Here is a 57,671-nt window from a genome sequence, read left to right as displayed (position 1 = left end):
AGGTACAAGAACAATAACCGTGGCAAGCGCCATACGCAACCGTGTCAGAAGAAAACACTCCCCAGGATCCGAATTCCGAAGAACAGCCCAACATATTTGGCGCCGGCGACTCCTTTGAATTCGGGGCTGCCTCAGCCGATGAGGATGCCACCCAACTCAGCATAAGCGAAACCGGCGAGTTGCTGCTGGAAATGGCCGCCGCTGAAGCTACCACCATCCCTGAGCCTGCCGAGGAAGACGCCACGCCCGAGGAGGAGCCCAAATTCGCGCCCGGCGAGATGATTCATGACGTGGCTACTGTGAATGGCATGTACCAGAACTGGTTTCTGGACTACGCCAGCTACGTGATTCTGGAGCGGGCAGTACCGGCCATCGAAGACGGCCTCAAGCCCGTTCAACGCCGCATTCTGCACGCCATGAAGGAAATGGACGATGGCCGCTTCAACAAAGTGGCCAACGTCATCGGGCAAACCATGCAGTATCACCCCCACGGCGACGCCAGCATCGGGGATGCTATGGTGAACCTGGGGCAGAAGGATTTGCTGATTGAAACCCAAGGCAACTGGGGCGACATCCGGACCGGCGACGGTGCAGCCGCGCCGCGTTACATTGAAGCCCGGCTAAGCAAGTTTGCCCTGGATGTGGTGTTCAACCCCGACATCACGGAGTGGCAGATGAGCTACGACGGCCGCAAGCGGGAGCCCACCACGCTGCCCGTGAAGTTCCCCTTGCTGCTGGCCCAGGGTGTAGAAGGCATTGCCGTGGGCCTGAGCACCAAAATTATGCCCCACAACTTCCGGGAGCTGTGCAAGGCCAGTATTGATGTGCTGCGGGGCCGGGATATTCAGCTGTTTCCCGATTTTCCTACCGGTGGCCTCTGCGACGTAACCAACTACAACGGCGGCCTGCGCGGGGCTAAAATCCGCCTGCGCGCCACCATCGAGAAGGTCGATAAGACCATGCTCGTCATCCGCGACATTCCTTACGGCACCACCACCACGGCGCTGATGGAAAGCATCGTGAAGGCTTCGGAAGCCAACAAAATCAAGATTAAAAAGGTGGTCGATAATACGGCCGCCGAGGTGGAAATTCAGGTGCATTTGCCGGCCGGGGTAAGCCCCGACCTCACCATGGACGCCCTGTATGCCTTTACCGACTGCGAAATCAGCATCTCGCCCAACACCTGCGTGATTATTGAGGAAAAGCCGCGGTTTGTGGGAGTAGAGGACATGCTGCGCCTGAGCACCCAGAAAACGCTGCGCCTGCTGGAGCGGGAGTTGGAAATTCGGCAGGAGGAGTTGCAGGAAAAGTGGCATTCGGCTTCGCTGGAAAAGATTTTCATCGAGAACCGCATTTACCGCAAAATTGAGGAGTGCGAAACCTGGGAGGAAATTCTGCAGACCATTGATGCCGGCCTGCGCAAGTTTGTGCGCATTGAGGGCGAAAAGCAGAAAGCCAACGACACCCGCATTGTGCTGGCCCGCGCCATTACCGAGGACGACCTGACCCGTTTGACGGAAATCCGCATCAAGCGCATCAGCAAGTTCGACGGCTTCAAGGCCGAGGAATACATCCAGCGCCTGGAAGCGGAGTTAGCCGAAGTGGCCGACCATCTGGCCAACCTCACGCGGTACGCCATCAATTACTTCGAGGGCCTGCTGAAGAAGTACGGCCAGCACCGGGAGCGGAAAACCCAGCTGCGCACCTTCGACGTGGTAACGGCCCAGAAAGTGGCCGTTGCCAACCAGAAGCTGTACGTGAATTACCAGGATGGTTTTGTGGGCTACGGCCTGAAGAAGGACGAAAAGGCCGTAATGGTTTGCGACTGCTCAGACCTGGACGACATTATTGCCATCAAGCGCGACGGCACGTTTACGGTGAGCCGCATTGCCGAAAAGACGTTCGTGGGCAAAGATATCCTGCATGTGGGCGTCTATAATAAAAACGACGACCGGCTGGTGTACAACATGATTTACCAGGACGGCGCCTCGGGCATCAGTTTTGCCAAGCGCTTCCTAGTAACGGGCATCACCCGCGACAAATCCTACGACCTGACCAAGGGCACCAAGGGCACCAAAACGCTCTACCTCACGGCCAACCCTAACTCCGAGTCGGAGGTGGTGGGCGTGCAGCTCGCCGACAAGGCCCCGGCCCGCGTCAAGCAGTTTGACTTTGATTTTGCCGAGTTGGCTATCAAAGGCAAGGGCTCCATGGGCAACATCGTAACCAAGCAACCCATCAAGAAAATCACCCAGAAAAGCCTTGGCGACTCCACGCTGGGCGGCCGGGAGCTATTCTTTGACAGCGTGGTGGGCCGCCTCAACCACGCCGGCCACGGCCGTTACCTGGGTACCTTCGACACTGATGATACGCTGCTGCGCGTATTCCGGGACGGAAGCTACGACGTGCAGTCGCCGGATCTTTCCCTGCACTTTGACACGGCTAATATGGTGCTGCTACGCAAGCTGGAGCCCGACACGGTTATCAGCGCGGTATATGTGGAGGGCGAGTCGAAAGCGCACTACGTCAAGCGGTTCAAAGTTGAAACCAGTACCCTGGATAAGCGCTTTACGTTTATTTCGGAAACGAAAGGCTCCAAACTGCTAGCGGCTACGGCTTTCACGGAGCCGCAGGTAGAGGTGAAGCTGCAGCGCGACAAAAAGGCCGACAAGGAAACCGAAAAAATCCTGCTCCACGAGTTCATTGACGTGAAAGGCTGGAAGGCCATGGGCAACAAGCTCAACTACTTCAAAATCCACTCCCTGGCCCTGCTCACCGACGAAGGCCCTGAGCCCCAGCGCCGAGAAGCCAAGAAAAAAGCCGGTCCCGCCACCATTCCGCGCCCAGCGGGGGCGGCCCCAGACGAGCCCCTGCCGGAGCACAACGGCGACGTCGATATCTCCGCCGCCGAGGTGGCCCAGGCCCAGGCCGTGCTCAAAACGCCCAAGTCGCAGCTTAAACTATTTTAACAGCCCTGCCTTAGGATACAAATTTTGGCCGCTCATCGTTAGATGAGCGGCCATTTTGCGTTTGAATGTCCACCTTTGCGGCTACCAGGGCATCTTTGTAAGTAAGCAGTCATTCTAGTTATTCCCCCAATGCCTGTTGGTATCTCCCGTTTGTTGTGCACTGCGGCCCGCTGGGGGGTGTTGAGTTGGTGGCTGTTGCTGGCCTTACCTGGTTGGGCGCAGTCATCGGCCCGATCCATAAAATCTGCTCCCGCCACTGCTGATTCCCCTGATCCGGCCATTCGAAAATTACTGAACGAGGCGCGGACTCTGCAGGCGGAGTACCACGAGTCGGAGGCGCTGGCCAAGTTTGAGCAGGTGCTCAGTAAAGCGCCGGCCACTTATGAGGCTCTATGGCAGGCGGCCGTACTTAGCATCCGCATTGGCAGCCGCTATACCGATGAAACCCGCAAAACGGCCTACTTCGCGGCGGCCCGCTTGTATGCTAACCGGGCGCTGGTGGTGCAGCCCGAAGGGGCTGAAGGGCATTACGCCGAGGCGCTGACCCTGGCTACTCAGGCCACCCTACTCAGCGCCCGGGGGCGGCTGCTGGCGTACCGGGAAATGCGCGACCATGTGTTTCGGGCCACGGAGCTGCGCCCGGAGTGGGCGGAGGCCTGGCAGCTGCTGGGGCGCTGGCACTACCGCGTCGACCATTACAATATTCTGGAGCAGATATACAGTCGCGTCTTTTTGGGGGGACGGCCCTACGGCGCCAGTACCTTCATGGCCCTTGATGCCCTGCGAAAAGCCCACGAGCTGGAGCCCAAGCGTATCCAGTTTGCCTATGATCTGGCCCGGGTATACCTCAACCGCAGCCAGCAAACCCGCGCTACCGCCGTTCTGCAGGAAGCCGTGGCCCTTACGCCCGTTACGGCCGATGAGCTGGAAATCAGCCGCCGTTGCCGCCGCATGCTGGAGCAGCTGAACCGGCAGTTGCGGCGACAGGTGCACCGCCACCTGCGCAAGCTCTAGCCCACCGGCCTGTATCTTTGCCTTCCGTTTTGCTCTCCTTCTAGTATTATATGCCTGCTGTTAGCCGTTTCTGGATTTTCTCATTGCTCCTGGCCAGCAGCCTGTCGGCTTGCTCCGATGCGCCTGAGGAACGGCCCGAGAAGATGGTAAACCTTAAAACGGTGCAGAGTGGGCCCCGTATTCAGGCAGAAGAGCTGGATGGAGCTATTACCCGCCAGCCTCGAAATGCCTCATTGTACGCTCGTAGGGCTGCTTTCCGCTTGGATGCCGGCCAGGCAGACGCCGCCCTGCGCGACATTGACCAGGCCCTGGAGCTGGATGATGCCCCCGGCGAGTTCTACTTCACCAAAGCCCGCGCCCTGCGCACTCAGGGCCGCATTAAGTCGGCGCTGGCCGCCACCGATGAGGCCGCGCGCCGGGGTTTTGCCTCCCCGGAGCTCAATCTGCTGGTAGGGGAGATGCACCTAGCCTCGCGCCGCTACCAAGACGCCCTCGATCAGCTTGACCGTGCCCTGCAGCAGGAGCCCGACCTGGCGGCGGCCCTGTTCTACAAGGGTGTCGCCTACGTAGGGTTGCAGGATACGGTGCAGGCGCTGGATTACTTGCGGGCCAGCCTGGCCCGTGACCCCCGCCAGCCCGAAACCCTGCACCAGCTGGCCTTTCTGCTGAACGCCTTCCGCCAGCCCGCCCAAGCCGCCGTGTACGCCGCAAAAGGCCTGAAGCTGGCACCTGGCTACGGTCCGCTGTTGTACGACTACGGCCGCCAGTTTGAGCTGCAAAACCTGCCCGACAGCGCCGCCCGCATTTACGCGCGCACCGTGCAGCTGGACACCACCTTTTACCGCGCCGATTACCGCCTCGGTCTAACAGCCTACAAAAGCCGGCAGTACGCCCGGGCCGTTCCGCACCTGCAACGAGCCCTGCGCCGCGCCCCCCGCCTGGAAAACGCCCGCGAAATGCTGGCCGAAAGCCTGGAAAGCCTGGGCCGCTACCCCGAAGCCGCCGACCAGTACCGCCTGCTGGTAGCCGAATATCCCGGCAACCGCCACTGGACCTACAAAGCCTGGAAAGTGGGCAACCGCGCCCGGGGCATCATCGTGAACGAAACCCCGCGCCCGGCGCCCGTGGAAGCCATTGAACCCATTCAGGCCCAGCGGCCGGGGCTGTAGGGAGGTGGTGAACTTGGGAAGGGTGAAGTTGTGAAGAACAGGGCGGAGGCCACTTAACTCGTGGTGTTAGTTGGCCGCCTGTAAACCGGCAATTCACAACTTCACCTTTTACAACTTCGCCCTTTCCGTAACTTGCGGCCTCACGGCTGCTTGTATAGCCATTAACCCCCTTGTATGCTTAACATCACCCTCCCCGACGGTTCGGTGCGCCAGTTTGTAGATGGCGCCACGGGCTACGACGTTGCTGCCGGCATCAGCGAAGGCCTCGCCCGCAATGCTCTCGGTGTGCGCGTCAACGGCGAAGTGCGCGACCTGCACCGCCCCATTGAACAAGATGCGCAGGTGGCCATCCTGACCTGGAACGACCCCGAAGGCAAGTCAACCTTCTGGCACTCCTCCGCCCACCTCATGGCCGAAGCCCTGGAAGCCCTGTACCCCGGCGTGAAGCTGGGCATCGGCCCCAGCATCGAAAACGGCTTCTACTACGACATTGACCTGGGCGAAGGCCGCACCATCTCCACCGATGATCTGCCGGAGGTAGAGAAGAAAATGCTGGAGTTGGCCAAGAAGAAAAGCCAATTTGAGCGCCGCCAGGTAAGCAAGGCCGACGCCATTGCCTACTTCACCGAGAAGCAGGACCCCTATAAGCTGGACCTGTTGGAGCGCCTCGAAGACGGCTCCATCACCTTCTATAACCAGGGCGACTTCACCGACCTCTGCCGCGGCCCCCACATTCCCGATACCTCGCCCATCAAGGCCGTGAAGCTGCTGAACGTGGCCGGCGCCTACTGGCGCGGCGACGAGAAGAACAAGCAGCTCACGCGCATTTACGGCATCACCTTCCCCAAGGCCAAGGAGCTGACCGAGTACCTGGAGCGCCTAGAGGAAGCCAAGCGCCGCGACCACCGCAAGCTGGGTAAGGAGCTGGAGCTGTTCACGTTTTCGGAGAAGGTAGGAGCGGGGCTGCCCTTGTGGCTGCCCAAGGGTACGGCTCTGCGCGAGAAGCTGGAGCAATTCCTGCGCCGGGCTCAGCTCAAGGCTGGCTACCAGCCCGTGGTAACGCCCCACATCGGCTCGAAGGAGTTGTACGTGACCAGCGGCCACTACGAGAAGTACGGCGCCGACTCCTTCCAGCCCATCAAAACGCCGAACCCGGGCGAGGAATTCTTCCTCAAGCCCATGAACTGCCCTCACCACTGCGAAATCTACAAAACCAAACCCCGCTCGTACCGCGACCTGCCGGTGCGCCTCGCCGAGTTTGGCACCGTGTACCGCTACGAGCAGTCGGGGGAGTTGCACGGCCTGACCCGCGTGCGGGGCTTTACCCAGGATGACGCCCACATTTTCTGCCGTCCTGACCAGGTAAAGGAGGAATTCACCAAGGTAATCGACATCGTGCTTTACGTGTTGAAAGCTCTGGACTTCCCCGATTTCACGGCCCAAATCAGTCTGCGCGACCCGGAAAACAAAACCAAGTACATTGGCACGGATGAGAACTGGGCCCGCGCCGAGCAGGCCATCATTGAAGCCGCCGCCGAGAAGGGCCTGAACACCGTAACGGAGCTGGGCGAAGCGGCTTTCTACGGCCCCAAGCTCGACTTTATGGTGCGCGACGCCCTAGGGCGCAAGTGGCAGCTGGGCACCATTCAGGTAGATTACAACCTGCCCGAGCGGTTCGACCTGGAGTACGTAGCCCCCGACAACTCCCGCCAGCGCCCCGTGATGATTCACCGCGCGCCATTCGGCTCGCTGGAGCGTTTCGTAGCGGTGCTGATTGAGCACTGCGGCGGTAATTTCCCACTTTGGCTCTCGCCGGAGCAGTTTGCCGTGCTGCCCATTTCGGAAAAGTACCACGACTATGCCCAGCAAGTGTACGATGCGCTGATGCAGGCGGAACTGCGCGGCACCGTAGACCACCGGGACGAGAAAATCGGCCGCAAAATCCGCGACGCCGAGGTTGCCAAGATTCCCTACATGCTCATTGTAGGGGAGAAAGAGCAGGCCGAGGGCGTGGTATCGGTACGCCGCCACGGCCAGGGCGACGTCGGTAGCATGCCCATTAATGAGTTCATCAGCAGCTTCCAGCAGCAGGTAAACGATATGATGGACGGCAAGTAAACTGGCTTCTCAAAATTTAGGCAATGTGCAGTCTGGGCTCAGCAATGTCTAGCCTGCCCAAGTGCCCAATTCTGATTTACCGCTGAGCCCCCGACTTCTACTATGGAAGTCGGGGGCTTTGCTATGAGGACTGTTGGCCGTCCCTGTAGAATGCAGACTTTTTCGGGCTTCGGGCGTCCTTTAGACAAGGCACAGATTGCAATTTTATATAGCCTTTTTTGAGCGTTTGGAAAAAATGCCGGATATTCGCACGCTGATTGAACCCGGCAAGGCCGTTTTGTGTCCTGCCAACCAGCCCAGAATCCGACTTTCACCCTAAGGAGAAACCGCCATAGCTACCCCCAACCGCCGCTATATCCCTCGCACCCAGGTCGAGGAGCCGTTCAAAATCAACCAGAAGATTACGGCCCGTGAAGTGCGCCTCGTTGGCGACAACGTGGAGCAAGGCATCTATTCCACCGACCAGGCCCGCCGTATGGCGCAGGAGCAAAACCTGGACCTGGTAGAAATTTCGCCCACGGCCGTGCCGCCCGTATGCCGCGTTATCGACTACTCGAAATTCAAGTACGAGCAGAAGAAGAAGACCCGCGAGCTGAAGGCCAAGCAGACCAAGGTTGTCATCAAGGAAATCCGTTTCGGTCCCAACACCGATGACCACGATTTTGCCTTCAAACTCAAGCACGCCCAGGAGTTCCTGAAAGAGGGAGCCAAGATTAAGGCCTACGTGCATTTTGTCGGTCGTAGCATCGTGTTCAAAGAGCGGGGCGAAATCCTGTTGCTCAAGTTTGCGCAGGCGCTGGAAGATCTGGCCAAAGTAGAGCAACTGCCCAAGCTGGAAGGCAAACGCATGTTCCTGTACCTGGCGCCCAAAGCCGTAGTTGTGCCGAAGAAGGCCGCTCCTGCAGCTTCAGGCAAAGAAGCTCCTAAGGAAGCAAAGTCCGCCCCCGCCGACCAGGCTCAGGCCGCCGAATAGTTTTTTCGGAGCACGTGCTCCTTGTTCACGCTGGCGCACCGGCCCTAGGCAGCCGACCGCCGCAGTTTCTCACCTTTTATCATCACCACAATGCCGAAAATGAAGACCAAGTCCGGCGCCAAAAAGCGTTTCTCGCTGACCGGCACGGGCAAGATTAAGCGTAAGCACGCCTTCAAAAGCCACATTCTGACCAAGAAAACCACCAAGCAGAAGCGTGCCCTCACGCACGTTGGCCTGGTTTCCTCGGCTGATATGAACCGCGTAAAAGACATGCTTGCCATTTAATTAAAAATGAAGAATTAAAAATTACACTTGGTTCGGTTGATTTGCAGCCGCGTCAGTTGTCAAATTTTTAATTCATAATTTTTAATTTTTAATTCACTCACCAGGCGTCCGGTAGGAAGTAAGCTGCGGCAGTAAATCCGCCGCCGGCCGCCAAAAACAACCCAGGTTATGCCAAGAAGTGTAAACCACGCGGCCTCGCGCCACCGTCGGAAAAAAGTAATGCGTTTGGCGAAAGGCTATTATGGCCGTCGCAAGAACGTATGGACCGTTGCTAAAAACGCCGTTGAAAAAGGCCTGCTCTATGCCTACCGTGACCGTAAGGTTAAGAAGCGTGAGTTCCGGGCCCTCTGGATCCAGCGTATCAACGCCGGTGCTCGTGAGCACGGCCTGTCGTACTCGCAGTTTATGGGTGGCTTGAAGAAGGCCGGCATTGAGCTGAACCGTAAGGTTCTGGCCGACCTCGCCCTGAACCACCCCGAGGCTTTTAAAGGCATCGTGGAGAAAATCAAGTAGGCTTACTTATTCAGTAGCCAGTAGAAAGGCCAACTCCGCAAGGAGTTGGCCTTTTTTGCGTGAAACAGGCACTGGTGGATTAATTAACCTGGAGTATCAATACCAGACAGGTCGGAAGCGAATGCATAATCCACCCTTTTTCTGGTCTAGTTTGCCTGTGTAACAAGTTGACACATGACTATTAGGCGGCAGCTACGAAGGCAGTGGCCAGCATCGGAGTAAGGTGATAATTGGCGCAGTGTACTGCCATTCGTATCAATATGTCCTTCGGGCCAAGGCCTCAAATCCTTCAGTTATGAAGAGCGTGAAGTCAAAAGCGCTGTTTTTCCATTTGAAGTCAGGCTGGACAACGAGCAGTTTCAGTCTTGGTCGTCAGTAAGGTTATATTGATTCTTGAATGTGCCCTTCTGTCTGAAAGTGAGGTGTTGATGAGACCGTGGGGAAAGGCCGCGTGCAGCAGCACATTGCCATTCCAGTTCATAGTGAAATGCAATAAGGTGCTGCCGTGCTACTTGAACTCGATGGCAGTGCGCCAGAAGCCATTGGGATTAAGCTGGAATGGAGGCGTATGGATGGCTACCTCACGCGCTACCCGGAGCCCTGGAGCTGCTGGAGGAGAAGAGTCCACGGCGTTACCGCCTGCGCTTCAAAAAAGTCAACACCCGGGGCGTGGTGCAGGCCATACAGTTGACCCCGGTGGGGTCGGACGGCAGGCGCAGCATCGAGAAGAGTAGGAAGAGTGAGCGAAATAACATCTTCCCTCAGGAGCACACCACCCACTTTACCAATACGCTGGATCTACACATGCTCTACGTAGGCACGGCCGTGGTGATGAATATGCCCGATGTGGGTGGCCTACTGGTGGTGTAGCACGCCGGCTTGATTAGCAAACAAGCCGGCGTCTGATTACCTGGCGGCAGATCGAGCCGTGGGGAGTGACTGTGTAGCGCCAAAGCAGTAGCGTACACTTATGTCCATGTTTAGAGGTAACAACACCTCAGAGCCAGAGTGAGGCCCAATAATTAACCGGGGGTTAGTACGAGCCTCAGTAGCAAGCTGCACACGAGGGGTTAACCTGAATTGTACACCCAAACCTAGCATGAACCTAGCTGCGGTAGTGGCCTCAGAAGTCTTACGTTGTTCTGTAGCCTCGCGCATGCTGTTATAGCGCGTTATTTCAGCTTTTTCACGAGTGTGGAAGATAGTCGCACCCGTGAGTAAATCCAGTTTGGTGTCCTCACTACTCGCAACAGTGTAGCGCGCAAGAACCGGCAGGATGTAGTAACGGCGGAAGGTAGTGCCATCTTCAAAGTTGACAGTATAGGTAGTACGATCGGGCGAGTAGTCCATGTACGAATAAGAGTACTGACTTTGGGTAGTAGTGGTCAACCCACCCACCTCCAGTGCAAAGCGAGGACGTAGCTGAATACCGGCTGTGAGAGAAGGAGAAAGTTGTGGGTTCTTACCGATGTCTTTTCCTAGTCGGAAATCATAGAAATGGCCAATGTTCATACCGATGCTGATATAGGCCCGGTAAGTGTGCCGTGCGGTGTCAACCGGTGAGGCAGCAAGTGCGGTAGGCTGCATCAGCAGGCAGGAATATAAAAGTGTAATCATCGGAATAATAGGATATGGAATGGGGCTAATGTAGGGGAATTCCAATAGAATATAGTGCTGAATGCTGAGCTACAGGTATCATCGAGGCAGCTGCCAGCGGCCGATAGTGCAAGCCGGGCGCTCTGTTATACTGGTGAGAATGGGAAACACTGGAATAGACCAACAATGCGGTTTGGAGCGTGTGAGGGCAACCCAACGCCACGCGCAACCTGCTGGATACCGCCACCGGCAATCTGGTCACAATTCACATTTGCTTACCTGTGGCCGGCTACAAGGCCAGGTTATCATCCAACAGGTGCACTTAAATTGCGCCGGCTTGATGGCGTAGTGGTGCGGCAGTGGCGCTCGGCCTCAGGTTTTCGGTCACTGCCGGCCGCTCCGGCGCTGCTGCCACCCAGGACGCGGCGACGCCCGACTTCCCCATTGAAAAGGGCCAGAGCGACGCCGCGGCTATCTGGAGCGAGGCCAATAACTTTCCCAGTAAGTACTCCAGTCACTGAAGCCGACCCTCATCTTGCCTAGCGCGCTGGAGTGGAAAACTCGGGCCGGATAGGGTGGGGTCTACGGCCGCGTAACGGACGTTGGCAAGAACGGTAACGAGATGTTCAGGCGGAAGCGGCTGCCGGACGTGGAGGCCTTTTCCTGGCGCAGCAATATTGGGCGCTACGCCTATGGGGCTTGCGGAACCTGTCTACTTACTCGCAGATCTACCCGCACACGAAGGCTTATTGGTTAAGGTGCCAGAGCTGGCTCTTACTATACCACCGCTTGTATACATAGCCATCCGTATCAGACAAACGTGGTGTGTACTTCAGCGTGAATATAAAGACAGTAAAAGGCCGTGATAAGGATGCGTAGAATGCAAAACGGCCTTTCCAAAGTGGAAAGGCCGTTTTTGAATGTAGCGGGGACGAGAGTTGAACTCGTGACCTCAGGGTTATGAATCCTGTGCTCTAACCAACTGAGCTACCCCGCCCTGTTTTGGTGGTGCAAAGGTAGGAACAACATTTAATGTAATGCAAGTGTTGCGCAAAAAAAAACCCGCGTATATTGGCTGCCGGGGCGCTTTTCCTAATCGGAGAGTGTCGCTAAATTCTTTACTCTGTTCTGCTTATGCCGCTTTCTGCTACTCGTCTCAAACACCGTTTTACGGTCGAATTTCCTGTCAACGCCTCGCCTAAAATTTTGTACCCCTACCTGGCCTCAGCCTCGGGCTTATCCCACTGGTTCTGTCAGGATGTAAGAATTGAGGGCGGGCACCTGTACAATTTCATCTGGGATAATCAGCCCCATTACGCCGAAATGGCTTCGCACCGTACTAACCGCTCCGTGCGGTTCGTGTTCCTGGATGATAACAAACGCCACCAGCCCGATGCTAACTACCTGGATTTTCTTATTGAGGAGTCGCAATTAACCCAGGAGGTGTACCTACGGGTTATTGACTACTCGGAAGAAACGGACACCGTTGAGCTGCAGGAAATGTGGGATAGTCTGATGCAGAAGTTACGCGAACAGGTAGGCGGATAAACACCAGGCAGCTTTCCTTGGTAAGGAGCAGGCACGAAACGAACCGTATCTTCGTTTTCGGTTTGCTCCTTTTCTTTTTGCGGTTGCCGGCCGCGGGCCCGCCGTGCGAGTTGCTATGAAAAAACTTGATAAGCTAATTTTACAGGCCTTTGCGGGGCCTTTTTTGCTCACCTTCGCCGTGGTGGAGTTCATATTCCTGACGCAGTACATGCTCAAGTATATGGATGACTTGGTGGGCAAAGATTTGGGCCTGGGGGTTATCGGGCAGCTACTGTTCTATTTTGCCGTGATGCTGGTGCCTATTGCCCTTCCCCTGGCCGTGCTGCTTTCCTCCCTGATGACCTATGGCACGCTGGGGGAGCACCACGAGCTGACGGCCATCAAAACGGCGGGTATCTCCCTCACGCGCATTCTGCGGCCCGTGATGCTGGTGAGTACGCTGCTGGCCGGCGGAGTTTTCTGGTACAACAACGTGATAGTACCCAAGGCCAACCTGGAAGCGTTTAGCCTGCTCTGGGATGTGCGCCAGCAGAAACTGGCGCTGGATATTCGGGAAGGCGTGTTTTACAACGGGATTCCGGGCTTTACTATCAAAGTCAATCAGAAAATGGGCGAAAATGGCGACCTGCTCAAGGGCGTCATGATTTATGACCACACGCAGAGCCGGGGTGGTAGCACCGTCATTCTGGCCGACTCCGGCCGCATGTTCACCCGGTTTGGAGGGCAGTATCTGGGGTTGGAGCTGTTTCGGGGACGCACGTACGTGGAGCAGCCCAGCGCCCAGAGTGCTTCGGGGGCCAGCTTCATCCGTCAGAACTTTGACCGCAACCTGATTACCTTCTCCTTGGCTTCTTTCGGGATGGATCGGACAAAGAAGGAGTTGTTCAACACGAATAAGATGATGCTAGACCTGAATCAATTGGCTTATTACACCGATTCTCTGCACAGCCGCCTGGGCCGGGAACGTCGCCAACTTATTCCGCAGCTAAACCCGTACTACACCTTTCTGCGCCTGGATACTACCGGCCGCGTGGCTATTCAGCGCGTAGAAAACTGGCAGGTGCCCGTAGCCAAGCTGAAGCCCATAACCTACAACACGACTCAGCAAGCGGCCAACCGGGCCCGTAATGTGCGCTCCTTTCTGGGAACTGCGGCTGAGCGGCTGACTAATATTTCCCGGGAAACGGCCAACTACCGCATTGAGAGTTACCGGAAATACAGCCAGTCGGCCGCCATTCTGCTGATGTTTTTGATTGGCGCACCGCTGGGGGCCATCATCAAGAAGGGCGGCATCGGGGTGCCCATCCTGGTGTCCATCGTGTTTTTCATTATTTATTACGTGATATCCATCATGGGCGAGAAATACGGCCGGGAAATGGTGATGCCCGTCGGGGTGGGCATGTGGCTGTCGGCGGCCACCTTATTGCCCATTGGCTTATTCTTCCTGTACCAGGCCCGCCACGACTCTGGCTTGCTGGATATCAACTGGAGCCGTTTTATTCCCACTCGTTTGCGTTGGCCGTTGCGCGGCTACAAGAAGGAGATGTAGTGGAATGTGGTAAATGTGCTGGAATGTGAAAAGTCAAGAGAGACGACACATTTCAACACATTTCTCATATTAACTAGCTACCTTTGCGGCCACCCCGAAATGCAGGGTGGCTTTTCTTTTTTCAATTTTTAATCTAAGACGGGGAAACCTATCTGCCGATGCAACTTACAACCGAAGCAAAACAGGCTATTTTCGAAAAAAACAGCCTGCAGAAGTCCTCTAACGACACCGGTTCGGCCGAGTCGCAAATTGCGCTGTTTACCCACCGCATTTCGCATCTGACCGAGCATTTGAAGGTGAACAAGAAGGACTACTCGACCCGTCTGGGTCTGCTCAAACTAGTTGGTAAGCGCCGTCGCATGCTGGACTACCTTCAGCACCGCGAAATCAACCGCTACCGCGCCATCATCAAGGAGCTGGGCATTCGTAAGTAAGCCCACCGCCCGGAGCAGGGGACCTTCCACCACGGAAGGTTCCCTGCTCTTTTTTTGTCCGAAGCGGAGCGCACCATTTACCGGCTTCGGGCGTTGATCTTCCAGAACATTATTTTTTAGAGCAAAACGGAGCCGCTGCCGGCCCTGTTTTTACGGCTGCTCGCCCGCTGCACGCTTTTCACAAGCAACTCTCTCAGATGCCCAATTACAACGCGGTTACCAAACACATTACGCTGCCCGACGGTCGGCAGATTTCCATTGAAACCGGCAAGCTGGCCAAATTCGCCGACGGTGCCGTAGTGGTACGCCTCGGCGACGCCATGCTGCTGGCTACCGTGGTGTCGCAGCCTAGCGCCCGCGGCGACGTGGATTTCCTGCCCCTGTCGGTTGACTATCAGGAGAAATTCGGTGGTGCCGGCAACATTCCCGGCTCGTTCCAGCGCCGCGAAGGCCGCCTCTCGGATTACGAAATCCTGGTGTGCCGCATCGTAGACCGCATTCTGCGCCCGATGTTCCCCAAGGACTATCACTACGAGGTGCAGGTGATGATTACCCTGATTTCGGCCGATAAAACCGTGCAGCCCGATGCCCTGGCCGCCCTGGCCGCTTCGGCTGCCCTCTCGATTTCGGATATCCCCTTCGCCGGCCCCATCTCGGAGGTTCGCGTGGCCCGCATCGACGGCAAGCTGCAAATCAACCCCCTCACCGCCGACATTGCCCGCGCCGACATCGACCTGATAGTAGGTGCCACGGCCGACTCGGTAGCCATGGTGGAAGGCGAGATGAACGAAGTGAGCGAGGAAGAAATGGTAGAAGCCATTGCCTTTGCCCACGAAGCCATTAAGGAGCAAGTACGCGTGCAGCTGGAGCTGGCCGCTGAAGTGGAGAAATCCCACACCAAGCGCGAGTACCCCAAGTACGAGGAAAACGACGACCTCAAGAAGCGCATTCAGGAGGGCGTGTACGAGCAGGCCTATAAGATTGCGCACTCGGGTAACCCCAGCAAGGCCGGCCGCAAGGAAGGTTTTGGTGCTATCAAGAAGACCCTGACCGCGCAGTTGCTGGAAGAGCAGCCCGAGCTGGACATGAAGATGTTCGGCCGCTACTACTCTTCGGCGGAGAAGAGGGCCATCCGCGACATGATGATCAAGGAGCGCACCCGCCTCGACGGCCGCGCTCTGACGGAAATCCGTCCTATCTGGAGCGAGGTGAACTACCTGCCCGGTGCCCACGGCTCGGCCCTGTTTACCCGCGGCGAAACCCAGTCGCTGACCACGGTGGCCCTGGGCACCAAGCTCGATGAGCAGATCATCGACACGGCCATGACCTCGGGTTACAGCAAGTTCATGCTGCACTACAACTTCCCGGCCTTCTCGACCGGTGAAGTGAAGCCCAACCGTGGCCCCGGCCGCCGCGAAATCGGCCATGGTAACCTGGCTCAACGCTCCCTGAAGAAGGTAATGCCTTCTGACGATGAGAACCCCTACACCGTGCGCATCGTGTCGGACATCCTGGAGTCGAACGGCTCCAGCTCGATGGCCACGGTTTGTGCCGCCTCGATGGCACTGATGGACGCCGGTATTCCGGTGCGGTCGGCCGTTTCGGGTATTGCCATGGGCCTCGTGCAGGACAAGGAAACCGGCGAATACGCCGTGCTTTCGGATATCTTGGGTGATGAGGACCACCTCGGCGACATGGACTTCAAAGTAACTGGCACCGAGAAAGGTATCGTGGCTTGCCAGATGGACATCAAAATCCAGGGGCTGAGCGCCGAAATCATGACGGCTGCGCTGCACCAGGCCCGCGAAGGCCGCCTGCACATTCTGCGTGAGATGGCCAAGACCATCAGCCAGCCCGCTGCCGAGCTGAAGCCGCATACGCCCCGCTCGCACAAAATGCTGATTGATAAGGAGTTCATCGGTGCCGTAATCGGGCCAGGTGGCAAAGTGATTCAGCAGATCCAGAAGGATACCAACGCCACTGTTATCATCGAGGAGAAGGACGAAAAAGGCCACGTGAGCATCTACGCTTCCAACCAGGAAGACATGCAGGCGGCCATCGGCCGCATCCAGGCCATTGCCGCGGTGCCGGAAGTAGGCGCTACCTACAAAGGCAAAGTGCGCAGCATTCAGCCCTACGGTGCCTTCGTGGAAATCATGCCGGGCAAAGACGGCCTGTTGCACATTTCGGAGGTGTCGCACGAGCGTCTGGCGGCCCTGGAAGGCGTGCTGGAAGTAGGTCAGGAGATTGACGTGAAGCTGCTCGATATCGACAAGAAAACCGGTAAATACCGTCTGTCGCGCAAGGTGCTACTGCCCAAGCCCGAGCGGGCGGCCGACTCCAACGGCGCCGCATAAGCAGGCCTGCCCGAACTTTCGCGGGTACCGGCGTGTTGGACACAATCAATGCCGGTACCCGCGTTTGGGTATCCTCCGTATACCGGAGCAAACACGACGTTAGTAGCATCAACACTTCATTTCTCTCGCGCCCGCAATGAGACAGCTAAAAATCAGCAAGCAGATCACCAACCGCGAAAGCCAGTCGCTGGATAAATACCTCCAGGAGATTGGCAAGGTGGATCTGCTCACCCCCGACGAGGAGGTGACGCTGGCGCAACGCATCAAAGAAGGTGACCAGCAAGCGCTGGAAAAACTCACCAAAGCCAACCTGCGCTTCGTGGTGTCGGTGGCCAAGCAATACCAGAACCAGGGTCTGAGCCTGGGTGACTTGATCAACGAGGGCAACCTCGGTCTGATCAAAGCTGCCAAGCGCTTCGATGAAACCCGGGGCTTTAAATTTATTTCCTACGCCGTTTGGTGGATTCGCCAGTCGATTCTGCAGGCTCTGGCCGAGCAGTCTCGTATCGTGCGTTTGCCCCTGAACCGGGTAGGCTCCCTGAACAAAATCAGCAAGTCCTTCTCGGAGCTGGAGCAGAAATTCGAGCGTGAACCTTCGCCCGAGGAAATTGCCGAAGTTCTGGAGCTGACTACTTCGGAAGTGGTGGATACGCTCAAGATTTCGGGCCGCCACGTATCGGTAGATGCTCCGTTTGTGCAGGGTGAGGAAAACCGCCTGCTCGACGTGCTCGAAAACGAGGACGAGGAGAGCCCCGACACTGGCCTGATGAACGACTCGCTCCGCAAGGAAGTGCAGCGCGCCCTGAGCACGCTCACCAAGCGCGAAGCCGACGTGATTACGCTTTATTTTGGCCTGAACGGAGAACATTCGCTCACGCTGGAAGAAATCGGAGAGAAGTTCAACCTGACCCGGGAGCGGGTTCGTCAGATCAAGGAAAAGGCTATTCGCCGCCTGCGCCACACCTCGCGCAGCAAAGCGCTGAAACCGTATCTGGGGTAAGTTTTTCTACCCCGCCACCGAAAACCCTGACCATTGGTTGGGGTTTTTTGTTGACATCCAGTGCCGCAGCTTCCAATTATCCACCTTTCTCGGCGTTTCGGACAAAGTGACGGACTGCAGGAGTTGGCTTAATTTCGGTAGTGGGAAGCTGAACCGGACGAAAATCCGGCATACGTGTACTTTTGCACCCCAACTTAACTCTACACGGCGCGGGTAGCACCCAGCGCTTTGAACTTTCTCATGGCGACTCCCACTCCAGAGCACATCAAGTGTCTGATTATTGGTTCCGGCCCGGCTGGCTATACGGCTGCTATTTATGCCGCTCGTGCGAACCTCAAGCCGGTTATGTATCAGGGCCTGCAGCCCGGCGGCCAGCTAACCATTACCAACGACGTAGAAAACTTCCCTGGTTATCCTGACGGTATCATGGGGCCGGAAATGATGGAGGACCTGAAAAAGCAGGCCGCTCGTTTCGGTACCGATATCCGCTACGGCATTGCCACTTCGGTGGACTTCTCGGGGCACCCGCACCGCGTGACCATTGATGAGCACCTGGAGCTAACGGCCGATACCATCATCATTGCCACCGGGGCCTCGGCCAAGTGGCTGGGGCTGCCCTCGGAGCAACGTTTGAACGGCTCGGGCGTGTCGGCCTGTGCCGTTTGCGACGGGTTTTTCTACCGGGGCAAGGACGTGGTGATTGTGGGCGCCGGCGACACGGCCGCCGAGGAGGCTACCTACTTGGCCAATCTGTGCAACAAGGTGTACATGATTGTGCGGAAAGGAGAGATGCGCGCTTCAAAAATTATGCAGAAGCGCGTGCTGGACAACCCCAAGATTGAAGTGCTCTGGAACACGGTAACGGACGAAATTCTGGGCGAGCACGCCGTGGAAGCCGCCCGCGTGAAAAACGTGCTGGATGGCAGCACCCGCGAGTTACCCATTGAAGGCTTCTTCGTGGCCATCGGGCACGAGCCCAACTCCAAAATCTTCCAGCCCTATCTGCACCACGATGAGCAGGGCTACCTGAAGACCATTCCCGGCACGGCTAAAACCAACGTGGATGGCGTATTTGCCTGTGGCGACGTGCAGGACTTCACCTACCGCCAGGCCGTTACGGCCGCCGGCTCTGGTTGCATGGCCGCTTTGGATGCCGAGCGGTACCTGGCCGCGCTGGGAGACCATTAATGGTGAAGTTGTGAAGTTGTGAAATGGTGAGTTTTTCGCTCAATGCAAGACATTGGATGCCTTGGACGTTGAAGCCCGAAACAACATCATTTTACAACTTCACAACCTCATAATTTCACCTTTTATCAAACGCCCTTGCTGCATTTTGTGAAACACTGGCTGCTGCCGCTGCTACTGATCGGGCTGTTTATTGGCTTGCCCGGCCAGCTGCAGGCCCAGCGGCGCAAAGCACCGGAGCCGAAGGCGAAAGCCGGTTCGGCCGGCAAGCGGAAGGATTTTTTCCGCATCAAATCACCCACCATCCGCTACGTGCGGCCCGATACGACCATCCTAATTGAGACGGAAGAGCTGCCCGAGGAAAACTCCGACGCCGCAAAGTCCATTTTTTTCAACCCGGCTAAAAAGCTCTCCATCGTCAGTGAGGATACCAGCAGCCTGAATGAGGGCGGGCAGGAGATTGTAGAAGTGTCGGAGCAGGTAAAAATTGACTCGTCCTGGATTAAGGTGGCCGGGTATTACGCCATTTGGGATACGCACAACATCAACCCGTACCGGGTAGATGGCCGCCGCATCAAGGATACGCTGAACCTGAAACTGACGGAGCCAGAGCGCCAGCGCTACGCCAAAATGCCCCTGACTAAAACGCCCATGACCTCCGATTTTGGGTTTCGGGGCTACCGCTGGCACTACGGCGTGGACCTGGACCTGGAAACCGGCGACTCGGTAAAGGCGGCTTTTGACGGCGTGGTGCGCATCGTGAAGTGGGATGGTTCGGGCTACGGCAACTACATTATGGTGCGCCACTACAATGGTATCGAAACGCTATATGGCCACTTGCAGAAGTCGTTGGTGACGCCGGGTACGTTTGTGAAGGCCGGGGAGCTAATCGGGCGCGGCGGAAGCACGGGGCGCAGCAGCGGCTCGCACCTGCACTTTGAGGTGCGCTACGAGGGCAACCCCATCGACCCGGAGCGGATGTACGATTTCCCCGATTACCGCCTGATTAAGGACAACTTCCAGATTACCTCGGGCCTGTTTGCCTACTACAGCAAGTCGTTGAAGTATCGGGGCGGCAGTGTGCCGGGGGCTGCTACCAGCAGTAGCCGGAGTAGTAGCAGCGCCAAGCCTACCCAGGCCCGGCGCATCGTGTCGCACAAAATCCGGAGCGGGGATACCCTGTCGGAAATTGCCGATAAATATGGCGTGTCGCAGGCCCAAATTCGACGCCTGAACGGCGGTACCGCCGTGTTGCGCGTAGGCCGGACGCTGCGAATTAAATAAATGGCTTCTTAGCGGACTGGTTAACGGGTTGGTCGTTCAACACTTTGTTGGAACAACCAACCCATTAACCAGTCTGCTTTCTGATAATCCCAAATATGAAACTTGATATTCTGGCCCTCGGGGCACACCCGGATGATGTGGAAATGTCAGCTGCCGGTACATTGCTGGCGGCTATTGCTGCAGGCAAGAAAGTAGGCATTGTGGACTTTACCCGGGGTGAGCTGGGGACGCGCGGTACGCCAGTTACCCGGGCCCAGGAGGCCGAGGCGGCCAGCCGTATTCTAGGCCTGAGTGCCCGCGAAAATCTGGGCCTGCCCGATGGCTTCTTCCGCAACGACCGGGAGCATCAGCTACCCGTTATTGCCGCCATCCGCCGCTACCAGCCTGATATTATTCTCTGCAACGCCATCCACGACCGGCACCCTGACCACGGCCGGGGCGCCCAGCTGGCTTCGGAGTCGTGCTTTCTGAGCGGGCTGCGGATGATTGAAACCTTCGGCGACGATGGGCAGCCCCAGCAGCCCTGGCGGCCTCGGCTGGTATTTCACTACATCCAGGACCGCCAGATTCCGGCTGATTTCGTCGTGGATATTTCGACGCATTGGCCGAAAAAATGGGAAAGTATCCAGGCGTACCGCACCCAGTTTCACGACCCCGAAAGCACCGAGCCGGCCACCTACCTCTCCTCGCCGGTGTTCAGCAATTTCATGGAAGCTCGTGCCCGGGAGTTTGGCCACCTGATAGGGGTGGAGTTCGGGGAAGGGTTTACCCGGGAGCGGCCTTTGGGCGTCCGAGAAATTACTGAGTTGATCTAAGCCGTCTGGACAATATGTAGGCCGAAAGAACATCATGCAGAGCGTAGCGAAGTATCTTGCGTGCTGACTCTGCAAGGATAATCCAGACAGCAGCACGCGAGATGCTTCGTTGCGCTCTGCATGACGTTCTAAGAGGTAGCAAGAAACGTTGCTACTCCCATAGCCTAGTCCAACTCAATCATTAAACGCATGAAAAGCTCCGCCGGATTGGTGGAGCTTGTCGTGCTTTTTCGGTATAAGTGCGCCTCCAATTCGATACTTATAAAGTCTAAATGAGAGAAGATAAATCTTTGTAAATTATTACTAGAAGCTGGTTTTGTGTGAAACAAGAAGTCTGATAAGCAAGAGAGTTGTACTGGTGAAGCCGTATTTGTCGTGCTACTTCGGGCATCCTCTCAGCGAAACGCCATGAGCCGAGTAGCTGGGAGCCGACTGTTGTTTCGCACTTCATTCCCCTTCGCGTATGAAACGTGTTCCTGCTTACTTGCCGCTTTGGTTGAAATTGGTGTTCACTGCCTTCTTGCTGGTGATGGTGCCGGTGTACTGGGTGAACTACGGCCCCACCAACTTCCTGTACTTCTGCGACGTGTCGCTGCTGCTGTGCCTGGTGAGCGTGTGGACGGAGCGCCGCCTGCCGGCCTCCATGGCGGCTGTGGGCATCCTGCTGCCCCAGGTGCTCTGGTGCGCCGATTTTGTGGGCGAGTTGTGCGGCCATCACTTGCTGGGCATGACGTCCTACATGTTCGATGAAAACCGCTCCTTATTCCTGCGCGGGCTCTCGTTCTTTCACGGCTGGCTGCCCTTCCTCATCCTGTTTCTGGTGAAGCGCCTGGGCTACGACCGGCGCGCCCTGCCCGCCTGGACGCTGCTGGCCTGGGCCCTGTGCCTGGTAGCCTACTTCTGGCTGCCGTCCGCCGGCACGGTGCTACCCGACCCTAAGATTCCGGTGAATATCAACTACGTGTTCGGCTTCGATGATGCCCACCCCCAAACCTGGCTGCCCGCCCCGCTCTACCTAGTGGGCTGGATGCTCACGCTGCTGGTGGTGATTTACCTGCCCACGCACTGGGCCCTGCGCCGCTGGCTGGCCTCAAAGCCCACCGCAACGCAGGAGCCGGCTATGCTCTCGGGGAAGTTGGCTTGGGAGCAGAGCTAGGGTTCGGTAATTTCTGACTGGTACAGTATCTTGTTATGAAAATCACGCGCCTCGCTCGTCCACTTACCCGGTTATTGCGAATGTCTATTTCTAGCTCTGAGCCCGCCGCTGATGCGGCTTGCCAGCCCACTGCCTGCCCCGGCCGCCGCCAGCGTTTGGTAGGAGCCACCGCCACCCAACTGCTGCCCCTGCTGAAGCTGCTCGACACCATCCAGCCCCAGGTGTGCAGCGACTCGGTGTTTCACCTGCGGCGGCTGAAAATACAAGCCCATTTTGCCGAGGTGCGCCAGGAAATTCGGGCTGCACGGCCCCGCCGCGAAGCCGTGCAGCATGCCCTCTACGCCCTCACCGAACTGGTACGCGAAGAAGTGCGCGACATCCACCGCGACGAGCTGCAACAAGCCGCCAAGGAAGTAGTACTGGCCACCCTCAAGAATGCCCCGGCGTTGATTAACGTGGCCAATCAGGCGCGGCTGCTGGCGTGAGGATAGTGCAGGTCGAGGTGTTACAACTTGCAGTCGGGTGAATACGCATTACTGTTTTTGGCTTCCCTGTTGAGAAACAATGCTTCCCTGAGCAGTTAGAACACGCCTTATACCTCACAATAACTTTCCTGTTTATACCCTATGAAGTTATTATCTGTACTCACAGCTGCTATTACACTTGCCTGTTCGGGCTGTTCACTATTTGACGAGGGCGGTAAAACTATTGTGGAAGGGCAGGTAGTGGATTCCGCAACCGGACAAGCTGTGCCAAACGCCCAGGTACGCCTGTTTACCAACCGTCGCAGTGGGGCCTCAGCAGCTTACAGCCCTGCCGGGGATTGGCGCTCAACGGACGGGCAAGGCAAATTTTCGTTCTCTTTTGAGGCCGACGCAAGCAACGCCTACATCCTACGAGCCTCTTCTTCTCGGGGAGACACCGAATTTCAAAGCGCGCCATCGATAACAGGAGGGCGCAAGAACAAAAATCTGCGGGTGTCGGTAGCCGCAATAGGCTGGGTACGTATTCACCTACTGGATGTTCCTCCCCGTACCGATGCGGTGAATGTCAGTGTATGGGGTTTCCAAGAAGCCTTCACCTTACACCCACCTATTGACACAGTTGTCTATCGTGCACTGAAGGCTGGCCCCAATCAGATTGTTTTATGGCAGCTTAATGGTAGTCGGACGGAACCAGCTATTGAGCATCGGGTATCTTATACTTTGGCGGGTTTAGATACCATGCACGTGGACATTCGTTATTAGGCTGTTACCATGATGTTTATTCTGAGTAGCTGATGGACAACTAGTTCGGAAACTTGCGCACAAAAAAGGCTGCCCGGTTACGTAACCGGGCAGCCTTTTTTAGTATGCTTAATCTCTCTACCGCACCCCCAGCCGGTTCCACTTCCAGGCTGAGCCGGTGGCGGCAGGCGCATCAGCCGCAGCGGTGGTGGGCTTTTTCTCCGTCAGGAGCATGGCGGTGAGCACGGCGGCCAGCTTGGCGGTGGCTTCGTCCGGGGCGGTGGGCTTCAGCGACTCGGGCGTGAAGTGGTCCTTGATGAAGTTGGTGTCGAAGTTGCCGCTCACGAAGGCCGGGTGTTGCAGCACGTAGCGGCCGAAGCCCAACGTGGTTTCGATGCCGGTAATATGGTATTCGTCGATGGCGCGCAGCATCCGGGCAATGGCCTCCTCGCGGGTGGCCCCGAAGGTGACGAGCTTGGCAATCATCGGGTCGTAGTAAATTGGAATTTCCATGCCCTGCTCGAAGCCGTCATCTACCCGCACGCCGGGGCCCTGGGGGCGCACGTAGGTGGTCAGCGTCCCGATGTCGGGCAGGAAGTTGTTCTGGGGGTCTTCGGCGTACACGCGCAGCTCCAGGGCGTGGCCGGTGATGCTGAGGTCTTCCTGGCGGAAGGCGAGGGGCAGGCCCTGGGCGACTTTGATCTGCTCCTTTACCAGGTCGAGGCCGGTAATCTGCTCCGTTACGGGGTGCTCCACCTGCAGGCGGGTGTTCATCTCCAGGAAGTAGAAGTTGCGCTGGTCGTCCAGCAGAAACTCCACGGTGCCGGCCCCAGTGTAGTTGCAGGCCCGGGCCACGTCCACGGCGCAGCGGCCCATTTCGGCGCGCAGCTCGGGCGTGAGCACCGCCGAGGGCGCTTCCTCAATCACCTTCTGGTGGCGGCGCTGAATGGAGCATTCCCGCTCAAATAGGTGCACGATGTTGCCGTGCTCATCGCCCAGCACCTGAATTTCGATGTGGCGCGGGCCGGTCACGAACTTCTCAATGAATACCGAGCCGTCGCCGAAGGCCGAGGTGGCCTCGTTAATGGCCAGCTGCATCTGCTCCTCGAAATCTTCGGCCGAATTCACGATGCGCATGCCCTTGCCGCCACCGCCGGCCGAGGCTTTAATTAGGATGGGGAAGCCCACCGTGGCGGCAATGCGCTTGGCTTCTTCCACATCAGAAATGGCCTCATCGGTGCCGGGCACCAGGGGAATGTCGTAGGCCTTCACGGCCTGCTTGGCCGAGAGTTTGTCGCCCATCACGTTCATGGCCTCCGGCGAAGGGCCCACGAAAATCAGTCCGGCCTCCGTGACCATGCGGGCAAACTCGGCGTTTTCGCTCAGGAAGCCGTAGCCGGGGTGAATGGCATCCACGCCCAGTTGGCGGCAGACTTCCAGGATTTTGTCGCCGCGCAGGTAGCTGTCTTTGCTGGCGGGCGGGCCCACGCACACGGCCTCGTCGGCGTAGCGCACGTGCAAAGCGTTGCGGTCGGCTTCGGAGTAGATGGCCACGGTCTGGAGGCCCATTTCCTTGGCGGAGCGCAGCACGCGCAGGGCAATTTCGCCGCGGTTGGCAACCAGCAGCTTGGTTATTTTCTTCATCGGGAGAGAGTGGGTGCGGGTGGGAGAGGACTTCACTGTAAATTGGAAAGAACGGTCATGCTGAGCTTGCCGAAGCATCTCTACCGCTTTGTCAGACAGTTCATGCGAAGCGGTAGAGATGCTTCGGCAAGCTCAGCATGACGTTCCGATTATGTTCAATGAACAGTTCCAATACCCAAAGAAACGCCATTCCGGCCGCACCAGAAAACGCGCCGGGCCAATTCCTGCAAGGTTGGATGCCTGCCTGCTGAGGGCTACCTTTGCGGATTGCCATAACTTTGTACATTCCCCGAGCGTTATGCCCCCAAGCGTAACTGCTTGTTTTCGTTTCACATTCAACCTGTTCCCTCGTGGATCTATTTGAGAAGATTGCCGCCAACCGCGGCCCGCTGGGTAGCCATTCACACTACGCGCACGGTTATTTCACCTTCCCCAAGCTGGAAGGCGAGATTAAGCCCCGCATGATTTTCCGCGGCAAAGAGGTACTCACCTGGAGCCTGAACAACTACCTGGGCCTGGCCAACCACCCCGAGGTGCGCAAGGCCGACGCCGATGCTGCTGCCGAATACGGTATGGCCCTGCCCATGGGCGCCCGCATGATGAGCGGCAACTCCAACCTGCACGAGCAGCTGGAAAACGAGCTGGCCGAGTTTGTGATGAAGCCTGAGTGCATGCTGCTCAACTTTGGCTACCAGGGCGTGGTGTCCATCATCGACGCCATGGTAGGCCGCCACGATGTAATTGTGTACGACGCCGAGTCGCACGCCTGCATCATCGACGGGGTGCGCCTGCACGCCGGTAAGCGCTTCGTATACGTGCACAACGACATGGCCAGCCTGGAGAAGCAGCTGGAGCGCGCCCAGCGCATCATCGACGAAACCGGCGGCGGCATTTTGGTCATTACCGAGGGAGTTTTCGGCATGTCGGGCAACCAGGGCGACCTGCGCGGCGTGGTGGCCCTGAAGGAGAAATACCAGTTCCGGTTGTTCGTGGATGACGCTCACGGCTTCGGCACGATGGGCGCTACGGGCGCCGGAACGGGCGAAGAACAGGGCGTACAGGACGGTATCGACCTTTATTTTTCGACGTTTGCGAAGTCGATGGCCAGCATTGGCGCCTTCGTAGCCGGCCCCGAGAACGTAATTGAATATTTGCGCTACAACATGCGCAGCCAGATTTTCGCCAAAAGTCTGCCCATGCCGCTGGTGGTGGGCGCTTTGAAGCGGTTGGAGCTGCTGCGCACCCAGCCCGAGCTGAAGGAAAACCTCTGGACCATCGTGCGGGCCCTGCAAAGCGGTCTGCGTGAAAAAGGCTTCAATATTGGGTCTACGTCCTCACCCGTAACGCCGGTGCTGCTGGAGGGCCAAATCCCCGATGCCACGCAGGTAACGTTCGATCTACGTGAAAATCACGGCATTTTCTGTTCTATTGTGGTGTATCCGGTGGTGCCCAAGGGCGTTATCATGCTCCGGATCATCCCCACGGCGGTACATACCCTCGATGATGTAGCGGTGACCATCAAAGCCTTCGAAGCCGTGAAGGAGAAGCTGGCGAAAGGACTTTATTCCAAGGCGGAAGTGCCCGAGGGCCTGCAACGCTAACTAAAGCTTCGCTAAGTACAAAAGCCAGCCTCCGCAACGGGGCTGGCTTTTTGTTTTTGGATTATTTACAGATGTAGATTTCGGTTTGGGAGTATATTGCGTAGCTTGTTTAGAGTGAAATACGCCCTTAATGGCTGGAAAAGGGCATAAAGAAAAAAACTTGCCAACTTGCTTGTATTTGAAATCCCTGTATATTAGGGCCGGTTAAATACTTTTTCCACACCATACAACCCCTCCCAACCATGAGCAATTTCGCCCAACTGAAAGACCTCGTTATGTCGCTAGAAGCCGACTTCGAGAAATTCTACGACAAGAACAACTCGGCCGCTGGTACCCGCGTGCGCAAAGGCATGCAGGAACTGAAGAACATGGCCCAGACTATCCGTACTGAGGTTCAGAACAAGAAAAACGACGGTGGAGAAGCTGCTCCCGCTGCTAAAGCTGCTCCTGCTAAGAAGGCTGCTGCTCCCGCTGCTAAAAAAGCTGCTCCCGCTAAAAAGAAGTAATTGGGCGCTACGCCCAGCGTAGCGAACCTGTTTACACCTAAGAGGCCCTGCTGATTATCAGCAGGGCCTCTTTCGTTGTGGCGCTGGTCGGTGTGCCGGTCCGGCGGGTGCAGCCCGTCGGGCCGGTTGGCGCGTGCTGATATTGCTATGCCGTCGTCCGGGTGCCAGCTATTTCAACCGGTCCGACGGGCTGCGCCCGCCGGACCGGCCGTTCTGTCGCATCGTACGGAAAGCCGCCATGAGACGTAGCAGAGCATGACACTATATGCACTTCTTAGGCAGCTTACACCAGCTTGATGAGGAAGTAGCTCTTGCCCTTTTGGGCTACTAGGTACTTGTTCAGTAGCGGCGCTACGGCCGTGGCGGTCTGGTCGAGGGTTACTTTCTGGCGGTTGAGCTTCACGCCGTTGTTTTGCACCATTTTGCGGGCCTCGCCTTTGCTGGAGAAGATGACGCTGCCGGCCGCCGTGCTCAGCAGCGTAAGGGCATCCTGGCCTTCCAACTCGGCGCGGGAAACCTCCACATGGGGCACACCGACAAATACGTCGAGCAGCGTGGCCTCATCAAGGCTGCTCAGCTCGCCGCCGCCGAATAGCACCTGCGAGGCGGCCAATGAGGCTTCGAAGGCAGCTTCGCCGTGCACGCGGATGGTTACGTCCTTGGCCAGGGCTTTTTGCAGCACGCGCAGGTGGGGGGCGGCGGTGTGCTCGGCTTCCAGAGCTTCAATTTCCGGCTGTGTGAGCAGTGTGAACACGCGGATGAGGCGGGGTACGTCGGCGTCGGCGGCGTTGAGGAAGAACTGGTAGAACTGGTACGGGCTCGTCATGGCGGCATCGAGCCACACCGTGCCGGTTTCGCTCTTGCCGTACTTGGTGCCGTCGGCTTTGGTGATGAGCTGGCCGGTGAGGGCGTAGGCCTTGCCCTCGCCGCCCGACATGCGCCGGATGAGCTCGGTGCCGGTGGTGATGTTGCCCCACTGGTCGGAAGCGCCCATCTGCAGGGTGGTGCCTAGCTCCTTGTAGAGGTGGAAGAAGTCGTAGCCCTGCAGCAGCTGGTAGCTGAACTCGGTGTAGCTGATGCCCTCGGCCCCGGACTCTTCGTTGCCGCCAATGCGGCGCTTCACCGAGTCCTTGGCCATCATGTAGTTCACGGTGAGGTGCTTGCCTACCTCGCGCAGAAACTGCAGGAAGCCGAAGTCCTTGAACCAGTCGTAGTTATTCACTACCCGCGCCCCGGTGGGCGAATCGTCGAATACCAGAAACTTCTCCAACTGGGCCTGAATGCCGGCCTGGTTGCGGCGCAGGGCTTCTTCATCGAGCAGGTTGCGCTCCGCTGATTTGCCCGACGGGTCGCCAATCATACCAGTGGCCCCGCCCACCAGGGCCAGCGGCCGGTGGCCGGCGCGCTGCAGGTGCACCAGCAGCATAATGGTGGCCAGGTTGCCGATGTGCAGGGAAGGCGCAGTAGGGTCGAAGCCGATGTAGCCGGTGATGGGCGCGTTTTTCAGCAGGTGCTCCTCGGTGCCGGGCATCATGTCGTGAAACATGCCCCGCCAGCGCAGTTCGTCTATTAGGTTCAAGGGAGAAGTTGTGAAGTTGTGAAGTTGTGAATCAGGCGGCGGCTGTGGGTAAAGACACGAAAGACGCAACCAACTCACGCAAGTAAGAGGCGCAAAGGTAAAAAGGCCCGTGGTACATTTGCAGTCCAAGTGAAAGCAGCGGCGGAACAGCGCCGCGGGCTCTCCACAATTTCACAATTTCACAACTTCACCCTTGACCGCCTCGCCCGACGAAATCCTGAAGCAGCTCCAGCAGCGGCAGTTTGCGCCCGTGTATTTTCTACAAGGGGAGGAGCCGTACTATATTGACCTGCTGGCCGATTTGCTGGAAAAGCACGTGCTGCCCGAGCACGAGAAGGGCTTCAACCAGGTGGTGATGTATGGCAAGGACACCGATGTGGCCGGCATCCTGAACCAGGCCAAGCGCTTCCCCATGATGGCGGAACGCTCGGTGGTGATTGTGAAGGAGGCGCAGGCTGTGGCCGATCTGGAAAACGAAAAGACGTGGCCGTTTCTGGAGGCCTACCTGAAAAACCCGTTGCAAAGCACCGTACTGGTGTTCTGCTACAAGCACAAAACCCTGGACGCGCGCAAAAAGCTGGGCAAGCTGCTGGCCGGCGACAAAAAGGAGCCTGCGCCTGCCGGCACGGTGCTCATGACCAGCAAGAAGCTCTACGATAACCAGGTGGCGCCCTGGCTGAGCAATTACGTGCGCTCTAAGGGCCAGCAGATTACGCCCCAGGCCACGGCTATGCTGGCCGAGTACATCGGGGGGGAGCTGGGCCGCCTCACCAACGAGGTGGACAAGATGCTCATCAACCTGCTGCCCGGCCACAGCATCGACGAGGACCTGGTGCAGCGCATGGTGGGCATCAGCAAGGAGTACAACATCTTCGAGCTGCAGAGCGCTTTGGTGCGCCGCGACGTGCTCAAGGCCAACCGCATCCTGCTCTACTTCGAGGCCAACCCCAAGAACAACCCGCTCATCCCGAACCTGACGCTGCTGTTCAACTACTTCTCCCGCCTATTGGTGCTGCACCAGCTGCCCGGCAGCCCTGCCGAGGCCGACTGGCTGAAGATGGGCCTGCGCTTCCCCATCCAGCGCCAGGACTATCAGGTGGGCCTGAAGGTATTCGACTTCCACCGCACCCGCGACATCGTGCACCTCATCCGCCGCGCCGACGCCCAAAGCAAAGGCATCGACAGCGGCTCCATGACCGACGGCGAAATCCTGCGGGAGCTGATCTGGCTCATCATCCACCCGGTACCGCTGCATGCAGTGGTGGGAGCGTAGAGGCAACTTCTGTTTTGCACCGGTTTTGTAACGCATTTACTCTGTACTTCAGGTGATAAACCCAGAATCACTACATCCGCTGATTGTTCCACGTAAGTATATTGAAGACAGTGCTTGGGACTTGCCTCACTTGCCACTTCCCAACGACGAGTTTATTTTATGCTGGGTTGAATACGGTGAGGCAATGGTGTATCTGGACCGAGCCGGATATAATGAGTTGGAGCAGTCCGGTGTGAACTGGCAGCAGCAAGCAATAGAGAATGTTCGACAGTCAGCGTTTTTTCACCAATATCGAAAGGACGATGCCATTACCGGGCAGCCGGAATGGATTGCTTTTCTTAATGATGAGGATACCATCAGCTCCAGCAAGATATTATTACACTATGAACTCGAAAGAATATTCCCGACTGGATACTCGGTTGTAATTCCTGACAGAGCTTGTGGTATAGTTGTGTCAAACGAATGCTCTGACAAAACGCTTGATGCCCTAATAGAGATGGTAAGAGGCATGTACACGGGGGCTAGTACTCCAATGTCGCAGGCGTTTTTTGAAAGTTCTGCTTTTGCTTTACCGCCTGATTGGACGTTGCCGATAGACAAGGAAACAACAAGCTTGATTCTGCAGCTTTTCCAAGCAATAGAGTAAGTGAGTGGCGTGTATATGGGACAGGTAGAACCGAAAGAAAAATTTCCGCGTTAAACGGAAAAATTTCTATAAGTTCGCTCCATCAAATCTGCACCTATGGCTACTGCTGCACACCAACCGAAAATAACGGCCGTTATGCCGGCGGCCCTGCGCAAGAAATGGGCGGCCTGGGGCCGGACCGGGCAGGATGCTTACGCCCTGGTGATGGAAGCCCGCAAGGGCGTACCGGCCGCCACGGCGTTTGAGGTAGCCGAGGCCTACCAGTTGCAGGCCCAGGAGCTGGAGGCCATCTACGAGCTGTCCACCAAAACCCTGCGCACCTACTCCCAGGAAAAGAAAAACCTGAGTGCCGCCAGCAGCGAGAAAACACTCAAAATCATCAGCCTCTACAACCTGGGAGTGGAAGTATTCGGGGAGGCCGCCGCGTTTCTACGCTGGCTGGATAAACCCGCCCACGGCCTCGACCAGGAAATTCCGCTGCGGCTGCTGGAAACCAGCGGGGGCATCGACCTGGTGGCCGAAGAACTCACGCGCATTGCCTACGGCGACTTATCCTAGGGCCCCGAGTATGCTGGTTTACCGCATCTGCCTGGCCAAGTACGCCGACGACCTGTTTGCCTCCGGCTACCGGGCACGTTGGAATTACAAGGATCAGTTTGTGATTTACACGGCCGCCACCCGGGCCCTGGCCTGCCTGGAAAACGTGGTGCACCGGAGTGGGGAGGGGCTTACCGGCCAGTTTCGGGTGCTGGTAATTGACGTGCCCGACGACCTGCTGGTGGAGGAAATACCGCTGGCCCAGCTGCCACGGGACTGGGAGCAGGCCAGCCGCTACGCCGTGTGTCAGCCGCTGGGGGCCGAGTGGTACACGCGCCGCAGCTCGGCCGTGCTGCGGGTGCCCTCGTCCATCGTGCCCCAGGAGTTCAACTACGTGCTGCACAGTCGCCATCCCGATTTCAAGCGCATTCGGATTGTGAGCCGGGAGGAATTCCGGTTCGATTCGCGCATCAAGACCGATGAGGTAGGATAGAGGATGGGGAACACCCGCACGCAAACTGTCATTCGGAATGACAGCCGGAGTACGTACTGCCAGCGGTAACACGATGCGGTGTGTCGTACCGTCATAACCGCAAAGTATACACTGCTTGATGTAATTTCCGGCTCCAGTAAAGCCCATTGTGCCGCACACCATTCATCTATTCCAGACGCTTCCGGACCTGACGCTGCCCCAGCTACTGGAGCTGGCCCCGCGCAGCTTTGTGCCGGATACGCGCCAGTACCGGGCCGTGACGCCGCTGGAGCTGGCTGTGGATACTGGGCGGTTTTCGACCGGAGCGGGAGTAGGCGGAATTGCCGGGCCGGAAGTGGGAGTGAGTCAAACCGCAACCGGCCTGATGCTGACCTGCGCCTGCACCATCGGCGCAGACGACGAACTGTGCGAAAACCAGGCGCTGACGCTGCTGGCTCTGCTGTACCGGCCGGAGCTGCGGGTATTTTTTGATGCGGAGCAGCGCCAGCAGAAACTGCGCGCTGCGGCCCGGGAATATGGGTTAGAACAGGCTCACGACTTGGACGCGCACTTTCAACTGGCGTTTGCCAACGGGGCTGTGGCCGTGACTCCGCGCCGGGCGGATTTGCTGCCCGTAACGCCGGCTTCGAAGCTGGAGCTGATGCGGCAGCTGTTGCCCGTCAGGCCGGAGCCAGTGGTGCCGGTGGCGGGCGGGCAGCGGCTGCTGGTGCTGGCCCGGCACCGCTACTACCGCCACCTCACGCTGCACCTGGCCGAGGCCAGCCTCACGGCGGCCGGCAAACCGAAAAGCCCGCTGACGCTGCTGAACCCCCTGGATGGTATCTGGCAGCTGACCAATCCGTCGGAGCTGAAGTTTTATACCGGCCTGGCCCGCTTCCAGCATAACTACGAGGAAGACCGCACGCCAGCGGCCGTGGAGGCGTTGCGCGCGGTGGTGCAGAACCCGTTTCGGCTGCCGGTATTTGCCCACCGCGGCCCCCAAGGCGACAAGCTCACGGCCGCGGCCCTGGTGCCGGTGCGCCTGCACAGCGCCCGCCTGCAGCTGCGCCTGCAGGTAACCCAGGAAGACGAGTTCTACCAGATAACCGGCCAGCTGCTGCTCCACGACCAGGCCCTGAACCTGGAACAGCTCACCGTGCACTACGACTACTTCGTGGCCCTGCACGACGATTTGTACCTGCTCGACGACCTGGATGTGTGGCGAGTAGTGGAGTTCTTCAAGAAGCGCAACAACGCCCTGCTGATTCACCAGTCGCAGTTTGCGGAGTTCCGGGAGGACGTGCTGACTAACCTGGAAAACCGCCTGCAGATTCACTACGCCTACCTGCGCCCCGCCACCCGCCAGCAGTTGCAGGCCGCGGGCCTGGATGAAGCGCCCGAGCCGGTGCTTTACCTCTCCGATGCCGGCCCCCACGTGGAGCTGCTGCCCGTGATGCGCTACGGAGAGCGGGAAGTCTCGGTGCTGACCCGGCAGCAGCTGCAGGCCACCGATGCGCTGGGCCGGGCATTCACCGTGAGCCGCAATGCCCTGGCTGAAGACCGGCTGGTGGCGGCGCTGCTCCGGCACTGGCCCGAGCTGGCCGGGCAACAGGCCCAGGAGTCGTTTTACCTGGCCCGCAGCGGATTTCTGGATACCGACCGGGTGCTGCCGGCTTTGGCCGATTGGCGGCAGGAGGGCATCCGGGTACTGGGGTTCCAGCAGCTGAAGGATAACCGCCTCAATCCGCATTCGGCCCGGGTGTCGGTGCAGGTGAGCAGTGAAACCAACTGGTTTGATACCAAGCTGGCGGTGCGTTTCGGGAAGCAGCACGCCACGCTACCCCAACTCAGCCAGGCCCTGCGCAACCGCCGCCGCTATGTGGTGCTGGATGATGGCAGCCACGGCGTGCTGCCCCAGCAGTGGCTGGAAAAGTTTGCCCGCTACTTCGCCGCCGCCGAGCTTATCGACGGTCAGTTGCGCACCCCACACAGCCGGTTTGCGGCGGTAGAGGAATTGTACGCCGACACGGAGCTGCTGCCCTCGGCCCGGCAGCGGCTGGCCGAAACCCGCGCCGCCGTAGCCGATTTCACCGGTATTGCGCCCGTGCCGGTACCCGCCGGCCTGCACGCCATCCTGCGCGACTATCAGCAAGAAGGCCTCAACTGGCTAAATTTCCTGGATACGTTTGGGTTTGGCGGTTGCCTGGCCGATGATATGGGCCTGGGTAAGACGCTGCAGGTGCTGGCCTTCGTGCTGCACCTGCGCGCCACCGGCCGGACCGGGGCCAGCCTGGTGGTAGTGCCCACGGCGTTGGTGTTCAACTGGCAGGCCGAAGCCGCCCGCTTTGCGCCCGGCCTGCAGGTGCTGACCTGGCACGGCGCGGGCCGCAGGCAGCAGCAGCCGGATTTCGCCGACTATGATGTGGTGCTGACCACCTACGGCACGCTGGTATCGGACCTGCGCCGGCTGAAATCCCAGGAGTTTGAGTACGTGTTTCTGGATGAGGCCCAGGCCATCAAAAACCCGGCTTCGTTGCGCTACCGGGCCGCTTGCCAGCTGCGAAGCCGGGGCCGGGTGGTGCTCACGGGCACGCCGCTGGAGAACAACATCTACGATATTTTCGCCCTGCTCTCGTTTGCCTGCCCTGGCTTGCTGGGTACGCTGCGGCAGTTCCGGGCGCAGTACGCCACGCGCATCGATAAGTTCGGGGATGAGCAGAAGGCCCGGGAATTGCAGCAGCGCATCCGGCCCTTCGTGCTGCGCCGCACCAAGGCTCAGGTAGCCACCGAACTGCCCGAAAAGACGGAAATGGTGCTCTACTGCGAGATGCCGCCCGAGCAGCGCCGCGTGTACGAGGCCTGCCGCCAGGATTTCCGGAATCTGCTGCTGGGCCAACGCGAAGACGTATCGGCCCGCAACCACGCCTCGGTGCTGCGGGGCCTCACGCGCCTGCGGCAAATCTGCGACTCGCCCGCTTTGCTGCCCGATCTGGAGGACTACGGCTCTACTTCAGCCAAGCTGGCGGTGCTGCTGGAAGAAATTCAGAACCACGCCCCGGAGCACAAAATCCTGGTGTTTTCGCAGTTTGTGGGCATGCTGAACCTGGTGCGGCCCATGCTGGACGCCCACGATATTCCCTACCAATACCTCACCGGCCAGACCCGGCAGCGCGGGGCCGCCGTGCAGGCGTTTGAGCAGCGCCCCGAGGTGCGGGTGTTTCTCATCAGCCTGAAAGCCGGCGGCACCGGCCTCAACCTCACCAGCGCCGACTACGTGTACCTGCTGGACCCCTGGTGGAACCCCGCCGTGGAAAACCAGGCCATCGACCGGGCCTACCGCATCGGCCAGACCAAGCCCGTAGTGGCAGTGCGCCTCATCTGCCCCGGCACCGTGGAGGAGAAAATCCAGCACCTGCAACAGTCCAAACGGGAACTGGCCCAGGGCCTCATCCGCACCGATACTGCTTTGCTCAAATCCCTCACGCCCCAGGAGTTGCTGGCGTTGGTGGGCGAGTGAGAACTACGCAATGGGTAGGAGTATCTGTCATTCCGAACGGAGGGAGGAATCTGGGTTTGTGTACAGAAAGGCGTTTTGCTACTATTCAGGCGGTCGTCATGCAGAGGCGCAGCCGAAGCATCTCGCGTGCTGACGCTGGGTTACTATTGCAACGTCAGCACGCGAGATGCTTCGGCTGCGCCTCTGCATGACGTTCTATCAGCTTGCGGTCTGCCCAGCTTGGGGCATCATCCTGGGCAAAAGTCAGATTCCTCTCTTCATTCGGAATGACAGATGAAACGCTTCCCGCAAAAATCCGCAGCTTTACACCATTCCAACCCCGCCCGCTATGTTCCAGACCTCGCCCGATATGCAAGTCGTTGACATTATCCAGATGTCGCCCAAGGAGGTGTTCATCGTCGGGTATCTGGCTGGGGAGGCAAAGCCGGGTGCCTGGGAGCTGCGGCGCAACGGCGAGGCCATAGCCACGCTGCAAGCCACGGGTGAGGTGCAGGTGGAAGCCGGCCGCAAGGGCAAGCTGGCCCCGCCCCGGGTTATCAGCTGTCAGGGGCAGGTAGATAAAAAGCAGTTTGATTTCACCCAGGACGAAGTGACGCTGGCGCGGCTGGAAGGCTAAGGCCGCCGGAAAAACTGCACCACTGCCCGGTTGAACACATCCGGCACTTCCTGCGGGGCGTAGTGCGTGGCTCCTTCCAAAATGAGCAACCGTCCGTTGGGCAGTGCACGGGCAATGTCCTGCGTGTGTGCCTCCCGAATCACGTCGCGCTGCCCGGCCATTACCAACACCGGGGCCTGAATGGTGCTGATTTGCGGCAGGGTGAAATGCGGCTCCTGTACCAGCAACCGCAGGAGCCGGGTTTCAGTGGAGGTACCGCTACGGGCCTGAGCCTGCCGGAGCTGCCGCTGAAACCGGGCCAGCACGGCCGGCTCAACGGCTTCGGGAGTGGGGAAGAGGTTGGCCCCCATGATGGCCAGGCGGCCCACGTATTCGGGGTGGTGCAGGGCCAGGCTCAGGGCCGTGTTGCCTCCGTCGCTCCAACCCAGAATATGCACCCGGCGCAGGTGCAGGGTGTCCAGCAGCTGGCGCACGTCGTCGGCAAACAGCTCGTAGCTGTACTCCTGGGTGGTGAAATCCTGGCTGCGGCCCTGGCCCCGGGTATCGAGGGCAATGACGGTGAACTGCCGGGCCAGTTCATGAATCTGGAGCTGAAAATCGGCAATAGACTGCCCGTTGCCGTGCAACAGTAGCAGCGGCGGGCCCTGCCCGTACCGCTCGTAGTAGAGCCGGCCGCCCCGCGCGTTCAGGTAGTGGCCGGTGGCGGGGTTGCTGCCGTAGTGCTGCGGGTTGGTGAGCGTGGGAGCGGCCGCGCTGCTGAAAAGCAAGGATTTCAGGCTATCCGCCACCACGTAGTTTTCGGGAATATCCTCGGCGGTGGCCAGGGGCTCCGGCTCGGTACGTTTGCCTGCCGTTTGGTAGGTATCGGCGGTGAGGTAGAGGCTGAGGTAGCCGGGCGTGACCTGCTGCCAGCGGGCCTGGCTTTTGTCGCGGGTGAACACGCTGTGGCCCGGCAGCGGTACGGCGGCAATACCAAAGACTTTGGGGCTACCTTCCTGCGCTTCGCTTCGCAGCCACTGTACCGTTACGGCTACTTCCTTCAGGCCCTGCAGATACAGGTTGTAAGGCAGCAAATCGACTTTTACCCAACCGCGGGGCTGGGTCACGGTGAAGCGGATATCGGGCTGGGGCAAGGGCTCGGCGGGCTGGCCGTTGCGCACCCGGTACAGCAGCAGCCGGAACGTAACGGACCGGAACCGATTGAAGGCCACGAACAGGTTCGCGTCGCGGAGGCGGCAGTCGGTGGTCAGCGGGATGATGGTACCCTGCTCTTTGCCCAGCTCGTCGCTCACCAAGCCGGGCTCGGTGTAGAGGCGGGCCGTCATGAACGAGGACGCGGCCGTGCGTCCGAACGTGCGGGTGCGCACCTTGCCGGGCCGCACCGTTACGCCCCCGAGCTTCTGGCCCAGCGGCTTCAACCGGACAGCACCTCCGGCCTGCAACGCCGCCACCGGCACCCGCTGGGTAGCGTAGCCCACGCAGGAAACCAGCACGGGCCCGGCCACCGAATCGGGCAGGGCAAACCGGAACCGGCCGGCGCTGTCGGCCACCGTCCCGAAGGGCTTACCCGCCACGCCCACCGAGGCGAAAGGTACCGGCGCCTGCGTAGCGGCATCCTGCACGGTGCCCCGCAGCTGGCGGGTCTGGGCGAGAATAGAAAAGGGAACGAGCAGGAATAGAACAGCGGGGAGGAGCAGGCGCATCAGCCGGGAATACGTGGAAAGTACCCCAGAGAGGCGCGGGGCCGGCTGATGGTTGCGTTTGGAGTGCTAATACCGCTCCTCTTTCCGGGCTGAACTCAACTCCAGCAGGTACTCGCAGGCCCGGCGGAAACTGTTCTGTTTATTGGGGCTATGGCGCTCTACCATATGGTAGCCGTTGGCTTGGTGCGCCTCCAGGAGCCAGCGCGCTCCGTCCAGTCCGTATGATTCTTCATGAGCCGGCAGCTGCTGAAACGATGCGGCTTGCAGCAACTGCTCAAAACGGCGCCATTGAGCCGCACGTACAGGCCGTAGGGTTTCCTCCGCCGCTACCCGCACCGGGGGGCGGTTCGCTTCGTCTCTGGCCTGCTGCACAGCCGGATCGGCCTGATGCTTACGGAACTCGTGTTGTAGTTTTCTCTCTTCCTCTGCAGATATTCCCGGCGGCATAAACTGAATAGAGGTCAGCCGGGGGCCGCAGGCGGGCTTGCTCAGTAGCTGCGTACGTAGCGTGGCCCCACTGGCCTGTTGGGTGAGCGTAAGCAGTACCGGTCGGTCAAAAGACCGTAGCCACAGAAACCGGTAGGTGTCGTGGCCCAAGTAGTAGTTCGATAGGATAGGGGCGCCGAAGAAAAATAGATTGCAGGATGCGAACCGTAAGGCACGCGGTGGAAAACCTTCCAGCTGCGCTGTGATAGAGTCGGTAGGAATGAAGGATGGATCCGTCGCCGGGAAGTAGAACACCTGGCCCTGAGTATCCGAAACGGCCGGGTTTTGCGGGTAGTTGGTGCGCTCAGCAGTGGGTGCGGAGCAGGCCGTCAGCAGTAGCAGCGGGAGTGGTAAAAGGATACGAGACATACCAAGCCGGCTAATACCTTTCCTCATCCCTGACTGAACTCAAATCAATCAGATACTCGCAGGCCCTACGAAAACCATCCTGTTCCTCAGGGCTTCGGCGTGCCACCTGATGGTAACCGCTGGCCGTATGAGTTTCTAACAGCCAAGAAGCGCCGTCCAATAATCCGGGGCATGGCTGGCAAGGACACATTTTGGGAAACTCAGTTTGAGCCAGTAGCTCCTGCAGATGCTGCCACTGCTCCGGTGTCACCGGTACTGTTGTCTCTTCCGCCTTTACCTGCGCTGCCCGGCGCTTTCCTTCTGCTACGTTGCGTTGAAACACCGGGTCAGCCATGGTTTCATTATAGTGTTTCCAGGCCCTCACTCTCTCTTGGGCCGAAGCAGTAGAGGCCAAGCTGTCGGGATGAAAAACCGTCAGGGTATGAAAACCAGGATACTTATCCAAAAGCTGGGTTCGGAGAGTGGAACCCTCCGAACTATAATGCAATGTTAGTAGCACAGGCCGATGGAAAGAACGTTCCCAAAGAAAACGGATAATATCTGTCCCCAGATAATAATTGGAGAGAACAGGTGCATCAAAATAAGTGAGCGTATAAGAAGCGCCTTTTAAATCATCTGCGCAGTTGGCAAAACGGACATCCGTATTCCAAACAACAGAAGGCCGTTTACTCTTCGGGAGGTAAGCAGGATGCAGAGAATCTGCGGCTGGAAAGTAGAACGTAGTAGAATCCCGCGGGTGTCCTTCTGTATTCGAAACGGCCGGATTCTGTGGGTAAGAATGTGCTGAATCGTAAGGCGAGGAGCAGGCAGCCAGCAGCAGCGGAAATAGTAAAAGGATGCGAGACATAACGATACCAATTTCAATTACGCAAGAATAGTAACTAGAACAGCGTTATTACTATATATCTTGTCCCGTTATGCGCTGTTATGTGGGTTGCCACTTCATGCTATTAGGGGCCGCGTTGTTTGGCAGAAGGTGTCAGCAACCTATCCGCTCCACTGAAACCCTGCCGAATGTTACCGTGCAGGCACCGGATACATGTGCGCAGGCTGCAACGGCTGCCCGCCGCGACTTTGCCGCCGGGCGCTACGAGTTACATAGCATAGAAACGCTACCAGTAGAAAACGCCTACCACGACGTACTCCGGTTGTATTATAGTGTTCAATGGCGCTTCGTCGGTAAGGATGGGCCCGGCAGCTACTGGCAGTGCTACGACTCCGCGCTCTGGCCGCTGTTGGAGCAGAAGTATGGGGCTGGTTTTGGTGCCCGCGTAAGCCACAAAGCCGATAGCCTGGATAAAACCGGCCGCTGGAATAGATACCCGGAGTTTCCTGGGGGTACAGAAGCCATGTTCCTGTTTTTTCAGCGGCGCATCAACTGGCAAACGGCGAAACCCAGCGGGAAACGGGTATTTGTGGGCTTTACGATTCAGGCCAACGGGCAAGTGACCAATGTGGCGCTGATGAAAGGAATCGGGAATCCCTACGACAACGAGGCCCTGCGCGTAGCACGCCAAATGCCCCGGTGGAAGCCAGCGTATCGGCAGGGGCAGCCCTATTCAATCCAGTTTACGGTGCCTGTCAAATTCGAGCGGCAGAGCCCAATGGGTTCCGAGTAGGAAGGGCAGGTAAAGCGAGCATTCGGCCCTGCCGCACACCAAACCCACCCTACTGCGCGTTAAAACCCGCAGAAAGGCCCATTCCGGGGCAACCCCGCCCGAACTTTTCGCTACTTTTGGCTACCCCCGTTGCGGCTTCCCGCCGCGGCTCCTCTTCCGCGTAACGCTTTCTGATGAAACTATTCCCCCGCCTGGCGCTGGCCGCCTTCCTTTCCGCTGCCGCCCCGCTGGCAGCTTCGGCCCAGCAAACGCAGGTGTTCACCGCTGATGAACGCCACTTCCAGGAAGGCCTCGAACTATTCGACCGTGGCAAGTACGGCGCGGCCCAGCAGGCTTTCCAACGCTACCTAGACCTCACCCAGCGCCGCACCGGCGAGCTGGCCCCCGGCCGCACCCAGGATGCCGAGTACTACTACGCCGTAGCCGGCCTCTACCTGTTCCATCCCGATGCCGAGGACCGCATCCTGGGCTTCGCCACCCAGAACCCGGCCCACCCCAAAGCCGCCCAGGCCTATTTCGAGCTGGGCAAGTTCTACTTCGATAAAAAGGACTACGTGCGGGCCATTGACTACCTACAGAAGGTAGGCCCCGACAACCTCACCGACGACCAGCGGGCCGAGGCCGAGTTCAAGCTCGGCTACGCCTACTTCGCCCAGAAGGAGTTCGACAAAGCCAAGCTGCAGTTCGACCGTAATAAGGCCGGCAACCACCAGTACCGCTTCGCCAGCTCCTACTACGCCGGCTACCTGGCCTACCGCGCCGGCGACTACGCCGGGGCCCGCAAGGACCTGGCCGTGGCCGAGCAGAACGACGCCTACAAGCCCGTGGTGCCGGCCGTGATGAGCCAAATCTACTACAAGGAAGGCGACTACGACGGGCTGATTGCCTACGCCACTCCGGTGCTGAGCCAGACCCCGCCGCCCCAGAGCGCCGACGAAATTCAGCTGCTGGTGGGCGACGCCTACTATCAGAAGGAGGACTTCAAGCAGGCCGCCGAGTACTTCGACAAGTACGCCGGCGGCCGCAAGAAGATTGAGCCCGAGGTGCAGTACAAAATCGGGTACGCCAACTTCAAGCAGGGCGACTTCAAAGGGGCCATCGGCAACCTGAAGGGCGTGGCCGCCCGCCGCGACTCGCTGGGCCAGAATGCGGCCTATCACTTGGGGCTGAGCTACCTGAAAACCAGCCAGAAGCCGTTGGCTCTGAACTCGTTTGACGCGGCCCGTAAGCTCACCTTCGATAAGGTGATTACCGAAAACGCTACGCTGAAGTATGCCCAGGTAAGCTACGAGCTGGGCAACACCCAGGAAGTCATCAACGCCCTGCGCGAATTTAGCAAGCGGTACCCCCGCTCCAAGAACCGCGCCGCCGCCGATGACATCCTAAGCCAGAGCTTCCTCAACTCCTCCGACTACGCTCAGGCGCTCAATTACCTCGATAACCTCGACGACCGGAGTCAGAAGCTGAACGCCACCTACCAGCGCGTGGCCTACCTGCAGGCCGCCACTCTCTACAACGACAACCGCTACCAGGACGCCCTGCCGGTGCTCGATAAGAGCCTGAAATACCCCGAGGACGAGGCCCTGCGCGCCGCCGCCCAGGTACTGAAGGGCGAAATCTACAGCATCGGGCAGCAGTACCAGCCCGCCATTACGGCCTACACCGCCGCCGCCCGCACGGCCCGCACCGGCTCGGCCTCCGAAACCGACTTCGACCAGAAGGCCCGCTACGGCCTGGGCTACGCCTACTACAACACCAAGCAGTATGACCGGGCCCGGCAGCAGTTCCAGGCCTGGCTGCAGGACCCCGTGGCCAAGCCCGCCGACGCGAACTACTACGACGTGACCCTGCGCCTGGGCGACACCTACTACATCGGCAAGCAGTACCAGCAGGCCCTCGACCAGTACAACAAAGTCATTCAGGCCAACGCCGCCGATAAGGACTACGCCTACTACCAGAAAAGCGTGGTGCTGGGGCTGCTGGGCAAGCGGGAGGAAGCCGGCGCGACGCTGAGCACCCTGCTCAAAACCTCGCCCAACTCGCGCTACGCCGACGATGCGGTGTACCAGCAGGCCCAACTCGATTACGAGGCCGGCTCGTTCCAACCCGCCGTGGATGGCTTCACCAAGCTCATCAACAACCGCCCCAACTCGGCCCTGATTCCGCAGGCGTTGCAGAAGCGCGGTGTGGCCTACCAGAACCTCGACCAGCACGATAAGGCCGCCGAGGACTTCAAGCGGGTGCTCACCCAGTACCCGCGCACCAAGTCGGCCAGCAGCGCCATCTACAGCCTGCAGGAAAGCCTGAGCGCCCAGGGCAAAACGGAGGAGTTCGACCAGTACCTGGCCCAGTTCAAGCAGCAGAACCCCGACAGCAAAGCCACCGAAAGCGTGGAGTTTGAGGCCGCCAAGTCCTTGTACCTGGCCGAGAAGTACGCCCAGGCCATTCCGCGCCTCGAAGGCTACCTGCAGCAGTACCCCAGCACCGCCCTAGCCGCCGATGGCCGCTACTTTCTGGCCGACTCCTACCTGCGCACCGGCCGCAAAACCGCCGCGCTGCCCCGCCTGAAAGCGGTGGTAGAAGAGGGCAAGAGCGAGTTTGTGAACCGGGCCGTGGGCCGGGTGGCCGACCTGGAGTATGAAAACAAGAACTACGCCGAGGCCGCCAAGTACTACAGCCGCCTGCGCGAGGTGTCGCAAAACAAGCGCGAGGTGGCCAACGCCGGCATCGGGCTGATGAAGAGCTACTACGAGGCCGGCGACCTGGAAAGCACCCGCCGGGTGGCCCAGGAGCTGCAGGCCCAGGGCGGCGCTTCGCTCAACGCCACCAACCTGGCCCTGCTCTACCTGGGCAAGGCCAGCTACAAAGCCGGCAGCCTGGAGCAGGCCATCGGGGAGCTGACCACCGCTGCCGCCACCGCCAAGGATGAAAGCGGGGCCGAGGCCCAGTACCTCATTGCCAGCGCCCTCTACCAGCAGAAAAAATACCCCGAAGCCCTGGACGCCGCCTACAAGAGCAACTCCGACTTCGCCAACTACGACCTGTGGCTAGGACGGGCCTTCCTGCTGATTGCCGACGTGTACCGGGAGCAGAACGAAATCTTCCAAGCCCGGGCCACGCTCAACTCCATCATCGACAACAAATTCCCGGTAGCCGAGGTGGTGGCCGGTGCCAAAGAGCGCCTCGCCGCCCTGCCCGCCGACCCGGCCACTGCGCCGGCCCCGGCCGCACCCAAAACCACCCCCAAGTCGGCCCCGGCTACTACCCCTAAATCAACCACCAAACCCGCTACGACTACCAAGCCCACCGGCAAAACCACTACGGGCAAAACGCCGGTGCGCAACTCCCTGGCTCCTTCGGAGGTGCAACCCACCGATACCACCAGCAACCCCAGCACCACACCCCGGGAGGAGTAGCGGTGCAGTGCTTCAGTTGAAAGCGGGGCTTGATGCTGAGCGTAGTAATTGGTTGATAATAAAAAGATAAACACCGAGTAACAGGAGGGAAGTAACTAGCTTCTTACAGGCTTAAACCCTGGCTTTTCTCCTTGCTTGAGTTCCCTGGTATAGAATGACAAATTCGTCGAAACTGCTGGCCGCTGCGGCCCTGCTGACTGCCACCGCCCACGGTACCGATGCCTGGGCGCAGAAGACACGCGGCAAGATTGAGGACGCGGAAATTGAGATTGTAAAGGAGCGGGTGAACGAGTTGCCCGAGGCCACCCGCAACTTCGAGAAGGTGAAGGTGGAAGCCCCGGCCAAATCCACGGAGCCCGTCAATTATTCCTTCTCCGATTTCCGCCTGCCCGCCGACAAGCTCAACCCCTCAGTGCGGGTGCTTACCATCCGGCAGGAAGAGCTAGCCCCGCTCACCGGCAACTACCTGAAGGCCGCCCTGGGCAACTACGGCACCGCCTATGGCCGCGCCTACCTGCACAACAACCGCTCGGAAACCGGCAGCTACGGCCTCGACTTCAAGCACCTCTCCTCGGCCAACGGGCCCGTGGACCGCCGCAACTCCGGCCAGAGCCAGACCAGCCTGGGCCTGAACGGCGAAACCTACCAGGGCCCGCTGGTGCTGGGCGCCAAGGTGGACGTGGGTCGGGAGCGGTACAACTTCTACGGCTACAACCGCAACGTGCCCGTACTACCGAAAGAGGACAGCATCAAGCAGGTATTCAAGCGCGCCGCCATCAAAGTGTATGCCCGCAACCGGGCTAAGGACGCCGCTTTCCAGTACGACCTAGGCCTGGGCTTCAACTACTGGTCCGACTTCTACAACGCCCGGGAAAGCAACGTGTACGCCACTCTGCGCTCGGGTTACAAGCTGGGTGAAACCAGCCGCGTAAGCGTGAACGGGGACGTCTCGTTTATCTCCCACAAAGACTCGCTCACCGTGAGTCGGCCCCTCGTGCAGGTAACGCCCGCCTACGAGTTGACCCTGGACCGGCTGGCTCTGTCGGTGGGGGCCACGCTGGGCTATACCGGCGATACCATCGGCAACGCCCGGCAGTTCAACGCCTACCCGGCCATCCGGGCGGCCTACACCGTGACGGAGGATAAGTTCGTGGCCTACGCGGGCCTAGGCGGCGCCATCCAGCGCGTGACGATGTACGACCTGACCACCGAAAACCCCTGGCTGGCCCCCAACGTGCGCGTAGCCGATACCCGCCGTGGGCCTACGCTGTACTTCGGGTTCCAGGCTGCCCCGGCCCGGGCCCTGGAGGTAAACGCCCGCGTCACGCTCAGCAACGACCGGAACCTGTACTTCTACAACAACTCCCGCCGCGACTCCAGCAAGTTTGATTTGGTGTATGATAAGAAGGCCACCCAGCTGGTGAACGTGCACGGCGAAATCATCTACAACGCCGCCGAGCAATTCCGCCTGGGCTTCAAGGCCGATTACAACGGCTACAACGTGAAGACGCTGGCCAAAGCCTTCCACCGGCCGGCTTTCCAGTCGGTGCTGTTTGGCTCCTACAACTTCTACAACAAGCTGCTGGTAGGCGGCGAGCTATACACCTACAGCTCCAGCTTCGGGGCCGGCTACAAGCCCGGTAGCTTCGATCCGGCCTATATTCCGGGTGCCCAAATCGTGCGCCCCACCGATACGGTAATCGACCTGAATCTGCGGGCTGATTACCGGATTATGGAAAATCTGTCCATCTTTGCTTTAGGCAACAACCTCATTGGCCGCAAGTATGAGCGGTTCCTGAACTATCCGGTGAAGGGAATCAACGTGCTGGCTGGCGTAACGTATGACTTTTAATCTGGCGCTGATTTAATGCGGAACCAACTAGCTAATCATCTGTCATCCTGAGCACAGCGAAGGACCTTGCCCCGCCTGAACGCATAACCGGAGTGGTTGTGAAAGCGGCGCAAGGTCCTTCGCTGTGCTTGGGATACGAGATGTTTTAGCGGTTTTCCGGCCGGCGTTTTTCCTTGACTAGTACCCGCACCCGAATGCTTTCTGACCATATCCGCACCTTGCTCCGGGACCATGACTGCGTCATTATTCCTGATTTTGGTGGCCTGATTGCTGACTATGCGCCCGCCCAGATTCATCCGGTGCGGCACACGCTGGCCCCGCCGGCCAAGCGCGTAGCTTTCAACCAGTCGCTCACCCGCAATGATGGTCTGCTGGTAGATGCCCTGAGCGCCCGCCTCAACATCAGCACCGCCCAGGCCCGGCAGCTGGTGCGCGAGGCAGTGCTGCGCATGGAGCAGGAGCTGGAAAGCGGCTTACGCACCGAGCTAAGCGGAGTAGGTGTATTCCGCCGCACGCCCGGTCGGGGCCTGGAGTTCGAGTATACCGGTGCCCAGAACCTGTTGAATTCCAGCTTCGGTTTGCCCGAGCTCGTGTCGCGCCCCGTGCGCGCTACGGATGCCCTGCTGGCGCGGGAGCGGCCTACTCCGGCACCCTTGCTGGCGGCATCCCGCTCGAAAAAAGTGGCCCGCGCTTTCCGCACGGTAGGCACCGTAGTTATTGCCGGGTTGGTGCTGTCGGCCAACTACATCTTTGCCGATATGTTTGGCTACCTGCCCGAGCAACTGCGTCTGCCACTGCCGGCCGTAACGGCCGCAGCTCCGGCCGTAGAGGTTGTACCCCCAGTACGCAGCCAGCAGGCCACGTTAGGTAACCCCACGTCGGAACTGGCTGCCACGCCCACGCCCAGTATTACCCCCGAGCCAGCGGCAGTATCCGCGGTAACGGCTACTACCCCAGTCACCACGCCAGTTGTCGTAAATCGCCCCGCCGTGGTGGCTACGGTCGTGGCTAAGCCAACTGCTAAGCCAGCGGTGCAAACCGTAAAAGGCAAAGCCGCTGCCAAGCCGGCTGCCAAAGCGCCGGGCTGGGAAAAAGCTGCCGCTACCAATGCAACCAATGGGGCCGCTTCTTCGACAATTAAAAGCCGCACGGGTCGTTATTACATCGTTGCCGGTTCCTACACCAGTCTCGCCAATGCCGAGAAGGGTCGGCAGGCACTGGTGCGGTTGGGTCACCCGGCCCGCGTGATTCTGCCGGCTGCCGGTAGCCGACAATACATGCTGTCGGCCGCCGACTATCCGGACCGGGCTTCGGCCGACCGCCAGGCCATCATTCTGCGCAAGCGCCTCGGCGACCTGTGGATTAAAAATTACTAACCTCCCACTTGACGTACTACGACGCATTTGTGAAAAGCTAAAATACTCAGGGCTACCTAGTTAAGGCCCTGGTGTTTTAGCTTTTCTTTTGCTTCTCACTTTCCCTCCCGCATGACGCACCTGCTTTCCTTGCTGCTGCAACTTCAGGTTGGCGACGCGGCCCCCGCCGCTACGCCCGCCGCCGCTGCCGATTCCGCTGCTACGGCTGCCAACGCCGCGGCGGCTGCCGCGCCCGGCCTCTCGCTCATCGACCTGATTCTGGCCGGGGGCTGGATTATGGTGCCGTTGTTTTTGCTCTCGTTTATTTCCATTTACATCATTCTGGAGCGCTACATTACTATCCGCAAAGCGGGGGCGGTGCCCGAGTCGTTCATGCCCGGTATCCGGAACCTGATGGTAAAGGGTGATTTGCAGGGGGCCAAGATGCTGTGCGCCCAAAACTCCACGCCGCTGGCCCGCATGATTGAGAAAGGTATCCGCCGGATTGGCCTGCCGCTCAAGGAAATTGAAACCAGCGTGGAAAACGTGGGCAAGATTGAAATTGCCCGCCTCGAAAAGAACATCAACGTACTGGGCATTATTGCGGGCGTGGCTCCCATGCTCGGTTTCGTGGGTACCATCATCGGGGTAATCAAAATCTTCTACGCCATCAGCTCCACCGGTGACTTTGGTATTGCCCAGATTTCGGGCGGTCTGTATACCAAAATGGTCACCTCGGCCGCCGGCCTCATCGTGGGTATCATCGCCCACGTTGGCTACCACTGGCTTAGCATTATGGTGGAGCGCATGGTATTCCGCATGGAAAACTCGGCCATCGAGTTCATGGACATTCTTCAGGACAACTAAAGGCGAACTTGTGAAAGGTGAAATTGTGAATCGATTCTCGGCTCATTCGGTACTTTCACCCTTCACAACTTCACCTTTCACAATTTCACCGCATGGATTTAAGCCGGCGTCGTAAGCTTTCCTCCCACGTCGAGACCAGCTCGATGAACGACATCATGTTCTTCCTGATGCTGTTCTTCCTGATTGTGTCGACGATGGTGAATCCCAACATCATCAAGCTCATGCTGCCCAGCGCCAAAAGCAGCAAGCAGATGATGAAGCAGCCCATAACCATCTCCGTAGATGCTGGCGGCTCCTACTTCATTGACCGTCAGCCCACCACGGCCCAGCAGCTGGAAGCCGAGCTGCAGCGCCGCACCCAGGGCCTGGAAAGCCCCACGGCCGTGCTGCGGGTAGATGCTTCGCTGAATGTGCAGAAGCTGGTGGACATTCTCGAAATCGGCAACCGGCTCAAGATTAAGATGGTCATGGCCACTCAGGCCCAGCAGGCCGCCAGCAAGTAGCCGGCCCCACGTCCCTGAACCAGGAACGGTCGTTTTATCGTTCAGGATGATAACATACGCCCCGTCTACCGCCAAGCGGAGCGGGGCGTCCGGTTTACCGGAACAGGATACCGCCTTCAGGCCAGGACCTATACGTAACAGCAACATGGCAACTGACTATCGGGAAGAACATCGGCGCGAGGCCCTCATTGGCACCGTGGCCCTGCACGCGGCTCTGGCGGCCCTGTTCATCTTTACCGTGTTTAAAGGTCCCGATCCGCCGTTGGAAGCCCTGGGTGGCGACGGGGTAGAGTTGAACTACGGCGTAGATGAAGTTGGCTCCGGGGACATCCAGAGCCAGGCGCCGGCCAACGAGTCGCAGAACCGGGAAGACAGCCGCCCGCCCGCCGCTCAGCCCGACCCGACGCCCCCGCAGCCCACCGCCCAACCCGACCCCACGCCGCCCAGCGAGACGCGGGTGATAACCAGCGAGGCCGAGGAAAGCCCCGTTACGGCCCCGCCCGCTGAAAAGCCTGCTCCGCAGCGGGAGGAAGTGAAACCCGAGCCGCCCCGCCCCAAAGTGGACCAGCGCGCCGTGTTCACGCCCCGGGCCAATAGCAACGCGGGCGGCGGCAATGGCGTGAACGGCACCAGCAACGCGCCCACCGGCAACAACAACGGCGACAATCCCGGCACCGTGGGCGACAAAGGAGACCCGCGCGGCACCTACGGCGGCACGGCCTACTCCGGCGAGCCGGGCAGCGGCGGCCGTGGCACCAGCCCCGGCAGCGGTGGCCTGGAAATGTCCGGCTGGGCAGTGGTTAGCAAACCGGATGTGGCGGGGGTTGATAATAACTCCGGCTTCGTGCGCTACAAAATCAAAATCAACGCCGACGGTGAGGTGGAAGCCGTAACCAAGGTTTCCGGCAACGTGTCACCGGCCCAGGACAGGCTGTGCCGGGATGCCTTGGAGAAGGTAGAGTTCCGGCGCACCAGCTCGGCAGAGGGCGGAGCCACCGGCTTCTACACGTTCCGCTTCACGGTGCGGTAAAAAGTAGCTAAACACAGGTATCGAAAGCGCCACTCCCGCAACGGGGTGGCGCTTTTGCTTTGCCAGGTCCGCGGGCGAGTGGCGGAGTGCGCTACCTTTGCAGTCCACCCGCGCATTCTGGCCCTATGACCTACCAGCAAACTCTCGACTTTCTTTACCGGCAGCTGCCCATGTTCCAGCGGGTGGGGGAAGCGGGCTACAAGCCGGGACTGGAGCGCACCGAGGCGCTGGCCGCCGCCATGGGCAACCCCGAGCGGCGGCTGCGCTGCGTGCACGTGGCAGGCACCAACGGCAAGGGCAGCTCCTCGAACCTGATGGCCGCCATTCTGCAGGCCGCCGGCTACAAAGTGGGCCTCTACACCTCGCCCCACCTTAAGGAGTTCACGGAGCGGATCAAAGTAAACGGCCGGGACCTGGACCCTGATTATTTGGTGCAGTGGGTGGCCAAGTGGCATGGGTTGTTTGATGAGGTGCAGCCCTCGTTCTTTGAAATGTGCGTGGCGCTGTGCTTCGATTACTTTGCCGAGCAGCAGGTAGATGTGGCCGTAGTGGAAGTAGGCCTGGGCGGGCGGCTCGATTCCACCAACATCATCCGTCCGCTGGTTTCGCTTATCACCAACATCAGCCTCGACCACCAGAACCTGCTGGGCGATACGCTGCCGCTCATTGCGGCCGAAAAAGCCGGCATCATCAAGCCCGGCGTGCCCGCCATCATCAGCCAGACCCAGCCCGAAGTGGCCGACGTATTTCGCCAAAAAGCTGCCGCCGAAGGTGCCCCGCTACACTTTGCCGACGAACGTTTCCAGGTGGAGCTGGCCCAGCAGCCGGCCCCCGACGAGCCCACCCAACTGCTGCGCGTCCTGCAAGACGGCGAAATGTACTTGGATAACTTAGAGCTAAGTTTAGCAGGCGACTACCAGCGCCTGAACCTCCCCGGTGTGCTGGCCACCGTGGAGGAGCTGCGCCGACAAGGCTTCGGCATTAGCGAAGAGGCTCTGCGCAATGGCCTACGGGACGTGCACCGGTTCACGGGTTTCAAAGGCCGCTGGACGATACTGGGCCGCCAGCCGCTGGTGGTGTGTGATACGGGCCACAATGAGGCGGGTATACGTTTTATTACCGAACAGCTGGCGCGGCTGCCGTACCGGCAACTGCACATGGTGCTGGGCGTCGTCAATGATAAGGACGTGAGCAAAATGCTGAGTTTGCTGCCCCGGGAGGCTACCTATTACTTCTGCCAGGCCACCATTCCGCGGGCGTTGCCGACGAAGGAGCTGCTTGAAAAAGCTGCCGCGGTTGGGCTACAAGGGCAAGCGTACGGTCCGGTGCCGGTTGCCGTGGCTGCCGCCCGCGCCGCCGCCGCCCCGGATGATGTGGTCTTCATCGGGGGCAGTACCTTTGTAGTGGCGGAGATTGAGGAGTTGTAACCTTTGCGCCGCGTATTCCTGGCCAATCTGTCGTCCTGAGCTGGCGAAGGACCTTATTACGTCAGGAGTACTACCGGACGGTTGCCGTGCTGGCGTAGTAAGGCCCTTCGCCGGCTCAGGATGACAACGGTAGCCAACCACTAAAAACGAACAACAAAAAACCAACCCAGTGAGTCGAGTTAAACTGAAGCGCTTTGCCGAAAATGCCGAACGGGCCAGTGTGGTAGAACCCGGGAAAGACACCTACCAACAGCTCGGCGGCCGCTGGCACGAGGCTTTCTTCCAGAACCCGAACCCCATTACCCTGGAAGTGGGCTGCGGCAAGGGCGAGTACACCGTGGGCCTGGCTGAGCGTTACCCTGAGCGCAATTTTCTGGGCCTCGATATCAAGGGCGACCGAATCTGGCGGGGCAATGCCCGGGCCGAGGAAATGGGCCTGACTAACGTGGGCTGGGTGCGTACCCGCGCCCACGATCTGCTCACGCACTTCGCCCCCGGTGAGCTGCACGAAATCTGGATTACCTTCCCCGACCCACGCCCCCGCGACCGGGACATCAAGCGCCGCCTCACCTTTCCGCGCTTCCTGGACCTGTACCAGCAGATTCTGCGCCCCGGTGGTCTGATTCATCTCAAAACTGACAACGAGGACCTGTTCGATTATTCCCTGGAAACCGTGCAGCAGCGCCCCGGCGCCACCGTGTTGGCCCACACCAAGGATTTGTATAGCACCCCCGAGTTGCTGCCCCACGCCGAGGACATCCAGACCACCTTCGAGCGCAAATACCGATCCGTCGGCGTGCCCATCAAGTACCTGCAGTTCCAGGTGAGCTAAACTCGGTAGCCGCCCGCAAAGCAGCAAAAAGGGCGCGGCCACTGCAGGCTGCGGCCTTTTTGCTATACTTGGCCCGCAAACAACTGACCTGATGGAGCTGGTTGCCATACCTCAAACTCTGCCGCTTTTCCCGGTTCTGGATGACCGCCTGCTGGAAGTACTGCGCAGCCTAAACCCCGATGATTGGCAGCGACCCACGTTGGCCCCGGGCTGGACGGTGCACGATGTGGCGCTACACTTGCTGGATGGCAGCTTACGCAGTTTGTCCATGCTGCGGGACGGGCATTTTGCTGGTTCCGGCCCCGCCAGCGGTAAGTATGCGGATGTGGTCACCTACCTCAATCAGCTCAACAAAAGCTGGGTGGAGGCCGGGCGGCGGCTCAGCCCGGCCGTGCTGATTGGGTTACTAGAATACGTAGGCCCGCAGTACACGACCTTGCTGCACTACCTGAATCCGGCCGCACCGGCGGCTTTTTCGGTGGCTTGGGCCGGGGAGGAGCATTCTACTAACCACTTCCACATAGCGCGGGAGTACACCGAGAAGTGGCACCACCAGCAGCAGATCCGGCAGGCCGTGGGGCAGCAGGAGCCGCTGTTGCAGTCGGCGCTGTACCTGCCGTTTCTGCAAACCTGCGCCCAAGCATTGCCCCATCACTACCGCGCCGTAGCAGCCGCGCCGGGTACGGTGGTACAGGTGCAGATTTCGGGCCCCGCCGCCGTTACGTGGTTTCTGAGCCGCACCCCGGCTGGCTGGGAGCTGGGGCAGAACTACGCCGGAGCGGTAGCGGCTACAATTGAGCTGGATGGAGCCGTAGCCTGGCGACTATTTACCCGAAGTTTGCCCCGGCCCGAGGCCGCCCGCTACCTGCGCCTGCACGGTCCACCGGAACTTACCGAGCCCATCTACTCACTGCTGATGGTGATGGCCTGACGCCTTAAAAAACAGCGGAGCCCCGAAATACTATGTTTCGGGGCTCCGCTGTTTTTCTCAAGGTTCTGGGGCGCTTATTCCTCCTCCAGCTGCTCAAACACGGCTTCCATCTCATCAAAGTCGCGCAGGCCGGGCTTGATTTCGTCGCCGCCTTGCAGCACAATGCCCGCAGGCCGGACGGTATCGGCCAGTGTCCGCAGGGCCTCGGGGGCAAAACCGGCCCCCAGCCAGATGCTGTACGTGCGGGCCTGCTCTGTGAGGCGCAGCATGGCCGCCGCGTTGGGCAGGGGGGAAGGCGGGGTAGCCAGCACAAAGCCCTGGTAGTGCGGGGCCTGCTCCCGGAAGCGCAGGTCCACATCCTCGGGCATCATGTCCGGAATCCAGCTAGTCAGCTTCAGGGCGGGTACAGTCAGCTGGGCCAGCTCATCGGCGGGGCGGCGGCGGTGCAGCAGCACGGCCTGCAATCCACACTGCGCCACCAGGGCGTTGATTTCAGCTACGGGCAGCGTATCAAACTCACCGATGAGCTGCACGCCGGCCACCCAGCCGCTCAGTTCCTGCATGGCCTGCGGGGTCAGGTAGTCGGCAAAAGCGGGGTCGAGGCGAAAGGTGAGCGAATCGGCCCCCATACCGGCGCAGTACCGGGCATCGGAGAGGTTATTGATGCCGCGCACCATCACGGGAAGTAACAACATAAGAAGAGAAACGAAAGGCGGAAAACAGCCCCGACGCTACGGCCGTTGCCGCTGCAATAATCGGGACTTCTGCGGGAAATTGTTGGATGGGTGAATACGTCTGTCATCCTGAGCGGAGCGAAGAGCCTTGTCACGCCCACGAATCTTTCTATTCTGGTAAGGTCCTTCGCGCTGCTCAGGATGACAGACGTATACACCCATCCCTCTTTCGTATCTTTGCCCATTCGGCCGGAACCTTTCACGCTTCGGGCGCAATTTGATTCACGTATGAATACAACGAAAGGACGGGTGCTGGTGGCCATGAGCGGCGGCATCGACAGCTCCGTGGCAGCCGTGATGCTGCACGAGCAGGGGTACGAGGTGGTCGGGATGACCATGAAAACCTGGGATTATGCCTCGGCGGGCGGCAGCAAGAAGGAAACCGGCTGTTGCTCCCTCGACAGCATCAACGACGCCCGCCAGATTGCCGTGGAGCTGGGCTTCCCGCACTACATCATCGACATCCGCGACGAGTTCGGCGACTTCGTCATCAGCAACTTCACCGAGGAATATCTGGCTGGCCGCACCCCCAACCCCTGCGTGCTCTGCAACACCCACATCAAGTGGGATGCCCTGCTGCGCCGCGCCGACCAACTCGGCTGCGAGTTCATTGCCACCGGCCACTACGCCCAGGTGCGCCAGGAAAACGGCCGCTACGTCATCAGCAAGGGCCTTGATGACAACAAAGACCAGAGCTATGCCCTCTGGGGCGTAACTCAGGAGAGCTTGGCCCGCACGCTGTTTCCATTGGGTCAGCTGCGCAAAACGGCCATCTACGATTTTGCCCGGGAGCGGGGCTTCACCGAGCTGGTGAACAAGCCCGAGAGCTACGAAATCTGCTTTATACCCGACAACGACTACCGGGGCTTCCTGCGCCGCCGGGTGCCGGGCCTGGAGGAGCGCGTAGCCGGCGGCGAGTTTGTGCTGCGCGACGGCACTGTTATCGGCAAGCACGAAGGCTACCCGTTCTACACCATTGGGCAGCGCAAGGGGCTGGGCGTGGCCCTGGGCTTCCCGGCCTACGTAACGGCTATTGACCCGGACACCAACCGCGTGGTGCTCGGCAACTTCGATGATCTGGCCAGCACCCGCACGGTGGTGGGCAAGCTCAATATGGGCAAATTTGCCTCCCTGGAAGGCCGCGGCCTGGTGCCGAGCACTACCAAAATTCGCTACAACCACGATGGTTCCCCAGCGTTTCTGGAGCAGAAGGGCGACAAAATTTACGTGTACTTCGAGGAAGCCGTGCACGCCGTGACGCCCGGTCAGGCCGCCGTGTTTTACGACGGGCAGGACGTGCTGGGCGGGGGCTGGATTGAGCGCCACACCATTGGCGAAATTCCGGAGCCCACCGAAGCGGTGGCCCTGCGCTAAGCGGCCGGAATTAACTAAGCGGCCCGGGCACTTGTCCGGGCCGTTTGCGCGTTGCAACGACGACCCGGCCTGGCTGCCCTAATGAATTCCTGCTCAACCTGTGGTACTTTCAGGGCGCTAACTCTCTTCTATGAAAAAGAATTATTCCGCTTATTTCCCAGCTTTGCGTACTACGGCCGCGTGGCTAGGCCCGATGCTGCTGCTGGCGGCGGCCGTGGCCGGCTGCCAGACCGAAACCGTGCAGCTGCCCAACCCCGGCCCCGAATACTATCCCGTGGCCGTGGGGGCGTACCGGATTTATGATGTGGCCGATACCAGCTGGCGCAACAATGTACCCACGGCCAGCCGCTTTCAGTTTCGGGAGCAGGTAGCCGCCGAGCTTAGCCCCGATGCCACCGGCCAGCCCGTGTACCGCGTCGTCCGTTCGCGCCGCGCTACCCCGGCGGATGCCTGGGCTACAGACTCGGTGCTGACCGTGACGGTAGGCCGGCAGATGCTGACTGAGCAGCGCAACGGGCGTCGTACGGTAGAGCTGGTGTTTCCGGTAGTGGAGGGAAGCTCCTGGAACACGGACACGTTTTTCGCTCCGGATACCTCTAGGGCCCTTAACCGCGTGCCTAATCGGTATTACCGTCAAGCGGGGCAGGCCTTCAGTGTTGCCCGGGCGGGCAAAACGTATTCTTACCAGAACACCGTCACCACACTCAATGACTTGGATGCTGCCAACGGAATAAACGTTTGTGGCACTACCATACTGCGCACAACCTATGCGGAAGGAATTGGGCCCGTGTACCGGGTACGGCGGCGCTTCTCGCATGAGCTGAGTGGTTCCGGTACCTGCAACCCCGCCATCAAGTACCTGGGCCAGTCGCGCAGTGAGGTGCTGATTGAGAGCGGCAACTAGCCTCCCGGATAGCCGGCCAGAAGCCACTGGTAAAAACCCTGCCCGGAGCTTCGGTTTCGAGCAGGGTTTTTGCCTGCTATATCAGTCCTGAAAACGCAGAGTTGCGGCGCGAAACTGTGAATTTTCCAGGCTGCGTTGTATCTTCCGGCACGTCAATCCTATTCTGAATGACCTCGTCCCGCCTCCTGCTTATTGCTGGCCTGAGTTTGCCACCTTTGCTTACGGTTACGGCTGCTCCTGGCCCGCCCTCCACACCCACCAAAACTACCGGTACGGTGCGCAAGCACCTGGTGTATTTTAAGGATAAAGCCGGCACGCCGTTTTCGGTGGCGCAGCCGCAGGCTTTTTTATCTACCCGAGCCATTCAGCGCCGCCAGCGCCAGAATATTGCCGTGCTACCGCGGGATTTGCCCGTGTCGCCAGCCTATGTACAGCAGGTAAAGGCCGTTTCCGGGGCGCAGGTGTGGTATACGTCCCGCTGGTTTAATGCCGCTGTGGTTGCCTGCGACTCGGCTACGCTGCTGCAGGTGCAGGCCCTGCCCTGCGTGCGCGCAGCCCAAACCCTGAACCGGGGCCTACCCGGCATCCGCAAGCCCAAAGGCGAAGACACCGACCAGCCCCCAGTGCTGGAACGCGGCACCCGCAGCCAGTACGGCAAGGCCTACACGCAAGCCCAAATGATTGGGGCCGTGCAGATGCACGATGCCGGCTTTCGGGGCGAGGGCATGCAGATTGCCGTTTTTGATGCTGGCTTTCCAGGGGTGAATACTGCTTCGGCCTTCTCCTCCATATTCCAGGAGCAGCGTTTGGCTAGTACCTTTAATGTGGTGGACAAGAATACCCAGGTGTACACCCGCAACAACCACGGTACGCACTGCCTCTCCACCATTGGCGGCAACGAGTCAGGTTCCTACATCGGCACCGCTCCCAAAGCTACTTTCCGCCTGTTTATCACCGAGGATGCCGCTTCGGAACATCCTATTGAGGAAGCAAACTGGCTGATTGCGGCCGAAAAAGCCGATTCGGCCGGTGTAGATGTGATTAGCTCCTCCCTGGGCTACAGCACCTTCGACTTTCCTTCCATTGACTACACTTACGCCAACATGAACGGGCGCACGGCTATTTCTACGCGGGCGGCTACCGTAGCGGCCCGGGTGGGGATGGTGGTGGTGAGTTCGGCCGGTAACGAGGGCAACGGTACCTGGCGCTACATCACCGCCCCGGCCGATGCCGATTCCATCCTGACCGTGGGCGCCGTTGACTCGCTATCCGCAGTGGCGGGCTTCAGCTCCCGGGGGCCTACGGCCGATGGCCGCATCAAGCCTAACCTGGCCGCTATGGGGGTGCAAACGGCCATTGTAAGCGCTAATGGGGTAGTTACTCGGGGCAATGGTACGTCTTATTCCTGCCCGGTGCTGGCAGGTATGGTAGCCGGGTTCTGGCAGGCCAACCCCACGCTCACGGCCCAGCAGGTCATCAGCCTGTTGCAGCGCTCCGGTACCCGCGCCGCCACTCCCAACGACGAAATTGGCTACGGGTTGCCCAACTTTGTGCGGGCCTACAACCTGGCCAATCCCGGCACGCCCCTGGCCGCGGCCCCGCCCGCCCCGCGCCAGAACCTGCTTATTTACCCCAACCCCAGCAAGGATGATGAGCTGTACCTGCATCTGGCCGTCGACTTTCAGGCCGTGCCCCTGCAAGTGCACATCTACGACAGCCGGGGCGCGCTGGTAGCTGAGCAGCAGGTGGCACCCACTTCGGCTGCGGCCGTGCGCCTGAAGCCGGGCGTGCTCACCAAAGGCGTGTACACCTGCCGGATCAGCAATGGGCGTGAGCAGCGCACCGTTCGGTTTGTGAAACTCTAAATCAACCCTCATTCAGCAAGAAAAAAAGCAGGCCACGCTGGTCTGCTTTTTTCTTGCCGATTACCTGAGTAACTAATATAATTGGCTTTATACTTGCGAATAATTTTAGTAAATTGTCTCGCTTTTAAAGCGGTACTTTCTGCCGGTTGAAAAGCCCTTTTTGTCAGCAGATTCACACTAAATTTCTTGTATATGTTGCAGATGATGGTCACCAAGCGCCTGGGTAAGCGCCAGTTTCACTTCACCGTTCAGGGTGCCAATTTTCACGAAGTGGTAGCGGAGTATGACCGCCTGAGCTTCCCGGATGTAAACAAGTGCGGCGTCTGCGGGTCGGATAATCTGGACCTGACCGCCCGCGAGGCGCAGGGCAAGTTCAAGTACACCTCACTCAAATGCCTGGATTGCCGCGCCGACGTGACATTCGGCAAGCGTCAGGATGACGACCAGACCGTGTTTTTGCGCAAAACCGAGGATGGTAAATTGGATTGGCGGGCCTGGGAAAAGGAGCCGGCTACCAAGTAGTCCCCTTCCTCGGGGGCTCCATCCCTCACTAGCCCTCACTAGCAAAGCGCTGGTGTACCCGTTTGGCCGGGTGCACCAGCGCTTTTTTTGTGGCCGGCATACCACTGATTGTGCTCTTGTCGTTGAGTAAGTCATTCCAACGCTTTATTGTATAGCCGGGCTTTTCCTGGGGACATCGTGTTACTATCAGGGGCTATTCCGTTACTTTCGCGCTATGAATCCAACCCGTCGCATGGCGCCGTTGCTGGCCCCCTCACTACTTGCCGCTGATTTTGGCAATCTGCAGTTTGAAACCGAGCG

47 protein-coding genes, 1 tRNA gene and 2 pseudogenes (1 of these 50 cut by a window edge) are annotated in these 57,671 nt (G+C 59.1%); 42 read left to right on the top strand and 8 right to left on the bottom strand.

Annotation, left to right across the window (positions count from 1 at the left end; translation table 11 throughout):
- Nucleotides 1-278 precede the first annotated feature (278 nt).
- The 8 genes and pseudogenes from ROI90_RS07130 to ROI90_RS07095 all read left to right on the top strand — a co-directional run bounded on the left by ROI90_RS07130 (nt 279) and on the right by ROI90_RS07095 (nt 9,911).
- Nucleotides 279-2,969: a DNA gyrase/topoisomerase IV subunit A gene (locus tag ROI90_RS07130; protein WP_315997832.1), complete on the top strand. Its 2,691-nt coding sequence runs from the start codon at nt 279-281 to the stop codon at nt 2,967-2,969.
- 129 nt (nt 2,970-3,098) lie between these two features.
- A complete protein-coding gene (locus tag ROI90_RS07125) occupies nt 3,099-3,983 on the top strand; it encodes a tetratricopeptide repeat protein (protein WP_315997641.1) in 885 nt (294 codons plus the stop codon).
- Nucleotides 3,984-4,033: 50 nt separating this feature from the next.
- Nucleotides 4,034-5,152, top strand: a complete 1,119-nt coding sequence (locus tag ROI90_RS07120) for a tetratricopeptide repeat protein (protein WP_315997640.1) — start codon at nt 4,034-4,036, stop codon at nt 5,150-5,152.
- 174 nt (nt 5,153-5,326) lie between these two features.
- Nucleotides 5,327-7,270, top strand: coding sequence for a threonine--tRNA ligase (gene thrS, locus ROI90_RS07115; protein ID WP_315997639.1), 1,944 nt, complete (start codon nt 5,327-5,329; stop codon nt 7,268-7,270).
- 331 nt (nt 7,271-7,601) lie between these two features.
- Nucleotides 7,602-8,162: pseudogene (infC, locus tag ROI90_RS07110) on the top strand (translation initiation factor IF-3); the annotation flags it as partial.
- 171 nt (nt 8,163-8,333) lie between these two features.
- Nucleotides 8,334-8,528: a 50S ribosomal protein L35 gene (rpmI, locus tag ROI90_RS07105; protein ID WP_315997638.1), complete on the top strand. Its 195-nt coding sequence runs from the start codon at nt 8,334-8,336 to the stop codon at nt 8,526-8,528.
- Between the two features lie 168 nt (nt 8,529-8,696).
- On the top strand, nt 8,697-9,041 hold the full coding sequence (rplT, locus tag ROI90_RS07100) for a 50S ribosomal protein L20 (protein ID WP_125432987.1): 345 nt from the start codon (nt 8,697-8,699) through the stop codon (nt 9,039-9,041).
- A gap of 558 nt (nt 9,042-9,599) precedes the next feature.
- The gene (locus tag ROI90_RS07095) at nt 9,600-9,911 is read left to right on the top strand and encodes a hypothetical protein (RefSeq protein ID WP_315997637.1); all 312 of its coding nucleotides are present in this window, start codon (nt 9,600-9,602) and stop codon (nt 9,909-9,911) included.
- A gap of 36 nt (nt 9,912-9,947) precedes the next feature.
- Here ROI90_RS07095 and ROI90_RS07090 read toward each other — a convergent pair whose 3' ends face one another.
- Nucleotides 9,948-10,658, bottom strand: a complete 711-nt coding sequence (locus ROI90_RS07090) for an outer membrane beta-barrel protein (protein WP_315997636.1) — start codon at nt 10,656-10,658, stop codon at nt 9,948-9,950.
- Between the two features lie 902 nt (nt 10,659-11,560).
- Nucleotides 11,561-11,634, bottom strand: a tRNA-Met gene (locus tag ROI90_RS07085).
- Nucleotides 11,635-11,771: 137 nt separating this feature from the next.
- On the opposite strand from ROI90_RS07085, the gene ROI90_RS07080 reads away from it, so the two are divergent.
- The 11 genes from ROI90_RS07080 (at nt 11,772) to ROI90_RS07030 (ending at nt 23,212) form a co-directional block, all read left to right on the top strand.
- Entirely contained in the window at nt 11,772-12,185 is a 414-nt protein-coding gene (locus ROI90_RS07080; RefSeq protein ID WP_315997635.1) for an START-like domain-containing protein, read from the top strand.
- Between the two features lie 115 nt (nt 12,186-12,300).
- A complete protein-coding gene (locus ROI90_RS07075; protein ID WP_315997634.1) occupies nt 12,301-13,734 on the top strand; it encodes an LptF/LptG family permease in 1,434 nt (477 codons plus the stop codon).
- A 158-nt stretch (nt 13,735-13,892) separates the two neighbouring features.
- The gene (gene rpsO, locus ROI90_RS07070; protein ID WP_315997633.1) at nt 13,893-14,168 is read left to right on the top strand and encodes a 30S ribosomal protein S15; all 276 of its coding nucleotides are present in this window, start codon (nt 13,893-13,895) and stop codon (nt 14,166-14,168) included.
- 197 nt (nt 14,169-14,365) lie between these two features.
- The gene (pnp, locus tag ROI90_RS07065; protein ID WP_315997632.1) at nt 14,366-16,525 is read left to right on the top strand and encodes a polyribonucleotide nucleotidyltransferase; all 2,160 of its coding nucleotides are present in this window, start codon (nt 14,366-14,368) and stop codon (nt 16,523-16,525) included.
- Between the two features lie 136 nt (nt 16,526-16,661).
- Complete coding sequence (locus tag ROI90_RS07060) at nt 16,662-17,525, top strand: sigma-70 family RNA polymerase sigma factor (protein WP_022823752.1); 864 nt, start codon at nt 16,662-16,664, stop codon at nt 17,523-17,525.
- Between the two features lie 240 nt (nt 17,526-17,765).
- The gene (trxB, locus tag ROI90_RS07055; RefSeq protein WP_315997631.1) at nt 17,766-18,713 is read left to right on the top strand and encodes a thioredoxin-disulfide reductase; all 948 of its coding nucleotides are present in this window, start codon (nt 17,766-17,768) and stop codon (nt 18,711-18,713) included.
- A 147-nt stretch (nt 18,714-18,860) separates the two neighbouring features.
- Complete coding sequence (locus ROI90_RS07050) at nt 18,861-19,994, top strand: M23 family metallopeptidase (protein ID WP_315997630.1); 1,134 nt, start codon at nt 18,861-18,863, stop codon at nt 19,992-19,994.
- 95 nt (nt 19,995-20,089) lie between these two features.
- Nucleotides 20,090-20,809, top strand: coding sequence for a bacillithiol biosynthesis deacetylase BshB1 (bshB1, locus tag ROI90_RS07045; protein ID WP_315997629.1), 720 nt, complete (start codon nt 20,090-20,092; stop codon nt 20,807-20,809).
- Nucleotides 20,810-21,272: 463 nt separating this feature from the next.
- The gene (locus ROI90_RS07040; protein ID WP_315997628.1) at nt 21,273-21,965 is read left to right on the top strand and encodes a membrane-associated protein; all 693 of its coding nucleotides are present in this window, start codon (nt 21,273-21,275) and stop codon (nt 21,963-21,965) included.
- Between the two features lie 80 nt (nt 21,966-22,045).
- Nucleotides 22,046-22,450, top strand: a complete 405-nt coding sequence (locus ROI90_RS07035) for a hypothetical protein (protein WP_315997627.1) — start codon at nt 22,046-22,048, stop codon at nt 22,448-22,450.
- A gap of 141 nt (nt 22,451-22,591) precedes the next feature.
- Nucleotides 22,592-23,212 (top strand): hypothetical protein, encoded by a 621-nt coding sequence (locus ROI90_RS07030; protein ID WP_315997626.1) that lies wholly within the window; start codon nt 22,592-22,594, stop codon nt 23,210-23,212.
- A gap of 117 nt (nt 23,213-23,329) precedes the next feature.
- On the opposite strand, the gene accC is transcribed toward ROI90_RS07030, so the two are convergent.
- Entirely contained in the window at nt 23,330-24,835 is a 1,506-nt protein-coding gene (gene accC / locus ROI90_RS07025) for an acetyl-CoA carboxylase biotin carboxylase subunit (protein WP_315997831.1), read from the bottom strand.
- A 350-nt stretch (nt 24,836-25,185) separates the two neighbouring features.
- Between accC and ROI90_RS07020 the strand changes: the two genes are divergently transcribed.
- Both ROI90_RS07020 and ROI90_RS07015 read left to right on the top strand, forming a co-directional pair.
- Entirely contained in the window at nt 25,186-26,436 is a 1,251-nt protein-coding gene (locus ROI90_RS07020; RefSeq protein ID WP_315997625.1) for an aminotransferase class I/II-fold pyridoxal phosphate-dependent enzyme, read from the top strand.
- 242 nt (nt 26,437-26,678) lie between these two features.
- Nucleotides 26,679-26,852: pseudogene (locus tag ROI90_RS07015) on the top strand (histone H1); the annotation flags it as partial.
- Nucleotides 26,853-27,225: 373 nt separating this feature from the next.
- Here the strand turns inward: ROI90_RS07015 and tyrS are convergent.
- Nucleotides 27,226-28,521 carry a tyrosine--tRNA ligase gene (gene tyrS / locus ROI90_RS07010; protein WP_315997624.1) on the bottom strand — a complete coding sequence of 432 codons (1,296 nt, stop codon included), beginning with the start codon at nt 28,519-28,521 and terminating at the stop codon, nt 27,226-27,228.
- A 193-nt stretch (nt 28,522-28,714) separates the two neighbouring features.
- On the opposite strand from tyrS, the gene holA reads away from it, so the two are divergent.
- From holA to ROI90_RS06980, 6 genes are all read left to right on the top strand, one after another.
- Nucleotides 28,715-29,794 (top strand): DNA polymerase III subunit delta, encoded by a 1,080-nt coding sequence (gene holA, locus ROI90_RS07005; RefSeq protein ID WP_315997623.1) that lies wholly within the window; start codon nt 28,715-28,717, stop codon nt 29,792-29,794.
- 52 nt (nt 29,795-29,846) lie between these two features.
- Entirely contained in the window at nt 29,847-30,440 is a 594-nt protein-coding gene (locus ROI90_RS07000; protein ID WP_315997622.1) for a hypothetical protein, read from the top strand.
- Nucleotides 30,441-30,536: 96 nt separating this feature from the next.
- On the top strand, nt 30,537-30,998 hold the full coding sequence (gene parS / locus ROI90_RS06995) for a type II RES/Xre toxin-antitoxin system antitoxin (protein WP_226268682.1): 462 nt from the start codon (nt 30,537-30,539) through the stop codon (nt 30,996-30,998).
- A 10-nt stretch (nt 30,999-31,008) separates the two neighbouring features.
- Nucleotides 31,009-31,470, top strand: coding sequence for an RES family NAD+ phosphorylase (locus tag ROI90_RS06990; RefSeq protein ID WP_315997621.1), 462 nt, complete (start codon nt 31,009-31,011; stop codon nt 31,468-31,470).
- Nucleotides 31,471-31,618: 148 nt separating this feature from the next.
- Complete coding sequence (locus ROI90_RS06985; protein ID WP_315997620.1) at nt 31,619-34,966, top strand: DEAD/DEAH box helicase; 3,348 nt, start codon at nt 31,619-31,621, stop codon at nt 34,964-34,966.
- A 328-nt stretch (nt 34,967-35,294) separates the two neighbouring features.
- Nucleotides 35,295-35,582: a hypothetical protein gene (locus ROI90_RS06980; protein WP_315997619.1), complete on the top strand. Its 288-nt coding sequence runs from the start codon at nt 35,295-35,297 to the stop codon at nt 35,580-35,582.
- Here ROI90_RS06980 and ROI90_RS06975 read toward each other — a convergent pair.
- From ROI90_RS06975 to ROI90_RS06965, 3 genes are all read right to left on the bottom strand, one after another.
- Complete coding sequence (locus tag ROI90_RS06975) at nt 35,579-37,285, bottom strand: alpha/beta fold hydrolase (protein ID WP_315997618.1); 1,707 nt, start codon at nt 37,283-37,285, stop codon at nt 35,579-35,581. The two genes, ROI90_RS06980 and ROI90_RS06975, sit on opposite strands and share 4 nt — an antisense overlap.
- Nucleotides 37,286-37,351: 66 nt before the next feature.
- A complete protein-coding gene (locus ROI90_RS06970) occupies nt 37,352-38,140 on the bottom strand; it encodes a hypothetical protein (RefSeq protein WP_315997617.1) in 789 nt (262 codons plus the stop codon).
- Between the two features lie 10 nt (nt 38,141-38,150).
- The gene (locus tag ROI90_RS06965) at nt 38,151-38,987 is read right to left on the bottom strand and encodes a hypothetical protein (RefSeq protein ID WP_315997616.1); all 837 of its coding nucleotides are present in this window, start codon (nt 38,985-38,987) and stop codon (nt 38,151-38,153) included.
- 70 nt (nt 38,988-39,057) lie between these two features.
- On the opposite strand from ROI90_RS06965, the gene ROI90_RS06960 reads away from it, so the two are divergent.
- The 10 genes from ROI90_RS06960 (at nt 39,058) to ROI90_RS06915 (ending at nt 51,972) form a co-directional block, all read left to right on the top strand.
- Nucleotides 39,058-39,759 carry an energy transducer TonB gene (locus tag ROI90_RS06960; protein ID WP_315997615.1) on the top strand — a complete coding sequence of 234 codons (702 nt, stop codon included), beginning with the start codon at nt 39,058-39,060 and terminating at the stop codon, nt 39,757-39,759.
- 173 nt (nt 39,760-39,932) lie between these two features.
- Entirely contained in the window at nt 39,933-43,175 is a 3,243-nt protein-coding gene (locus ROI90_RS06955) for a tetratricopeptide repeat protein (RefSeq protein ID WP_315997614.1), read from the top strand.
- Nucleotides 43,176-43,329: 154 nt separating this feature from the next.
- Nucleotides 43,330-45,027 carry a porin family protein gene (locus tag ROI90_RS06950; RefSeq protein ID WP_315997613.1) on the top strand — a complete coding sequence of 566 codons (1,698 nt, stop codon included), beginning with the start codon at nt 43,330-43,332 and terminating at the stop codon, nt 45,025-45,027.
- A 194-nt stretch (nt 45,028-45,221) separates the two neighbouring features.
- The gene (locus ROI90_RS06945; protein WP_315997612.1) at nt 45,222-46,403 is read left to right on the top strand and encodes an HU domain-containing protein; all 1,182 of its coding nucleotides are present in this window, start codon (nt 45,222-45,224) and stop codon (nt 46,401-46,403) included.
- 111 nt (nt 46,404-46,514) lie between these two features.
- Nucleotides 46,515-47,249, top strand: coding sequence for a MotA/TolQ/ExbB proton channel family protein (locus ROI90_RS06940; RefSeq protein ID WP_315997611.1), 735 nt, complete (start codon nt 46,515-46,517; stop codon nt 47,247-47,249).
- 92 nt (nt 47,250-47,341) lie between these two features.
- The gene (locus ROI90_RS06935; protein WP_315997610.1) at nt 47,342-47,752 is read left to right on the top strand and encodes an ExbD/TolR family protein; all 411 of its coding nucleotides are present in this window, start codon (nt 47,342-47,344) and stop codon (nt 47,750-47,752) included.
- A 145-nt stretch (nt 47,753-47,897) separates the two neighbouring features.
- The gene (locus ROI90_RS06930; RefSeq protein ID WP_315997609.1) at nt 47,898-48,782 is read left to right on the top strand and encodes a hypothetical protein; all 885 of its coding nucleotides are present in this window, start codon (nt 47,898-47,900) and stop codon (nt 48,780-48,782) included.
- A gap of 125 nt (nt 48,783-48,907) precedes the next feature.
- Nucleotides 48,908-50,209 carry a bifunctional folylpolyglutamate synthase/dihydrofolate synthase gene (locus ROI90_RS06925; protein WP_315997608.1) on the top strand — a complete coding sequence of 434 codons (1,302 nt, stop codon included), beginning with the start codon at nt 48,908-48,910 and terminating at the stop codon, nt 50,207-50,209.
- Between the two features lie 169 nt (nt 50,210-50,378).
- A complete protein-coding gene (gene trmB, locus ROI90_RS06920) occupies nt 50,379-51,041 on the top strand; it encodes a tRNA (guanosine(46)-N7)-methyltransferase TrmB (protein ID WP_315997607.1) in 663 nt (220 codons plus the stop codon).
- A 91-nt stretch (nt 51,042-51,132) separates the two neighbouring features.
- Nucleotides 51,133-51,972: a maleylpyruvate isomerase N-terminal domain-containing protein gene (locus ROI90_RS06915; RefSeq protein WP_315997606.1), complete on the top strand. Its 840-nt coding sequence runs from the start codon at nt 51,133-51,135 to the stop codon at nt 51,970-51,972.
- Nucleotides 51,973-52,046: 74 nt separating this feature from the next.
- Here the strand turns inward: ROI90_RS06915 and ROI90_RS06910 are convergent, their stop codons facing one another.
- Nucleotides 52,047-52,667 (bottom strand): beta/alpha barrel domain-containing protein, encoded by a 621-nt coding sequence (locus ROI90_RS06910; protein WP_315997605.1) that lies wholly within the window; start codon nt 52,665-52,667, stop codon nt 52,047-52,049.
- 267 nt (nt 52,668-52,934) lie between these two features.
- Between ROI90_RS06910 and mnmA the strand changes: the two genes are divergently transcribed.
- The 5 genes from mnmA to rpe form a co-directional block, all read left to right on the top strand.
- Nucleotides 52,935-54,080, top strand: a complete 1,146-nt coding sequence (gene mnmA / locus ROI90_RS06905) for a tRNA 2-thiouridine(34) synthase MnmA (protein WP_315997604.1) — start codon at nt 52,935-52,937, stop codon at nt 54,078-54,080.
- 130 nt (nt 54,081-54,210) lie between these two features.
- Nucleotides 54,211-54,984: a hypothetical protein gene (locus tag ROI90_RS06900; RefSeq protein WP_315997603.1), complete on the top strand. Its 774-nt coding sequence runs from the start codon at nt 54,211-54,213 to the stop codon at nt 54,982-54,984.
- 167 nt (nt 54,985-55,151) lie between these two features.
- Nucleotides 55,152-56,849 carry a S8 family serine peptidase gene (locus ROI90_RS06895; protein ID WP_315997602.1) on the top strand — a complete coding sequence of 566 codons (1,698 nt, stop codon included), beginning with the start codon at nt 55,152-55,154 and terminating at the stop codon, nt 56,847-56,849.
- A 192-nt stretch (nt 56,850-57,041) separates the two neighbouring features.
- Complete coding sequence (locus tag ROI90_RS06890; protein WP_315997601.1) at nt 57,042-57,371, top strand: hypothetical protein; 330 nt, start codon at nt 57,042-57,044, stop codon at nt 57,369-57,371.
- Nucleotides 57,372-57,603: 232 nt separating this feature from the next.
- On the top strand, nt 57,604-57,671 hold the 5' portion of the coding sequence (rpe, locus tag ROI90_RS06885) for a ribulose-phosphate 3-epimerase (protein ID WP_315997830.1). It continues 616 nt past the right edge of the window; only the first 68 of its 684 coding nucleotides appear in the window; it begins with the start codon at nt 57,604-57,606; its stop codon lies off the right edge, out of view.

It is taken from the genome of Hymenobacter endophyticus (assembly GCF_032464715.1).
Lineage (GTDB): Bacteria > Bacteroidota > Bacteroidia > Cytophagales > Hymenobacteraceae > Hymenobacter > Hymenobacter endophyticus.
Note: the sequence above shows the minus strand (reverse complement) of the source record. Positions and strands in the feature narration are given on the sequence as shown.

What these genes read in the sequence shown, in the direction of transcription:
- ROI90_RS07130 (WP_315997832.1), top strand. Translation starts at nt 279, where the DNA reads ATGATTCATGACGTGGCTACTGTGAATGGCATGTACCAGAACTGGTTT.
- ROI90_RS07125 (WP_315997641.1), top strand. Translation starts at nt 3,099, where the DNA reads ATGCCTGTTGGTATCTCCCGTTTGTTGTGCACTGCGGCCCGCTGGGGG.
- ROI90_RS07120 (WP_315997640.1), top strand. Translation starts at nt 4,034, where the DNA reads ATGCCTGCTGTTAGCCGTTTCTGGATTTTCTCATTGCTCCTGGCCAGC.
- thrS (WP_315997639.1), top strand. Translation starts at nt 5,327, where the DNA reads ATGCTTAACATCACCCTCCCCGACGGTTCGGTGCGCCAGTTTGTAGAT.
- rpmI (WP_315997638.1), top strand. Translation starts at nt 8,334, where the DNA reads ATGCCGAAAATGAAGACCAAGTCCGGCGCCAAAAAGCGTTTCTCGCTG.
- rplT (WP_125432987.1), top strand. Translation starts at nt 8,697, where the DNA reads ATGCCAAGAAGTGTAAACCACGCGGCCTCGCGCCACCGTCGGAAAAAA.
- ROI90_RS07095 (WP_315997637.1), top strand. Translation starts at nt 9,600, where the DNA reads ATGGAGGCGTATGGATGGCTACCTCACGCGCTACCCGGAGCCCTGGAG.
- ROI90_RS07090 (WP_315997636.1), bottom strand. Translation starts at nt 10,658, where the DNA reads ATGATTACACTTTTATATTCCTGCCTGCTGATGCAGCCTACCGCACTT.
- ROI90_RS07080 (WP_315997635.1), top strand. Translation starts at nt 11,772, where the DNA reads ATGCCGCTTTCTGCTACTCGTCTCAAACACCGTTTTACGGTCGAATTT.
- ROI90_RS07075 (WP_315997634.1), top strand. Translation starts at nt 12,301, where the DNA reads ATGAAAAAACTTGATAAGCTAATTTTACAGGCCTTTGCGGGGCCTTTT.
- rpsO (WP_315997633.1), top strand. Translation starts at nt 13,893, where the DNA reads ATGCAACTTACAACCGAAGCAAAACAGGCTATTTTCGAAAAAAACAGC.
- pnp (WP_315997632.1), top strand. Translation starts at nt 14,366, where the DNA reads ATGCCCAATTACAACGCGGTTACCAAACACATTACGCTGCCCGACGGT.
- ROI90_RS07060 (WP_022823752.1), top strand. Translation starts at nt 16,662, where the DNA reads ATGAGACAGCTAAAAATCAGCAAGCAGATCACCAACCGCGAAAGCCAG.
- trxB (WP_315997631.1), top strand. Translation starts at nt 17,766, where the DNA reads ATGGCGACTCCCACTCCAGAGCACATCAAGTGTCTGATTATTGGTTCC.
- bshB1 (WP_315997629.1), top strand. Translation starts at nt 20,090, where the DNA reads ATGAAACTTGATATTCTGGCCCTCGGGGCACACCCGGATGATGTGGAA.
- ROI90_RS07040 (WP_315997628.1), top strand. Translation starts at nt 21,273, where the DNA reads ATGAAACGTGTTCCTGCTTACTTGCCGCTTTGGTTGAAATTGGTGTTC.
- ROI90_RS07035 (WP_315997627.1), top strand. Translation starts at nt 22,046, where the DNA reads ATGTCTATTTCTAGCTCTGAGCCCGCCGCTGATGCGGCTTGCCAGCCC.
- ROI90_RS07030 (WP_315997626.1), top strand. Translation starts at nt 22,592, where the DNA reads ATGAAGTTATTATCTGTACTCACAGCTGCTATTACACTTGCCTGTTCG.
- accC (WP_315997831.1), bottom strand. Translation starts at nt 24,835, where the DNA reads ATGAAGAAAATAACCAAGCTGCTGGTTGCCAACCGCGGCGAAATTGCC.
- parS (WP_226268682.1), top strand. Translation starts at nt 30,537, where the DNA reads ATGGCTACTGCTGCACACCAACCGAAAATAACGGCCGTTATGCCGGCG.
- ROI90_RS06990 (WP_315997621.1), top strand. Translation starts at nt 31,009, where the DNA reads ATGCTGGTTTACCGCATCTGCCTGGCCAAGTACGCCGACGACCTGTTT.
- ROI90_RS06980 (WP_315997619.1), top strand. Translation starts at nt 35,295, where the DNA reads ATGTTCCAGACCTCGCCCGATATGCAAGTCGTTGACATTATCCAGATG.
- ROI90_RS06975 (WP_315997618.1), bottom strand. Translation starts at nt 37,285, where the DNA reads ATGCGCCTGCTCCTCCCCGCTGTTCTATTCCTGCTCGTTCCCTTTTCT.
- ROI90_RS06970 (WP_315997617.1), bottom strand. Translation starts at nt 38,140, where the DNA reads ATGTCTCGTATCCTTTTACCACTCCCGCTGCTACTGCTGACGGCCTGC.
- ROI90_RS06965 (WP_315997616.1), bottom strand. Translation starts at nt 38,987, where the DNA reads ATGTCTCGCATCCTTTTACTATTTCCGCTGCTGCTGGCTGCCTGCTCC.
- ROI90_RS06960 (WP_315997615.1), top strand. Translation starts at nt 39,058, where the DNA reads ATGCGCTGTTATGTGGGTTGCCACTTCATGCTATTAGGGGCCGCGTTG.
- ROI90_RS06955 (WP_315997614.1), top strand. Translation starts at nt 39,933, where the DNA reads ATGAAACTATTCCCCCGCCTGGCGCTGGCCGCCTTCCTTTCCGCTGCC.
- ROI90_RS06950 (WP_315997613.1), top strand. Translation starts at nt 43,330, where the DNA reads ATGACAAATTCGTCGAAACTGCTGGCCGCTGCGGCCCTGCTGACTGCC.
- ROI90_RS06945 (WP_315997612.1), top strand. Translation starts at nt 45,222, where the DNA reads ATGCTTTCTGACCATATCCGCACCTTGCTCCGGGACCATGACTGCGTC.
- ROI90_RS06940 (WP_315997611.1), top strand. Translation starts at nt 46,515, where the DNA reads ATGACGCACCTGCTTTCCTTGCTGCTGCAACTTCAGGTTGGCGACGCG.
- ROI90_RS06935 (WP_315997610.1), top strand. Translation starts at nt 47,342, where the DNA reads ATGGATTTAAGCCGGCGTCGTAAGCTTTCCTCCCACGTCGAGACCAGC.
- ROI90_RS06930 (WP_315997609.1), top strand. Translation starts at nt 47,898, where the DNA reads ATGGCAACTGACTATCGGGAAGAACATCGGCGCGAGGCCCTCATTGGC.
- ROI90_RS06925 (WP_315997608.1), top strand. Translation starts at nt 48,908, where the DNA reads ATGACCTACCAGCAAACTCTCGACTTTCTTTACCGGCAGCTGCCCATG.
- ROI90_RS06915 (WP_315997606.1), top strand. Translation starts at nt 51,133, where the DNA reads ATGGAGCTGGTTGCCATACCTCAAACTCTGCCGCTTTTCCCGGTTCTG.
- ROI90_RS06910 (WP_315997605.1), bottom strand. Translation starts at nt 52,667, where the DNA reads ATGTTGTTACTTCCCGTGATGGTGCGCGGCATCAATAACCTCTCCGAT.
- mnmA (WP_315997604.1), top strand. Translation starts at nt 52,935, where the DNA reads ATGAATACAACGAAAGGACGGGTGCTGGTGGCCATGAGCGGCGGCATC.
- ROI90_RS06900 (WP_315997603.1), top strand. Translation starts at nt 54,211, where the DNA reads ATGAAAAAGAATTATTCCGCTTATTTCCCAGCTTTGCGTACTACGGCC.
- ROI90_RS06895 (WP_315997602.1), top strand. Translation starts at nt 55,152, where the DNA reads ATGACCTCGTCCCGCCTCCTGCTTATTGCTGGCCTGAGTTTGCCACCT.
- ROI90_RS06890 (WP_315997601.1), top strand. Translation starts at nt 57,042, where the DNA reads ATGTTGCAGATGATGGTCACCAAGCGCCTGGGTAAGCGCCAGTTTCAC.